We start from the raw sequence: 52,740 nt of genomic DNA, 5'->3' as shown, positions 1-52,740 counted from the left end.
CTGGTGTCGGGGGAGGCGGGCGCGGGCAAGACGGCCCTGGCCAGGACGCTCACCCGGCGCCTTGAGCAGGCGGGGTGGGTCGTCGCGTGGGGCGCGAGCCCGGAATCGCCGGGCGCGCCGGCCGCCTGGCCGTGGACACAGATGCGCGCCCGCCTGCCCTCCCAGGCCGAAGCCGCCCCGGAGGTTGCCTCGACGGCGTCCGTCCCCGAGGACGTCCTCGCGCCCCACGCCGTGGCTGACGAGGCCGCCGAGGAGAATCCCGTCACGGCGCGGTTCCGGCGGCAGCGGGCGATCGGCGCCCACCTGGCCGCCGTCTCCGCGAAAGGCCCGGTCCTGCTGGTCTTCGACGACCTGCACTGGGCGGACGAGGAGACCCTCGCCCTCCTGACCGCGCTGGCCACCGACCTCGACGTCGGCCCCGTACTGATCGTCGGCACCTACCGCTCGACCGAGATCTCCGCCGGACTGGCGGAGACGCTGGGCCGCGCCGCACGAGCCGAGCCCGCCAGGATCTATCTGGGTGGCCTCACCGAGCCCCAGGTGCGGGAGCTGGTGCGCGCCGTCACCCGCCGCGAGCCCACGGTGGAGAGCTCGCGCACGATCCACACGCGCAGCGGGGGCAACCCGTTCTTCGTACGGGAACTCACCCGGGTTTGGGAGAACGACGGCGACGCGGCCCTGCGATCCGTGCCCGCGGGCGTTCGCGACGTCATCCGCCACCGTCTGGCCGCGCTCTCCGAGACCGCGCGCGCCCACCTGCGCCAGGCCGCCGTCATCGGCGGCGAGCCCGGCCTCGACGTGCTGATCGGGCTCGCCGGCGACGAGGACCTCGTCCTCGAATCCGTCGAGGAGGGCCTGCGGGCCGGTTTCCTGGTCGACGGGGACGCCGACCGCCTGCGTTTCGCCCACGCCCTGGTGCAGGAGACCCTGTACGGCGACCTCGCGAGCCCGCGCAGGGCCCGATGGCACGCCGCCGTCGCCACGATCGTGGAACGGACGAGCCCCGGCGACGTGGAGGCCGTCGCCCACCACCTGCTGCGCGCCGGAGGCCGCGCGGCCCCGGCCCGTACCGCGCACTACACGCGCGCCGCCGCCATGCGCGCGGAGCACCGGTTCGCGCCGCGCGAGGCGGCCCGGCTGTGGCGGGAAACGATCAGAGCTCTGGACCGCGCGGACGGCGGGGCTCCTCAGCACGGCAGCGGGGCCCGGGGGCGGTTGGAGGCCGTCATGGGGATGGTGCGGGCGCTGGCGGTGACCGGTGACCTGCAGGAGGCCAGGCGGCACCGCGCGGAGGCGGCCGGAGCGGCGGCGGAACTCGGGGATCCCGTGCTGGCCGCGCGCGTGATCGGCGCGTTCGACGTGCCCGCGATCTGGACGGCCAACGACGACGAGGCCCTGTCCGCCCGCCTCGTCGCGGCCGCCGAACGCACGCTGGCCGCCCTTCCGCCCGGCGATGACGCCGACCGTACGCCGGCCGCCCGCTCACCCGGACACGAGGCCGGGTGCACGCCGGCCGCTTTCCCGGCTTCTCATGACGCCGAGCGCGCCCGCCTGCTGATCACCGTGGCGATGGAACGCCGGGCCGACCCGGGACCGCGGGGAGACCAGGCGGCGCGGGAGGCCGAGGGCATCGCTCGCAGGCTGGGTGATCCCGTGCTGCTGGCGTGCGCGCTCAACGGCCGCTACCTGCAGAGCTTCCAGCGGGCGGGCCTCGCCCCGCAGCGTGCCCAGCTCGGCGAGGAACTCGTCGAGCTGGCCGCCCGCCACGACGGCCTGGTGACGTTCGAGGTGCTGGGGCACTTGATCCTCGTCCAGTCCGGCGCCGCGCTCGCCGACCTGGAGGCCGCGGATCGGCACGCCGGCGCGGCCGGCCGGCTCGCCGACCGCCACGATCTGCCGCTCGTCGGCGTGTTCACCGCCTGGTACGCCGCGCTCCGGCTCGCGGTGACCGGTCGCCAGGACGAGGCGCGCACCGCCTACCGCACGGCGGCGACCCGGCTCGCGGGTGCGGGGATGCCCGGAATGGAGGCGGGCATCCTCCCGCTCGCCCTGCTCTGCCTGGACGCCTCCACCACCACGCCGGCCGGTGTGAGCGCGGCCGATCACGGGCCGTACGAGAGCTGGGCCCGGCCGCTGGCCCTGCTCGCCCGTGGCGAGCGCGGCCAGGCGATCGCGGCCGCGCGCGCCGTCCCCGGCTCCCCGCGCGACCTGCTCTTCGAGGCCAGGACCTGCCTGCACGCCCTCGCCGCGATCGAGGCAGGCGACCGGCCCGCGATGGAGCGTCTCTACACCCGGCTGCTCCCCGCCGAGGGAGAGCTCGCCGGAGCCGGCAGCGGCCTGCTCACGCTCGGCCCCGTGGCACACTTCCTCGGCCGTCTGGCCGGCGCGCTCGGCCGGCCCGGCGCGGCCGCGGAGCACCACCGGCAGGCCGGCGCGCTGGCCGCCAGGGCCGGGGCACCGCACTGGATCGCCGCGGCTCGCGACGCGCTGTTCGGGCTCGGCGAACGGCCGGGCTGACCCGCCGCCCGCATCCGACCGCCCACGACGGCCCAGGCGGCCCAGGCGGCCCGGGCCGGCTTCGACGTCCGGCCGCTCCGGCGGATTCCTGCTCGCGGCCGGTCACGTTTCCTCCACGCCGCTCGTCATAGCGGTGGCCCCGGCACGACCGGGAGATGATCGTTGGAGGAGACATCATGACGGACTCCGATATGCGCAGCGTGGTGGACGGCCGAGTGCTGCTGCCCGGCGACGACGGATTCGAGCAGGCCTCGAAAGCCTGGAACCTGTCCGTGGAACAACCCGTCGCCGCCGTCGTCGAGGCACGCGACGCCGGCGACGTGGCGGCCCTGGTGCGGTACGCGGGCAAGGCCGGGCTGTCGGTGAGCGCGCAGCCGAGCGGGCACGGCGCCTCGGGTGACACCGAGGGCGTCATCCTGCTGCGCACCGGCCGGCTGGGCGAGGTCGAGGTGCGCCCGGAGGAGCTGCTGGCCCGGGTGGGCGCCGGGGTCAGGTGGGGTGAGGTGCTGGCGGCGGCCGGCAAGCACGGCCTGACCGGCCTGGCCGGCAGCAGCCCGGTGGTGAGCGTGACGGGGTACACCCTGGGCGGGGGCCTGAGCTGGTTCAGCCGCAAGCACGGTTTCGCCGCCGACAGCGTGCGGGCCTTCGACGTCATCGGCGCGGACGGCGAGCCGGCCAGGGTGACCGCGGACTCCGACCCTGACCTGTTCTGGGCGCTGCGCGGCGGAGGCGGCGACTTCGCTGTCGTGACGGCGATCGAGTTCGAGCTGCATCCGGCGCCCGCCCTGTACGGCGGGCGGATCATGTGGCCGGGACACCGCACTCATGAGGTGTTCGAGGCCTTCCGCGAGCTCACCGCCGAGGCCCCCGACGAGCTGACCCTCTGGTTCAACCGGGTGCGGTTCCCGCAGGCGCCGCCCATGGTGGCGCTCGACCTGGCCTTCCTCGGCACGGAGGACGAGGGCCGGGCGCTGCTCGGCCGCCTCGACAGGATCGACGACGTGATCGCCGACAAGCGCGGTGATGTCGCCGTGGCCGACCTCGGCGACATCACCGCCGATCCCACCGACCCGGCGCCGGGGCGCTCCCGGGCCGAGCTGCTGACCGGCCTCGACGACGCGGCGGCGGTGACATTGCTGGACAGCCCGATCGAGCCGCTGGTCGCCGTCCAGATCAGGCACCTCGGCGGCGCGCTCGCCAGGCAGTTGACCGGCGCCGGGCCCGCCGGGCCGCTCGCGGAGCCGTACCTGCTCTACCTGTTCGGGATCGCGCCCACCCCCGAACTGGTGGCGGCCGTGGGTGCCAAGCAGGGATGGTACGCCGGGGAACTGGACGTCAGCGGGCGCAAGCCGTACACGTTGCTGGCGCCGGGGGAGCGGGCCGCGGAGGCCTTCACCGAGGAGGACACCGGCCGGTTGCGGCAGATCAAGCGGGCCCGCGACCCGCACAACGTGCTGCGCGCCAACTTCCCCGTGCTCGCCTGACGTCCCCTTCGCCTCCGGTCAGAGGATCTGGCCGGAGGCGAAGGCGTGGCTGCGGCGCACCAGCTCCCACACCGTCTCCAGCTCGTCGTCGTCGCGCGGGCCGTACACCATGATCAGGGTGGGCGGGCAGCGGCCCTCGATCACCAGCGGGTGGAACTCGCCCCACCCTCGGGCCACGGCCTCGGCGGCGTCCCGCTCGGGCAGCAGCAGGTGCAGGCTCCCGTCGAAGGCCCCGTGCAGGTGGGCGAACTCGGTGCTGTCCCGGACGAACGCCGTGCCGGGCCCGAGCGCGTGCTCCGGGTCCAGATGCAGCGCGCGCGTCTCCGGCAGGGAGACGACGCTGGCGCCGGTGCGTACGTGGCCGAGCCCGGCCATCCGCCGCCACAACTCTTCCTGCAGCTCCACCGGCGCGATCTGGTCGAGCTGCTGGTGCGGGATCTCGGGAAAGGTGGCGGGACGGTCGCCGCACCGCTCCCGCAACGCGTACGAAAGGGATATCTCTGTCTCTTGAGTGCTCACACTAAGTAATCATACATGTGCGATATGTAGCGATATGTGGGTGCGGCTCCGGTTGGCCGTCACGCCGTGATGCCCGATCCCGTCAGGTAGTGCTGCACCACCGGGCCGATCTCCCGCACCAGGGTCTCGGTGTCGGCCTCGGCCATCGGCGGCAGCCGCAGGACATAGCGGGTGAGCGCCAGCCCCAGCAGTTGCGTGCTGATCAGCCCCGCCCGGTGCGCCGCGCCGTCGGCCCCGGTCAGCCGGGCCACCTGCGAGGCGATCTGACCGGCGAACACCTCCCGCATGCGCTCGGCGGCCATGGGGTTCGTGCTGGCGGAACGGAGCAGCAGGATCAGCACGTCGTCGGACAGGTCACCCTCCCAGCGCGCCAGGAAGTGGCGTACGAGCAGCTCGCCCAGCCGGTCGGGCGGCGGTTCCTCGACCTGGTCGAGCCGCAGGTCGACGGCCACGGCAGCGCTGAACAGCCCGGCCTTGCTCCCGTAGTAGCGCATGACCATCGACGGGTCGACGCCCACCTGCGCGGCGACGGCCCTGATCGTCATGCCCTCGAAGCCCCGCTCGATGAGGAGTTTCCTGGCGGCCGAGAGGATGGAGGTCCGAGTGGCGGCCGATCTCTCGGTGAAAGCCATGACAACGATTGTAGGCCAACACTCGTACGTCCAGCTGGGCGTGCGCTCCACCAGCCGGGCGGCGCCCTCCCGGTCGAGCCCCTGCAGCCCCACCACGGTGTCCTCGGCCTCCAGGCGCGCGCGGCGCTCGCCCACCAGAGTGCTCCTGCCGATCCCGGCCTCGCCCGTGACGACAATCCTGCCGGGCCCGGCGGATGAAAGTTTCAGCGCGGGAACCCGCAGGTCGGCGGGTGTGCCTCTGAGGGCCGGTTGACGGTGGCTCTCGTGCGTGCGATCAAAGCTCGAACAGCGACAACCAGCCTTCGAGTAAGGCGGATCTCCAAACAAACTCGGCTATCCCGGCAGCGTCACACCCGGCGGGAAAGCGCTTACCATCACCCAGGCAAGGAGGACGACCTTGACACGTGACCCCCGTTCCAGACGATGGCGCCGGCGGCTGGCGACCCTCGCCGCCATGCTGACGGCCATGGTGGGCGCCATCGCCGTGACGCCGCTCCAGGCGCAGGCGGCCAGCGTCGACACCAGCGCGTGGTACGTGCTGGTCAACCGGCACAGCGGCAAGGCCCTCGACCTGTACGACTTCGCGACCGACGACGGGGCGCCGATCGTGCAGTGGGCCCGCAACGACGGCAACCAGCAGCAGTGGCAGTTCGTCAGCTCCGGCGACGGCTACTACCGGCTCAAGTCGCGCCACAGCGGCAAGGTGCTGGACGTCTACGAGTGGTCGACGGCCGGCGGCGCGGAGATCGTCCAGTGGGCCGACCTCAACGCCGCCAACCAGCAGTTCCGCCTGGCCGACTCCGACGGCGGCCACGTCCGGCTGATCAACCGCAACAGCGGCAAGGCCCTGGAGGTGTGGGAGTGGGGCACCGGTGACGGCGCCAGGATCTCCCAGTGGGACGACCTCGGCGGCGCCAACCAGCAGTGGCAGCTCGTCAAGATGGGCGGCGGCGGCGGAGGGGGCGGCGACGGCAGCGGCGAGTGGCCCTCCGACACCGGCAGCGTGCACATCACCGAGACCCGTGACGTCGGCACGTTCTTCGACGGCGGCATGAAGCGCTACTACGGCATCGGCGACGGCGGCCAGGGGGAGAGCCAGGACCCGATGTTCGTCGTGGACAACGGCGGCACCATCCAGAACGTCATCATCGACGCCCCGGCCGGCGACGGCATCCACTGCGAGGGCTCGTGCACGATCCGCAACGTGTGGTGGAACGACGTCGGTGAGGACGCCGCGACGTTCAGGTCGTCCAGCTCGTCGGCCACCTACCTGGTGGACGGCGGGGGCGCCAAGTCGGCCTCCGACAAGGTGTTCCAGCACAACGGCGCCGGGACGCTGACCATCAGGAACTTCCAGGTGCACAACGCGGGCAAGCTCTATCGCGCCTGCGGCAACTGCTCCAGCTCCTACCAGCGCCACGTGGTCATGGACGGTGTCACCGCCCGCTCCACCGACGTGCTGGCCGGCATCAACACGAACTGGGGCGACACGGCCCGCTTCAGCAGGATCACGGTGTACGGCGACGACACCACGATCTGCGAGAAGTACCGGGGCGTCCCGAAGGGCGACGAACCGGAGAAGATCGGCGAGGGAGCCGACGGCGTGAACTGCCTCTACTCCTCATCCGACATCACCTGGCGCTAGTCCCCGCGGGGCCCCGGGCAGGCTCGGGGCCCCGCCGTCTACTTTCCTCTGAGGAAAGTACGTGCTACTTTCCTCAGAGGAAAGTAGACCGGCGACAGGGGGAGCCCGTGAACTTCCAGAACGCCCAGTCCGCGCTCGACGACATCCACCGCCTCCAGGACAGGACGCGCGAGGAGATCCTTCGCCAGAGCTTCGCCCTGCCCTACGTGCTCATCGCGGCGCTCGGGCTCTTCGTCTCCTTCGGGTCGGGCGGCTTCGACGGCCTGTGGAGCTCCGTCGCCCAGGGGCTCGGGCTGCTCCTGTACGCCGGAGTGGGCATCGTGCGCGAGCACCGGGCGTCCGTCCGCAGGAAGGTCACCGTCCAGGACGTGGTGTTCCACATTGGCCTGATCGCCGTGCTCGTGATGATCTACGGCATCGCGCGGGTCGCCGTCTGGGCGCTGTTCGGCCTGCCCTCGGAAGGGCTGCTGTCGCAGGGGACGGCGGCCGCCGCGGTGATGGCCGTGGCGTACGTCGCGCTGACCCCCATCAATCGCCGCGTCACGAGAGCGACCGTCGCATTGGGCGGCGGGCGTGGCTGATGGAAGCACACTTCGACGAGTTCCTGCACGTTCCCGCGCGGTTGTCGATCGTGGCGCTGCTGGCGCCGGCCGACTGGGTGGAGTTCGGCTTCCTCAGGGACTCGATCGGCACCAGCGACTCGGCGCTGTCCAAGCAGGTCTCGGCGCTGGCCGCCGCCGGATACGTCGCGGTGCGCAAGGGCCAGGAGAAGCGCGGGCGGCGCACGTACGTGCGGCTCACCCCAGAGGGCCTGCGGGCCTTCCGGCGGCACGCGGCGGCACTGGAGCGGATCGTCGCGCTCGCCCGCGTGCCGCCGGACCGGCCGGCGCTGGGTTAACCGGTCACGATCAGCGTGTACGCGGTGACCGGCGTGCTCAGCTTGTCGTAGTCCCTGAGCTGAACGGTGAACGTCGACGCGCCGGCCCTGACCGGCGTGCCGGTGATCGCCCCGGTGTACCGGTGGAGGCTCAGGCCCTCCGGCAGCGCGCCGTCCACCACCTGCCAGTCGTAGAACGGCACGCCGCCCTCGGCCCGCAGCCCCTGCTCGTACGCGACCTCGGCCCGCGCGGTCGGCAGGGCGGTGGTCTAGATGGAGGGTTCGAGGAACGGGCCAGCTCCTGTTGAGCTTCCAGTCGGGGTTCTCGGCGATCAGCAGCGTCAGCTTGGCCAGCTCCCACCTCCTGGTCGGGAATTGGTGCCGCCAGCCGCCGTTCTGGCCGCTGAGCCGATCCCAGTACGGCTCGTCGCCGAGCACGTGGTAGCCGCCTTCGAGCGGCACGAGGTAGCTCTGGTAACCGATGACGTCCTGGTTGTCGCGGCCCTTCGAGGGCACGCGGTCGCCTTCCAGTCGCTGTGGAAGGCGACCGCGTGGCCGTATTCGTGCACGACCAGGCAGTGCACGTCGATCACCTGGCCGAGGTCGGTCCTGTACCAGTCCTCGTCCTTCTACGAGGTGAACAGCCGCATCAGCTCCTCGTCGTACTCCACGATCATGCTGGTCGAGCGGTGGTAGGGGGTGGGCTCGCCGTTACTGGTGTGGAACTTGCCGTTGACCGTGGGGAAGCCGGTCGAGTACGGCGTCTGGCGTTTGATCCCCTGTTTCCCCCCTGGTTCAGGTCGCGTGGCCGGATGGCGATCGGGAGGGTCGGCAGTTGATAGTAGGTGGTTCGTATCAGATCTCCTTGAGGAATCCGGCATCGACGGCGAAGTCCGCACCAGTGGTGCTTGCCGAGCGCGGTGAGGCGAGCAGGACGATGACTTCGGCGATCTCCTGTGGCTCGACCAGGCGCCCGGTCGACAGTTTCATCATCTCCGGTGCGATCTGATCCATGACGCTGTTACGGTCGGTGCCCGCATGAGCCGCGATGATGTCGGCTGCACCGCCCTCTTCGGTCCACCATGCCGTTCGCACGGGCCCTGGAGAGACGGTGTTCACCCGGATGCCCTGCGGCGCGAACTCCTCTGACAGGGCCTTGGTGAGGTTGTTCAGGCCGGCCTTGGCTGCGCTGTAGTCGACGTTCATGGCGGTGGGCAGCCTGGCACTGCCCGAGGAGACATTGATGATCGAACCGCCGCCCCGCTCGAGCATCGGTGGGATAGCGGCGCGGACGGCCCGCACGACCGAGAACAGGTTGAACTCAAACATCACCCGCCAGTCGTCATCGGTGGGGGCCAGGAAAGAAAAGCGCGGCAGAGCCACGCCGGGCGGCGGGCCACCGGCGTTGTTCACCAGGATGTCGAGCCCACCGAACTCTTCCACGGCTCGTGCCACGATGTGGCCGGGTGCGTCGGGGTCCATCAGATCGACCGGCACGTGGAGTAAGTCGATACCGCCCCGCTCCTCCAGCTCCGGGGTGGTCTTTCGGGAGGCGGCCACGACGCGGACGCCCTCGTCGAGCAGGGTACGGGTGACGGCCAAACCGATGCCCTTAGAGGCGCCGGTAACGATCGCGACACGGCCGGATAGTTCCAGATCCATGATCGTCCATTCATCGTCGAGCCTTCATCCGATCGAAATTGGGGGAGAGGGCTTTCGCGGCATTACAGCCGTGGCGAGCCCATGGCCCCCGAACTGGTCAGATTTCAGGTCAACTGGCTGGCGGTGGCAATCTGATCATCCAGCGCGCCCGGCGGAGTGGAAACCACCGATCCGAGATCAGCTCATCACATATCGTGTGCCTCCATATGGAGATGGTGAGCTGCTTCACCGCAGGCGAGCGTCAGCCCACCACCTCTCGGGCCCAGCCGGCCGCCTTTCCCCGTCCTGATCTTCGTCTACATGGGTCAACGCCCGCTTGCCCGGACGGCCCAAGACTTCTTGCACGTGGCGGCCGGTGTTCCATTCGGTGCAGACCTGGACGGGGTGAGTTCCGAAACGGTCTTCGCATTCGGCCGGCCAGCCATAGTACGGATCGGTGATGTAGTCACAGAACTGCCGTAAGGCTTTCTGATAGATGCCGCGGAAGCCATGGTCGTCGACGGTCCTGCCGAACATGTCGACGACCTGTGCGGCGGGGCGGCGGCGTGCGCGGCGTGCGGCACGCCGGTGAGCAGGGAGCTGAGCAGGACCGCCGCCAGGGCTAATCGACGGGTGGCGGGGTGGCGTCCTCGTGCCATCACGGCTCCTCGCGATTGTGAGAATACCTTTTCCCACGGGGACAGTAAGGTGTTACACAGCACTGGTCAACCCCGGTCCCCTACCCGCGGCGCGTCGACTCCCGCAGGATCAGACCGGCGGGCACGACGGTCACCCCGCCGCCGCCCGGCTCGCCCGCGATGGCGTCGAGCAGGTGACGCGCCGCCAGCCGGCCGATCTCGCGCAGGTTCATGTCCACGGTGGTCAGTGGCGGCCGGCAGCCCAGCGCCATGGGCTCCCAGTTGTCGAAACCGACCAGCGCGACGTCCTCCGGCACCCGCCGGCCCCGCTCGCGCAGCGTCTCGGCCACACCCCTCGCGATCTGGTCGCTCCCGCAGAAGACGGCGTCCACGTCGGGCGCCTGGTGCAGCAGGATGTCGGCTCCCTGGCGGCCCCACTCCTCGCTCCACTGCCCGAACAGCACCTCGCCCGCGGGCTCCAGCCCGGCCGCCGACAGGACGTCGCCCAGCCCGCGGGCCCGCCGGCGCGCCGCCTCGAACCGCTGCGGCCCGGTGACGTGCCCGATGCGGGTGCGGCCGGTCGCCAGGAGGTGGCGGGCGGCCAGGGCCCCGCCGCCCTCGTCGTCGGGGATGATCGAGACGTCGGACTCGTCGGTGGACTGCGTCATGGCGTAGACGACCGGAACGGGCAGGTCACGGCCGATGCCGGGTCTGAGCTCGGTGCGCCGCCCGGTGACGATGATGCCCTCGACCCGCCGGGCCAGCAGGCGCTCGACGTAGTGGCGCTCCCTGATTGGGTCGTCGCGCGTGTCGCACATGAACACCGAGATCTGCCCGGCCCCGAGCGCGTCCTCCGCGCCCAGCATGACCGGGATGCTGAAACGGCCGAAACTGTCGTCGGTGACCAGGCCGACCGTGTAGGTGCGCCCCGCCAGCAGGCCCTGTGCGAGCGGGTTGGGGCGGAACCCGAGCCGCCGCGCGGCGGCCAGCACCCGCTCGCGGGTCTCCTCCCGCATCCTGCCGCGGCCGTTGAGCGCCTTGGAGGCGGTGCCGATGGAGACGCCCGCGGCCGCCGCGACGTCCCTGATCGTGACCGTTCTCGCCTTCTCCTCAGCAGCGCCGGCCAACCGGGCCTCCTTTCGCGGTCACACCGTGGTGTTCACGATCGCACTCTTGACCAGTGATGTATCACACTTTACCCTCCGTGAGAAAACCTATTCTCACCCCCTGGCGAGGAGTTCGATGGAACAGATCCTTGGCCCATCCGTCCCTTCCGGCCGCGCCCTGTGGCGGCCGCTCGGCGTCCAGGACGTGATCATCACCGGAGGACCCCTCGCTCGGTGGCAGCGGATCAACCACGAGGCCAGCATCCCGCTCGGGCTGGAACAGATGGAGCGCTCCGGCGCCCTGCCCAACCTGCGGCGCGCGGCGGGCGAGGGGGAGGGCCCGTTCCAGGGCTACCGGTTCCAGGACTCCGACCTCTACAAGCAACTCGAAGCGGTCGCCTGGGAGCACGCCCGCGCCCCCGAGCCCCGGTACGCCGAGTTCATCGAGCAGGCCGCGGCCGTGCTCGAACGCGCCCAGCGGCCCGACGGCTACCTCAACTCGCACTACCAGGTCGTCAAGCCCGGCAAGATCTACACCGAGCTCGAGTACAGCCACGAGATGTACTGCGCCGGCCACCTGTTCCAGGCGGCGGTCGCGGCCGCCCGCGCCGGCATCGGCGACGGGCTGCTCGCCGTCGCCAGGCGCTTCGCCGACCACCTCGTCGAGGTGTTCCTGACCGGCGGCGACGACGGCATCGACGGCCACGCGGAGGTCGAGACCGCGTTGGTGGAGCTCTACCGCCTGACCGGCGAGCGGGCCTACCTGGAGCTGGCGGGCAAGCTGATCGACAACCGCGGCAAGGGCCTGATCGCCGACACCGGCCTGGGCAAGCTGTACGCCCAGGACCACCTTCCCGTGCGCGAGGCCGCCACCCCGGTCGGCCACGCCGTGCGCCAGCTCTACCTGGAGGCCGGCGTCGTCGACGTCTACCTGGAGACCGGCGACGAGTCGCTGCTGGACTGCTCGCTGCGCCGCTGGGAGGACATGGTCGCCACCAAGACCTACATCACCGGCGGTCACGGCTCGCGCCACGACGGCGAATCGTTCGGCGAGCGCTACGAGCTGCCGCCCGACCGCGCCTACAACGAGAGCTGCGCGGCCATCGCGAGCATCCACTGGAACTGGCGGCTGCTGCTGGCCACCGGCCACGGCAGGCACGCGGACCTGATCGAACGCACCCTCTACAACGCCTTCGCCGCCTCCACCTCGGCCGACGGCCTGCGCTTCTTCTACGTCAACCCGCTCCAGCGCAGGGACGACCTGGCCGAGGACGCCTACCTCGGGCGGCGCAGGGAGTGGTTCGCGTGCGCCTGCTGCCCGCCGAACATCATGCGCCTGGTGGCCTCGCTCGGCGGCTACGTCGCCACCACGACCGGGGCGGGCCTGCACCTGCACCAGTACGTCCCCGGCACCGTCGGCGCGGGCGGCGCCCGGCTGCGGATCGAGACCGGCTACCCGTGGGACGACCTGGTCAGGATCGTCGTCGAGGAGGCGCCGGACGGTGAATGGAAGCTCGCCCTGCGCGTCCCCGCCTGGAGCGCGGCCACGCTGGTCGACGGCCGCCCGGTCCGCCCCGCCGAGGATGGATATTTCAGCATCCGTCGTCGCTGGACCCGGGGCGAGACCGTCGAGCTGCGGCTCGACCTGACCCCGAGGCTCACCTACCCCCACCGCAGGATCGACGCGGTCAGGGGCTGCGCCGCCATCGAGCGCGGACCGCTCGTCTACTGCTTCGAGCAGGCCGACCAGCCCGGCGGCGTGGCGGTCGACGACCTCGCGCTGAACCCCGCCGCCCCCCTTCGGGTGGTCCCGCGCGACGACCTCGAGGGCGTCGGCCGCACCGTGCTGATCGAGACCGACGCCGCCGCCGTGGTCCAGCCGCGCGACGGCCTGCCGTACACCACCACCCCCCAGGCGACCGGCACCCCCGTGACCGCGACGGCGATCCCGTATTTCCAGTGGGACAACCGTGACGGCGGCGCGATGCGGGTGTGGGTCCACCTCGCGTAAGGAAACACGCCGATGAGAAGACGCGACCTGTTGAAGATCGGCGGCCTGGCCGCGCTCGGCGCCGCCGCGACGGCCTGCGGCGGCGGCTCGGGCTCGGGCTCGGACGTGCGGCTGCAGTTCATGTACTGGGGCTCGACGTTCGAGAAGAAGGCCGTCGAGAGCATGCTCGAGCAGTACGAGCAGAAGAACCCCGGGGTGAGCGTCAAACCCCTCTACACGCCCGACGAGTACGACGTGAAGCTCAACACGCTCGTCGCGAGCAACCGGCTGCCGGACGTCGGGTACGTGCCGCTGGCCATGTCGTTCCGCCTGGGCGAGCAGGGCAAGCTCGTCAACCTCTTCCCGTACCTGAAGGAGTACCCGCAGCTGGCCGGCTACCTGCCGGACGCCTACCTGTGGTCCGGCCAGGACAACCTGCACGGCGTGGCGACGGCGAACGAGATCGAGCTGCTGTGGTTCAGCAGGTCGGCCGTCGCGCAGGCCGGCGTCACGCCGCCGGCGGAGGCGGGCTCCGCATGGACGTGGGACCAGCTCGTGGAGAACGCCTACAAGCTGACCGTCGACCAGAACGGCAGACGTCCCGACGAGTCCGGCTTCGACCCCAAGCAGGTCAAGCAGTTCGGCGTCTCCAGCAGCATCACCTACGGCGCGGCCTGGTACGGGTTCCTGCGCAGCAACGGCGTCGACTTCGCCGACGAGACCGGCGAGCGGTGCCTGCTGGACACGCCGGAGGCGATCGAGGTCTTCCAGAACCTGCAGGACCTCGTCTACGAGCACCGCGTCGCGCCGGGCCCCGGACAGCTGGCCGCCACCGGGAACGACGTGCCGGGCACCAACATCCTGCTCAAGACCAAACGGGTGGCGATGGTGGTGGACGGCCACTGGAGCCTGCTCGACATGAACGAGAGCAAGGTCGACTACGGCATCGGCGTGCTGCCGAAATACGCGGAGCCGTTCACCGCCACGCAGGTGGCGGGGGCGTCGGCGGTGTTCGCGGGGAGCGAGCACGAGCAGGAGGCGGTCGAGCTGTTCGCCTTCCACAACGACCCCCGCTACGTCGACCTGTTCGAGCAGGGCCTGTGGATGCCGCAGGAGAAGAAGTACTACGAGGACCAGGCCGCGATCGACTCCTGGACGAAGAACGACCTGCACCCGCCCGAGTTCCGCACGGCCGTGGTCGACTACGCCCGCGAGCACGGCGTGCCGGTCTTCGGCAACCGGGTCAAGAACATGACCACCATCGCCAGCGACGTGCTGACCCCGGCGTTGCAGGAGATCGAGACCGGCAAACGCCCGGCGGGGGAGATCCTCAAGGCCGCCGCCCCCAAGATCACCAGCATGCTCCAGGGCTGGCAGCACACCCAGGAGTTGTGATGCGCCGCCTCGAGACACGCTGGGGCATCCTGATGGCGCTGCCCGCCATCCTCGGGTTCCTAATCTTCACGATCGGGCCGATGGCGGCCTCGGCCTTCTTCAGCCTGACCGACTGGCAGATCGGCGCCAGCCCGTCGTACATCGGGCTGGACAACTACGCTGCGATGGTGGGCGACGAGCTGTTCTGGAAGTCGCTGAGCACCACCACCTACTACACGCTCGGCGCGGTGCCGCTGGTGCTGATCGTCAGCTTCGCCGTGGCCATGCTGCTCAACCAGAAGGTCAGGGGCCTGTCGATCTGGCGCACGATCTTCTACCTGCCGACGCTGGTCCCGGCGATCGCGAACGTCGTGCTCTGGATCTGGATCTTCAACCCCGACTTCGGGCTGCTGAACTCCCTGCTGCGGCAGGGCGGGCTGCCCGGCTCCCAGTGGATCTACGCCGAGTCGACCGCCGTCCCCTCGCTGATCATCATGAGCACGTGGGGCTTCGGCAACACCATGGTGATCTTCCTGGCCGGGCTGCAGGGCGTGCCCAGGCACCTGTACGAGGCGGTGTCGATCGACGGCGGCGGCGCGTGGCGGCGCTTCTGGCACGTGACGCTGCCCATGATGACGCCGACCATCTTCTACAACCTGGTCGTCGGCGTGGTCGGCACCTTCCAGGTGTTCAACCAGGCGTACGTGATGACCGAGGGCGGCCCCAACCACGCCACGCTCTTCTACGTCTACTACCTGTTCCGCAAGGCCTTCACCGAGAGCGAGATGGGCTACGCCAGCGCGCTCGCCTGGACCCTGTTCATGATCATCATGGTGGTGACGTTCCTGCTGTTCAGGAACGCCCGCCGCTGGGTCTACTACGAGATGGCAGGTGCCCGTTGACCGCCGTGGCCACGCCCGACCGCACCCGGTCCCGGGGAGTCGCCCCCACGCGGGGGTTGCGCCGGCCCCGCAGGTACCGCCGGATCCTGCTCTACGTCGCGCTGCTGGCCGGGTCCGTCCCGACGCTGCTGCCGTTCGTCTGGCTGGTGCGCAGCGCGCTCATGCAGGACAGCCAGATGTTCGTCTCGCCGCCGGAGTGGATCCCCGCGCCGTTCCAGTGGTCGAACTTCAGCGAGGCGCTCACCACGCAGCCGTTCGGCCGCTATTTCCTGAACACGCTGGTCATCGCCGTCATCAGCGTCATCGGCACGGTGCTGACGTGCTCGGTGGCCGCCTTCAGCTTCTCCCGGCTGCGCTGGCGCGGGCGCGACGTCGTCTTCGCGCTGCTGCTGAGCGGCGTCATGCTGCCGTACGCGGTGACCCTCATCCCGACGTTCGTCATGTGGCAGGAGCTCGGCGCGCTCGACACGATCGTGCCGCTCACGGTGCCGAGCTGGTTCGCCGGGGCGGGCGGGGGAGTGTTCAACATCTTCCTGCTCAGGCAGTTCTTCCTGACGATCCCGTTCGAGCTGGACGAGGCCGCCTACATCGACGGGGCCTCGCCCTGGCGGGTGTTCTGGACGATCGTCATGCCGCTGTCCAAGCCCGCGATCATCGTGGTGACGATCTTCACGTTCATCGGCACCTGGAACGACTTCCTCGGGCCGCTGCTCTACCTCCAGGACGAGGAGAACTACACGCTGTCGCTGGGGCTGGCGTCGTTCCAGAGCATGTACCTCACCCAGTGGGGCTACCTCATGGCCGCGTCCGCGGCGGTGATCGCGCCGATCGTCGCGCTCTTCTTCTTCCTGCAGCGGTACTTCATCGAGGGTGTCACGCTCACCGGGATCAAGAACTGACCTGTGTCGTGGCGCGGCTCGCCCGGCGGAGCTAAGGTCGTGCCGTGAGGGATGAGGAGCAGGGAAACCTGGTCACGGGGGTCGGGGTGATCGACCGGGCGGTCGCCATCCTCGACACGGTCGAGCGTGCCCCGATGGGGGCCACCGAGCTGGCCCGCCACCTCGGCCTGTCCGTCCCGACCGCGCAGCGGCTGGCCGCGTCCATGGTCAAGCACGGGCTGCTGCGCCGCGACCGCCAGGGGCGCTACCACGTCGGGCGGCGCTTCACCTCCTCAGGCCTGATCACCGTCTCCGGCCCCGTGCTCGACGATCTGCGGGCGCGCACGGGAGAGACGGCGGCCATATGGGTGCGGCGCGGCGATCACCGGCTCTGCGTGGCCAGCGCGGAGTCCGAGGCCGAGCTGCGCGCCTCGCTGCCCGTCGGCTCGCGCCTGCCGCTGGCCGCGCGCGGCTCGGCGGCGCGCGTCCTGGAGGCCGGTGACCCGCCGGATCCCGCGCGTCCCGAGCGGCGCTGGCTCGAGAGCGTTTCCGAGCGGATGCTGGGGCTGAGCTCGGTCAGCACGCCCGTCCGGTTCAACGACGAGGTGGTGGCGGCCCTCTGCCTGTCCGCCCCGCTGTCGAGGGTCGGCCCGGAAGGGCCCGGCCACCAGTACGGCGACCTCGTCGTGGCCGCCGCCGAGCGCATCGAGAAGCTGATCCTGTCCGGCTGACGGTCCGCTCACGCGAGCGCGTGGGCGATGTGGCGCGTCGACCGGTAGAGGTCGCGGTAGAGGTGGTAGAGCCGGTCGTAGTCGCCGGCCGCGCCCGCATCGGGCTCGACCGTGGCGACGGCCGGGTTCCAGCCCTCGCTCGCCACGCCGCACGCCCGGGCGGCCAGCATGGCGTCGCCGTACGCGGCGCCGACCGTGTGCGCGGGCAGGACCTGCGGCTGCTGCAGCACGTCCGACACGATCCGGGTCCACAGCCCGCCCCGCGTGCCGCCGCCGACCGCCACCAGCCGCCTGCCCACGCCGCCCGCGGCCCGCATGGCCTCCAGGTTGTGCCGCACGCCGAAGGCCGTGGCCTCCAGCGCCGCCCGGTAGAGGTGGCCGCGCCCGTGCCGCAGGGTCATCCCGATGAGGGTGCCGCGCGCGTCCGGGTCGAAGAGCGGCGTGCGCTCCCCGGCGAAGTACGGCAACATGAGCAGCCCCTCCGCGCCCCGCCCGGCGGCGGCGGCCTCGGCGGTGAGCTCCTCGAACGACGCGCCGGTCAGGTCGCGCAACCACCCGGTGATCGCCCCCGAGGTGGCCATCCCCGCCGCCAGGTTGTACGTCCCCGGCGCGACCCCGGCGGTCCCCCACAATTGCGGCGAGGCGGCCCGCGCGGCGAGCACCTCGACGATGAACATGGTGCTCCCGTACATCAGCATGACGTCGCCCGGCGCGGTGACCCCGGCGCTGAGGGCCTCCGCCCAGGCGTCGACGGTCCCGGCGACCACCGGGATCCCGGCGGGCAGCCCGGTGGCCGCCGAGGCGGCGGCGGTGACCGTGCCGACGGTCTCGCCGCTCCACGCCAGGGCGGGCAGCTCCAGCCCGGGCGCGATGTCAGCGGCCCACTCGGTGATCCACGCGTGGACGCGGGTGTCGTAGAGGGGCGTGCACTGGCTGGCCGAGTGGTGGTCGAGCACGTACGCGCCGGTCAGCCGGTACGCCAGCCAGGAGTGCGCCATGAACACGCGCCGGGTGCGCTCCCACACGCCGGGTTCGTGGGCCCGCAGCCATTCCAGCTTCGGCCCGGCCGCCTGCGAGGTGAGCGGCGACCCGCACCTGTCCATGATCGCTGCCGCGCCGTACCGCTCGGTCTGGGCGGCGATCTCGGCGGTGGCGCGGGTGTCCACGCCGTAGAGGATGGCCGGGCGCAGCGGCGTGCCGTCGGCGTCGCAGGGCAGCACGCACGGTCCGATGCCGCTGAGCCCGATCGCGGCGACGTCGGGGCGGGCCAGCTCCCCGGCGATGGCCAGGAAGTCGGCCCACCAGACCTCGTCCGCGTCGTGCTCGAACCAGCCGGGCCGGGGCGTGGCGGTGCGGTGCTCGCGCACCGCCGTGGCCACCACCGTCCCGTCGGGCGCCACCAGCACGCCTTTGGAGCTCGCGGTGCCGATGTCGATGCCGAGGAACATCAGCCCTGCCCCGACAGGTCGTACTTCTTGTAGAGCTCGGCCGCGTTGTCCTTGGTGACCTGCGTCGTGCCGAGCACCTGTTTCTTCTCCACCTCCTGGCCGTGCAGGATCTTGTTGACGGTCTCGGCCGCCTCCTCCGCGCCCGTCGGGTAGATGAACGTGGCCGAGAGCTGGCCGAGCTGCACCGCGCGGATGCCGCCGTCGGGGATGGCCAGGCCGTCGATGCCGATGAACTTGATCTGCTCGGCCTTGCCCGCGGCCTGGGCCGCCAGGTAGGCGCCCAGCGCCATGGGGTCGTTGTGCCCGTACACGAGGTCGATCTTCTCGTGCTGAGCCAGCCACTGCTGCATGATCGGGGTGGCCTGTTCCTTCAGCCACTTGCCTTCGCGGTCGGCGATGATCTTGATCTTGGGGTTGGCCGCGATGGCCTCGCGGAAGCCCTTGTCGCGGTCGATCTGCGGCTGGTTGGACATGATGCCGCGCAGCTCGACGACGTTGCCGCCGTCGGGCAGCAGCTTGACCGCCTCCTCGCCCGCCTTCTTGCCGATGAGCACGTTGTCGCCGCCGATGAAGGCGGTGTAGCAGTCGGTGTTCACCGTGCGGTCGAGGACGATGACCGGGATCTTGGCCTGGCACGCCTGCTCCACGGCCGCCGTCAGCGGCGCGGGCTCCGTGGGGGAGACGATGAGCGCGTCCACCTTCTGCGTGACGAAGTTCTGGACCTGGGAGACCTGCGTGGCGCTCGACTGCTTGGCGTCGGCGATCGGCAGCAGCTCGATGTCCGGATATTTCTTCATGAAGTGCTGCAGCTGCAGGTTGAGCTGCGCCCGGTACGGCTCGGCGTTGTTCGACTGCGAGTAGCCGACGACGAACTTCTTCTTCTCACCGCCGTCCGCCGACGTGGACGGGCCGGGCGCCTTCGACGCGCACGCCGCGGCGAGAACCGCGCACAGCGCGATGGTGATGGCCTTCTTCACGATCGAGACCCTCCTCGGAAGAACTTGAAGAGATCGGGACGCTGCAGGACCACCGCCACGACGACGATCAGTCCCTTGATGACGAGCTGCCAGTTGTCGCTGACCGCGTTGAGCCCCAGCACGTTGTCCAGCAGCGTCAGGATGAGGGCGCCGACGAACGTGCCCGCGATGGTCCCCTTGCCGCCCGCCAGGGACGCCCCGCCGATGACCGCGGCCGCGATGGCGTCCAGCTCGTACGACTGCCCGGCCTGCGGATCGGCCGAGGCGCTGTAGGCGGCGTCGATGGGCCCCGCGAACCCGGCGAGCATGCCCGACAGCGTGAACACCGCGATCGTGATCGCCGTGACGTTGACCCCGGACAGGCGGGCGGCGGTGGGGTTGCCGCCGACCGCGTACACGTGCCGGCCGAACCGGGTCTTCGTCAGGATCAGGTGGAAGACCACGCAGACCACGATGAAGGCCAGCACCGGGTAGTAGATCCGGTCGAACAGGTTGTGACCTGGCGTGCCGAACAGCTGGAACGCCTCCGCCTGCGGCGTCAGCTTCCCGTCGGGCCCGGCGATCTGGGTGCCGACGCTGACGTTGTCACTGACCTGCCGGTCCAGGCCGCGTACGACGGACAGCATGGCCAGCGTCATGACGAACGACTGGATGCGCAGCCAGGCCGTGCCCGCGCCGTTCAGGAAGCCGAAGAACGCGCCCACCACCATGCAGATCGGCACGATCTGCCACGGCTCGAGCGAGTGCTTCGACAACATCATCGCCGCCGTCATCGAGGCGATGCCGAGCAGCGAGCCGACGGACAGGTCGATGCCGCCGGTAAGGATCACCAGCGTGACGCCGACGGCCAGGATGCCGCGCGAGGCGAAGGCGCCGACGGCGTTGGTGAGGTTCGTCTCGTTGAGAAAGATGTCGCCCTTCGTCGCGATGCCGACCGCGAGGATCAGGACCAGGCCGATGTAGGCCTGTGCCGCGCCGAGGGCGGAGAACGTGCGCCGCAGCCGGTTCTCACCCGGCGCCTTCGCGGGCGTGGGCGGCGCGGTCTTGGTCGTCATAGCGTCGTCACCTTTTGTCGTGCCATGGCGGCTTCGAGAATCGCCTCCTGCGTGGGGTGCTCCCCCCGGGAGAACTCCGCGGTGATCCGGCCCTCGCACAACACGAGGATCCGGTCGCACATGGCGAGCAGCTCGGGCAGCTCCGACGAGGCCACCAGCACGCCCTTGCCGCCGGCGGCCAGCGAGGACATCAGCGCGTGGATCTCCGCCTTGGCCCCCACGTCGATGCCGCGGGTGGGCTCGTCCATGAGGATCAGCGACGGCGACGTCAGCAGCCACTTGGCCAGCACGACCTTCTGCTGGTTGCCGCCGGACAGGTTCCCGACCGTGAACCGGGTGCCGGGCGCCTTGACGCGCAGCTCGTTCACCTGCCGCTCCACGGCCGCCTGCTCGCGCTTCGCGTCCACCGTCCCCAGGCGCAGGAGGCGGCCGAGCGAGGGCAGGCTGGCGTTGAAGGCGATGGTGTTGCCCAGCACCAGGCTCTGCGCCTTGCGGTCCTCGGCGACGAGCGCGACGCCGCGCCGGATCGCGCCCTTGGGGCTTCGCGGGCGGTACGGCCGCCCGCCCAGGCTCATCGAGCCCGCGGCCGGCCGGTGCACGCCGAAGATCGCTTCCAGCAGCTCGCTGCGGCCCGCGCCCATCAGGCCGGCCACGCCGACGATCTCGCCCGCCCGTACGGACAGGGAGACCTCGCGCAGCGGGGTGCGGCCGGAGCCGGGCTCGCCCGGCACCGACAACCCCTCGACCTTCAGCAACTCCACGCCGCTCCCGCCGCCGTCCGCCCGCGGGAACATCTCGCCCAGCGGCCGGCCGACCATCATCTGGATCAGCTCGTCCCGGTCCACCTCCGAGCGCTCGCCGACGTACGTGCCGTCACGCAGCACGACCACCCGGTCGGCGATCTCCTCCAGCTCCTCCAGGCGGTGCGAGATGTAGATGACGGCCACGCCGCGCCCGGTCAGGTCGCGGATGACCGCGTACAGCCGCTGGACCTCCGCGTCGGCCAGGGCCGAGGTCGGCTCGTCCATGACCAGGACGCGGACGTTCTGCGACAGCGCCTTGGCCACCTCGATGAGCTGGCGTTCGGCGATCTTGCACTGCTTGATGAGCCGGCGCGGCGACAGGTCGAGGCCGAGACCGCGCAGCAGCTCCGCGGTCCGGGCCTCCATGGCCTTCCTGTCGAGGATCGCGCGTTCCCTGCCGAGGAAGATGTTGTCCGCGATGGACAGCTCGGGCACGAGGTTGAGCTCCTGGTGGATCATCGCGATCCCGTGCCGGCGCGCGTCCTTGGGCGAGTGGATGTGCGCCACCCGCCCGCCGATCTCGATCTCGCCCTCGTAGTCCTTGAACACGCCGGCCAGGATGTTCATCAGCGTCGACTTGCCGGCGCCGTTCTCTCCGAGGAGGGCCACCACCTCGCCCTCCGCCACGGTCAGCGACACCCCGTCGAGGGCCCGCACGCCGGGGAAGGACTTGCCGATGGCCCGCATCGTCAGAACGGTCACCGCAGACTCCACGCGGTGTAGGAGGCGGCCGACCAGGGCGTCTTCGGCGTGAGCCGGACCGTGATCTCGCCGCGGCCCCGGGTCGCGCTCGCCGGGATCTGGTAGGTGTCCTCCAGCCACCTGCGGCTCTCGTTGCCGAGCGGCTGCGTCCAGTCGGGCAGCCGGTGCCCGTTGACGGTGACCTCGGCGCGCTGGCCCGCGCGGCTCTGGTCACTCGTACGCCGCAACTCGACGCCCTTGTTGCCGCGGTCGATCCGCAGCGTGAAGGAGACCGGGTCCTCGGTGACGCGCTGGGTGGCCGTCAGCGTGTCGGCGTTCTTCAGGTCGCCCTCGAACGCGGACTCCAGCGTGGTGACCTCGCCCTGGCCGGTGTAGCGGTGGGCCCGCTCGCTGGCCGGGTCGCCGACCGTCAGGGCGTCGGTCTTCCTGGTGGCCGCCCTGCCGGAGCCGTACCAGTAGGCGGTGGAGGAGTAGACGCCCTCGACGTTGTTGGTCCAGCCGTGCTCGATGTCGAACGTGATCGAGCTGCCGAACGGCACCGCGTCGCCGATCATCAGCCGGTAGGCGCTGGTGCAGTCGCTCTCCTCCGGGCAGCCGGTGGCCGGGGCCAGGTGCGCGGGATTGCCGTGGAAGGGCGTGTTGAAGGTCTCCCTGTTGAAGTACCAGCCGGCCTGGTAGAAGTCCTCGCTGCCGGTGCCGTGGATCTGCGGGGTGCGCGAGCCGTCGACATGGACGCGCTCGTCGCCCTCCAGGTAGTTGCGGTTGGTCGGGCCGCGCATGGTGTGGCTGACCCCGACGAACTTGCCCTGGCCGGTGGCCTTGAGGAAGGGCCAGCTCCTGCCGGGCGTGGTGGCGCCGGCATGCGACTGCGCCCGGAAATAGCCGACCTCTTGTGCCATGGGCCGGTGGGCCGACGTGACCGACGCCGCTCCCTCGATCGCCCGCCCGGTGCCGTTGTAGAGCTCGACCGTCGCGCCCTTCCTGTACGGCATCGGCCACCACGCCGACATCGTGCTCGTCCCGGCGTCCACGGCGTACATCAGCGACTTGACCGGCATCATCGCGTGCCCGCTGCCGAAGAACTCGCCGACCGGCGCGTCCACGGTGCGCTCGCCGTCGAAGGCGATCCGCAGCCGCAGCCCCTGCAGCACCTCCTGGGCCGCCTTGACCCTGGCGAGCTCGTCCTCCTCCATCGGGAAGGCGAAGGTCCGCTCGCCCTGCCAGGTCTGCGCGACGATCGTGTAGTCGTGCGCCGCCTCATCCGCGGCGTCGCCGACGTCCACGGTGTCGGTCCGCTCGCCGCCGCTGTCCACCCAGTACGTGAACTCGTTGTAGTCGAGGTCCGACGAGTGGAACACGTTCTTGATCGTGATCTTCGACTTGCCCTTGGTCGCGCTCGCCGGCAGGTCGACGGACTCCTCGGCCCACATCCCCGAGGCGCCCACCTTGCTCGGCGGCCACTGGGCCACCTCCTGGCCGTCCACCAGCACCTTGGCGACCTGCTTGCCGATGGCCGGGTCGATGCGCCGGGTCAGCCGCACCCCGTCGTTCTCAGGGTCGATCGTGACCGTGAACTCGCTGGAGCCGCCCTCGCCGAACGCCCGGCCCTCGTCGGCCTCGGTCTCGGGCAGGACCTGCTCGGCCTGGGGCAGCCGCAGCCTGATCTGCGACAGCAGGCCGGAGCCGTGCGTGCGGGCGAGCCGTACCGACCTGCCGGGGGCGAGGCCGATCGCGGTGTCGTGCGTGCGCGCGCCCGGGAGCGCGGGCTTGGGGTCGCCGCCGGCCTTGAGCCGGTCGATCACGTCCTGTGCCCTGTCGGACGGGTCGAACGTGCGCACGCCCTCGGCGTCGGCGAACGTGCGGTAGGAGACGTGGTAGAAGAGCGGGTTGTGCTCGGTGGTGATGCGCATCGACTCCCGGTACGGCATCGGCACCTCGACGTAGACGCCGCCCGAGCTCTGGTCGGCGTTGCCCACGAGCGGATAGGCGAACGGGGCGCCGAGCTTGCCGTCCACCAGGTCCTGCAGGCTCGCCTCGACGACCTTGCGGCCGTCCAGCTCGATGGTGATCGTGCCCGTCTTCGTGACGTCGCCGCCGTCCCTGGTGAACCAGATGGCCTGCACCTCGCCGGCGCCGGTGTGCTCGGCGAGCACGCACCCCTGGCCGGAGGTGCTCAGGCAGGAGTACGTGCCCTCGAACCCGTCGTTGTTGTCGGCCGTGCGGTCGAAGCTCGAGAACTGCTTGGTCTGCACGCCGGTCGGCAGCTCCGGCAGCCGGTCGAGCCGCCGGTAGACGTCCCACCCGACCGGTCCCTTGCCCGGTGCCGGCTGAGCCTGCGCGGGTGCCGCCAACGTCCCGGCCGCGAGCACGGCAGCCAGCAGAGTCGTCCTAAGCCGCATCGCCGAACCCCTCGAACTCGACACCCAGCTGCGTGCAGACAGCCTCCAGCTCGGCGACGTGGTCGCCGGGCACGGCGTGGATGTGGTTGGAGCCGAACCGCCCGAGGAACTCGGTGGCCGGCACGTGCAGTCTGGTGAACGCGTGCGGCCACTCGAACGTCGACTGCCTGGCCATGGCCTCGTTCGTGGCGTCGTCGTACAGCTCGAAGTCGCCGCGCATCACGTGCATGCGGTAGGCGCCGTCCCTGCGGGTGAGCCGGGCGAACGTGGCGGCGCCGGGCGCGGCCAGGTGGTGCACGCTGGCACCGCCGGCGGGGAAGAAGAACACCTCGGGGTAGAAGTGCGTCTTCGCCAGGTTCTCCGCGGGGTCGTCGGAGCGGGCGGCGTACCAGGTGGCGTGCTGACCTGAGTTGCACAGGTCCCACACGTCCTTGTCGGCGTGGTAGTGGCGCACGTCGGCGAACAGGACCGGGTCGCCGCTCAGCAGCTTGAGGATCTGCATGGTCAGCGCGCCGTCCATGTCGGCCTCGGTCGCGCAGACGTGCGTCTCCTTGGGGCCCTCCCAGTCGTAGGGGTCGTTGAGGAAGGACTCGGCGATGTCCATCGTGCAGAAGTGGGTGGTCAGCTCGGGCTGGCCCTTGATACCGGAGAAGTCCAGCTTCCACTCGTCGATGAGCTCGCGCATCGCGTAGTACGTACGGATCTGCCGTTCGAGCAGGTCAGGTGTGAGCTGCTTGCCGTCGTAGTGGACGTTGCCCTTGGTCTCGAGCCATTCGCGAGCCTCCTTCACCCGGGTCTGGGACGCGTTCTCGCTGCGGCGCACGATCTCCCACTGGTCGATCTCCTCGACGTCCACGCCGAAGGTGCGCATCCACTGGTCGGTGTTGGCGACGGCGGTGTACATGCCCATGGGCCGGCCGCCGATCCGGCCGAACGTCGATCCGCGCAGCCCTCGGACGGCCCGCGCGGCGCGCACCTCGGTCAGCACGCGGTTCCTCACGGCGGGGTCCTCGATGTCGCCCCAGGCGCGTGCGTGCACCCTGCCGATCTGGTCGAGACCGCCGCCGCCGGCCAGCATGCCGACCATGCCCGGCTGGGCGGGGTCGATGTTGGCCATCAGCAGCAGCGGACCCGGAGTGGCCTCGGCGGCGAGCATGGTGAAATGCGGGAAAGCCCAGACCGCGTAGTTGAAGATCGTCAGGTCGGGCCGCTGATCCGCCAGCCGGCGCGCCTGCGAGGTGGCCAGCTCGTTGGTCCACACGATCTCCGGAGCCACGATCACCTCGTGCCCCTCCTTGCGCAACGCCTCAGCAAGGGCGGTCGTGGCGTCGTTGATGTGATCCACAAGATCGCGGGCGACGAAGTCACGTCCGTCCGAGATGCTCAGCACTCCGATACGTGCCACGGGTGTTTGACCTCCATGTTCGGAAATCGATTGCTCGGAAATCGATTTCCACCCAAGCTAGATCGCACCCTCTGGGCCGTCAATGCCGCTTCACATCACAGAATGGCAACAGTGAGCGCCCGCCGCCTTTCTGCCGGCGCTAATGCGTACGAGCAGCGGAAAGGCCGGCGCGGGAACGGCGCCGGCCTGGGTGTGGCGGGGAGGTCAGCCGGTGCGGGGGCTGGAGCTCTCGCGAGGGTGCAGCTCCGTCTGCAGCACCATGCGGGCGGCCGGCCTGGCCGGGTTGTCGATGCGGTCGGCGAGCAGCTGCGCGGCCGCCCGCCCCAGTTCGTACGTCGGCTGCCGCACCGTGCTCAGCCCAGGGCGGAACAGCCGCGCCCAGGGGATGTCGTCGAAACCGATCACCCCGACCTGGCCGGGGATGGCCACGCCGCGCTCCGTGAGGCACTCCACGGCCCCCACGGTCATCAGGTTGTTGGCCGCGAACACCGCGTCGATCTCCACCCCCTCGTCCAGGAGCGCCGCCATGGCCGAGTAGCCGCCCTCCTCGCGGAAGTCGGCGTGGCGGATCAGGGAACGGTCCGGCGGCAGCCCGAAGGCCCGCAGCGCCCGCTGGTGGCCGCGCAGCCGCCGCATCGCCGTGGACATCCGGCGCGGGCCGGTGATGCAGGCGATGCGGCGGTAGCCCGACTCCAGCAGGTGCGCCGTGGCCATCTCCGCGCCCTTCTCGTTGTCCACCAGCACGGCGTCGACCTCGGTCTCGGCCAGCTCGCGGTCGATGGTCACCACGGCGGTGCCGGCGGCGACCAGGGCGCTGATGTCGGTGGAGTCGTCGGCGGGGGAGATGATCACGCCGGCCATGTTGTCGGCCAGCGCCACCGCGATGTACTCGGCCTCCCTGGCGCGGTTCTCGTCGGTGTTGCACAGCACGACCGAGTAGCCGAACTGCCGTCCGCCGTCCTCCACCCCGCGCACGAGCGAGGTGAAGAACGGGTTGCCGACGTCGGAGATGAGCACCGCCCACAGCGTGGTCTGCCGGCGTCGGAGGTTGCGCGCGACGCCGTTGGGCCGGTAGCCCAGCTCCCTGACGGCCGCGTGGACGCGGGCCGCGAGCTCCGGGTTGACCGTGGAACGGCCGTTGAGCACGCGGGAGACCGTCGCGGCGGAGACCCCGGCGTGTCGCGCGACATCTTGGATTTTGAGCAACCTCGTCCCATCTCGTGGCAGGCCCGGCGGCTGAGCTACGGCAGTCTATCGCGGTGCTAGGAAATCGATTACTGCCGGGGTGGGAACGGCAGCCGCTGCTCGACGGGCGCGATCCCGAACGGCTTGTGCGGCAGCGTCTGATACCAGAACGCGACCGACGAGTAGTCGTCCGAGCGCTTGTTGGCGTGGCCGTGCTCGATCGTCACCTTGATCGACTCGGTGAACGTGATCGGGTCCTCGACGTGGAAGCGGTAGAGGGAGATCTCGCCGCTCCAGTTGTCGCCGCCGGGCATGGTGATGCCGTGGTACGGCGCGTGGTACGTCTGCGTGGGGCACCAGGCGGTGTTGAAGTAGTCCTCGGTGCCGGTGCCGTGCAGCGACGGCGGGAACGGCTCCCCGTCGATGAAGATCATGTCGTCGCCCTCGCCGTACCAGTTCCAGTCGCTGGTCTCGCGCAGGTTGCGGATGTTGAGCACGCAGCCCACGTAGTGGCCGCGCCCTTCGGCGTCCAGGATGACGTAGTTGCCGTCACCGGTGTCGTTGACGCCTTCCACCTGGAACTCGCGGTTGCTCTGCGCGCCCTGCTCGATCCCGTCCGTCGGCCGCTCGCAGCGCCACTGGGCGTGGAAGTAGCCGAGGTCGTCGGCGGCGGAGTCGAACACCTCGTAGTCGACGTAGTAGTAGAAGAAGACCGGCTCGGACGACAGCTCGCTGATCAGCTCCACCTTCGCCCGGCTCGCGAACGGCATGTGGAACCACGAGTTGAAGCCCTTGCCGTCCTGCGGGCTCATCTGCAGCGGCGCCGAGACGAAGTTCGCCGTCTTGGCGTGGCCCATGCCGAAGAAGTCGCCGAGCGGCACCAGCACGCTGGGGTGCTCCTGGTCCTCCCAGGTGATCTTCAACACCAGGCGGCGCAGGTAGTCGAGGTCCGCCGCGTCGGGCACGTCCTGCTGGGGCAGCGCCACGGTGCACCAGATGTGGTTGATCGAGCCGGGGCCCTCGATGTCGGCCAGGGTGACCGTGGTGCCCGCCTCGACCTTCAGCCGGTCGTCGTTGGCGCCCGTGCGGTCGTAGCTGGAGACGCGCCTGCGCCTGGACGCCCGCAGCCGGGGCAGGTCGCGCAGGCTGCTGCCGAAGTCGCCATAGGTCATGCTGGTTCGATCCTCACTTCAATCCGGAGGTCTTGATCGCTTCGACGAGCCGGCGCTGGCCGAGCACGAACGCGACCAAGGTGGGCACGGCCGCGATCACCGTCGCGGCCAGGACATAGTTCCAGGCCGAGCCGTACTGGCCTTGGAGGGTGGAGATCCCGACCTGCACCACACGCAGGTCGGGGTCGCGGGTGGCGGTCAGCGGCCAGAGGAAGGCGTTCCAGTTGGCCAGGAAGAACAGCACGGCGAGCGAGGCGAGCACCGGGCGGCTGAGCGGCACCACCACCTGCCACCAGCGCCGGAGATAACCGCACCCGTCGAGGTCCGCGGCCTCTTCCAGCTCGCGCGGAATCGTCAGGTAGTACTGGCGGAGCAGGAAGATCCCGAACGCGTGGAAGATCGCCGGCAGGATGAGCCCCGCGTACGTGTCCAGCAGCCCCAGCTCCCTGGCCACCAGGAACAGCGGCACGAGGATCACCGGCAGCGACACCAGCAGCGTGGACACGATCATCGAGAAGATCACCTGCCGCCCGGGAAACCGCAGCCGGGCCAGCGCGTACGCCGCCATCGAGTGCAGCACGAGCGCGATCACCGTCACCGCCACGGAGACGATGGCGCTGTTGACCATGTACCTGCCGATCGGCACCTCGGTCAGCACGAAGAGCAGGTTGTCCAGGGTCAGCCTGCTGGGCAGCGTCACGGCGAACAGCTCGTCGGCCGGTCTCAGCACCGCCACCAGCAGCCACACGAGCGGGGCCACGGTGACCATGGCCAGCACGTATCCGACGATCGCCCGCAGCCTAACCGGCATCGAACCGGCCTCCCTTCGTGAGCCCGAACATGGTCCCCGTGGCCGCGATGAGGAACCCGACGACGACCGTGGTCAGGGCCGCCGCGTAGCCGTAATTGTTGAAGGTGAAGGCCTGCTGGTAGATGTAGAAGACCACGCTCGACGTGCTGCCCGCGGGGCCGCCCTGGGTCAGCACATAGACCAGGTCGAAGGCCTGCAGCCCGGTCACCGACCCGACGACCGAGTTGACCAGCACGAAGAAGCTGGTGGGCCGGAGCAGCGGCCAGATCACGTGGCGGAACTTCTGCCACGAGGTGGCCCCGTCGATGCCGGCCGCCTCCTCGTACTCCTTCGGGATGTCCTTCAGCCCGCCGAGCAGGATCAGCATGTTGTAGCCCATCAGGAACCAGATGCTGATCGCCACCAGCGACCCGAGCGCCAGAGACGGATCGCCGAGGAACGACGTGTCGCCCAGCCCCACGGGCCGCAGCAGCGTGGCCACCGCGCCCTGCTTGTCGACGAGCAGGAACTGCCAGGCGATGCCGACGACGACGAGGCTGATGACGTGCGGCAGGAAGAACATCGTCCGCACCAGCCCGACGCCGGGGAAATGGTCGCGCACCAGCAGCGCGAGGCCGAGGCTGACCACGAAGCCGATCGGCACGAACGCCAGCGTGTATATCAGGGTGACCCTGACGCTCTGCCAGAGCTGGGTGTCCTCGGCCATCTGCCGGAAGTTGTCCAGGCCGACGTACGTGTAGCCGCCGAAGCCGTCCGCGCTGAACAGCGAGACGCCGAGGGACAGGACCATGGGCAGCCCGACGAACATCATCAGGCCGAGCAGGTCGGGCGCCACGAAGGCGTACCCGGCCAGCGCCTCGCGCCTGCGCCGGTTCCACACCGGGGGCGCGGCGCCGGGCGGCCGCCTCACCGCCGTGCCCGGGTCGGCAACGGTCGTCATGCTCTATCGCCTCTCTGCGCGTATCAGGTGATCGCCGGGCGTCCGGGGCGCGCACGTCGCGGGCCAGGGACGCCGGTCACAACATCGCCGCACCCTTGTAGCCCTTCAGGAAGGTGCCGATCTTCGCCGCGGCGTCGGCCGCCGCCTTCGCCGGATCCGCGCCGCCGAGCTGGGCGGCCTGGATGGCGTCCGACACGGCCTTGTAGACCTCGGGGGTGTAGCGGGGCTCGCCTCGGGAACCGGGGACGACCTTGTCCAGGAAGACCTTGAGCGCGGGATCGTCGAAGGCGCCTGCCGACTCGGCGGCCTCCTGCACGGACGTGCGGGCCGGCAGGTTCGTCTTGACGACCGTGTTCCACTGGCGGCCGCGCTCGATGCCCTCGGCGTCGTTCGCGCCCAGGGCCCAGGCGATGAACTTGGCCGCGGCCTCGGGGTTGGCCCCCTTGGCGTTGGCCACGAACGCCCAGCCGCCGACCGCGGTCGTGTACGTGCCGCCTTCCGGCACGGGCAGGGGGAAGACGCCGTACCTGAAGTCCTTGTTGTTCTGCGCCAGCTGTGACACCCCCCAGATGCCGGACTGCTGCATGGCGACGAACCCGCTGCCGAGGTTGGCCGAGGTGTCGTTGCCGCCGTCGCCCTGCGGCTTGCGCGGGGACATCTTGCCGGTGATGCTGTCCTGCCAGAGCTTCAGCGCGTTGTGCACGGCGGGGGAGTCGAAGCCGGGCCCGCCGTTCTCCGGCACCGCCGAGCCGCCCGCCATCCACATGAACGGATACCAGGTGAAGTTCTGGTAGTAGCCGGGGATCGTCTCGAACAGCAGGCCGAACCGGTCCTTGGAGGTCAGCTTGCCGGCCACGTCGAGCAGCTGCTCCCAGGTCTTCGGGAGGTCGCCCTCCGACAACTTCGCCTGCTCGAAGGCGTCGACACTGTAGAAGACGGCCAGCGGCTCGCGCTCCATCGGCAGGCCGTAGATCTTCCCGTCGACCTTGCGGGTGTCGAGCGCGCCGTCCGCGAAGTCGGCGATCTGGTCGGGCTTGAGGTGCGGCGTGAGATCGGTCAGCACGCCGCCGTTGTGGTAGCGCAGGAAGTCACCCGGGCTGAGCAGGAAGATGTCCGGCCCCTGCCCGGCGGAGAAGGCGGTCTGCAGCGCCCTGCCGGCCAGGTATTCCGACACGGGCAGGTAGTGAAGCTTGATCTTGACGTCGTTGTCGGCGTTCCACGCCGCGACGAGGTCGGTGAACCACTTGCTCTGCGCGTCGGACTGCGGGTTGGGGCCGTAGAAGTTCCAGAACGTCAGCTCCTTCGGGTTGCCGCCCTGGTCACCGCCCCCGCATGCCGACAGCAGCGGCGCCGCCATGGCCGAACCCAACACGACGGCTCCGCCGCGCAGCAGCGATCGGCGAGTCACCCTCTCGAAGGCCGACATATCTCATCCTCCTGGAGTTGAGAGCTCGGGGGCGAGCAATCGATTTCTCAGAAAATGTAGAAGTCGGCATGCCGAGCGTCAAGAACCCTACGTTACCGCTTGCCAGATACAGGAATCGATATCTCCGCGTGACCTGCGCGGACGCTTCGTGGCCCGCTGCTCACGTCTTCTCCGCGGCCCCGAACGTTTCCGCCCGTTTCTCGGCGAGGCGGCGCCCGCCGTTGACATTCCGCGGTCCTGTGGGAGCGCGGGCCGCGAGACGAGCGGAAGGGGTTCTGGCATGCCACGCACCATGCGCAATCCGCTCGCCGGCGTGTTCGGCAAGTACGCCATGCGGGCGACCATCACGCACGCCGAGCTCGTCACGCCCACGATGCGGCGGATCCGGCTCGAGACCGACCAGCCCATCGCCTTCCCCTGCACTCCGGGCCAGCACGTCAGGATCCCGAGGTGTACGGCGTCCCGGAAAGCGAGGCCCCCGAGCACGACCTGCCCATGCCGGGAGCCCGCGTGCTGCGCCGTGTTCACCGCCATGGCACGCCGGCCGTCTCCTCCCGGGCCCTGCTCGCGGCGGTCGCCGACCTCGAACTGCCGGGCAAGCGCGGCCTGCACTGACCGGCGTCCGCGTGTCACGCCAGCGGCGTGCCACGGGCCAGGCACTCGTTGACCAGGGCCACCGCGTCGGCGAGGGCGCCCTCGCCGACGCCGGTGCGGACGCCGCGGGAGTGCAGGTGCGCCACCAGGCGCTCGGTGGCGAGGTTGCCGTGCGCGCCCGGCGCGAACGGGCAACCGCCGTAGCCGCCGGCGGCGGCGTCGAAGCGGGTCACGCCCAGCTCCAGCGCGGCGTCGACCGTGTCGAGCGCCTGGCCGCGGGCGTCGTGGAGGTGCAGCCCGAACTCCACGTCCGGCAGGGCCGACCGGACCATGGCCAGCGTACGGGCGATCCGCTCGGGGGCGGTGGTGCCCAGCGTGTCGGCCAGGACGATGCGGGCCACGCCCATCCCGGCGAGGCCGCGGGCCACCGCGAGCAGCCTGCGCGGGGCGATCTCGCCGTCGAACGGGCAGGTGAACGCGGTGGAGATGCCGCCCGTGAAGGTGGCCTGCGGGTGGCCGGACACCGCGTCGCGGAAACCGGCGAGCACGTCCTCGACGCCGCGTCCTGCATTGGCCAGGCTGTGCCCCTGCCCTGCCGACACGACCAGGACGATCTCGTCGGCTCCCGCCGCCACCGCACGGGTGACGCCCCGGGCGTTGAGCGCGAGCGCGCTGTAGCGTACGGAGCCGTCGCGGGGAAGTGCGGCGAACAGCTCCTCCGCACCCGCCATCTGGGGCACCCTGGCCGGGTTGACGAAGGAGGCGGCCTCGATCGCGCGCACTCCGGCGGCGGCCAGCGCGGCGGCGATGGCGACGCGGTCCGGCACGGCGACCACGACGGGCTCGTCCTGCAGCCCGTCCCTGAGCACGACGTCGTTGATCGTCACGTCGCCGGCGACGGGCACGTCAGGCCCCCTTGTCCGGCGTCACCGGGCGCGGGCGGGTCCGTTCGCCTGTCGCCGGGGACGGCCGGGTCCGTTGGCCTTGCCGCCGCTGGTGGGGCATGTCAGATCACCTTCCTGGCGCGCAGCTCGTCGAGCCGGCCGGCCGAGTAGCCGAGCAGCTCGCCCAGGACCTGGTCGGTGTGCGCGCCCAGCTCGGGGCCCGCCCAGCGCACGTCGCCGGGCGCGCCGGGGACGCGCGGCACCACGCCGGGGAAGCGGATCTCCTCGGGCTCGCCGTCGACGGCGACCTTGAGCGGGCGGAGCATGTCACGAGCCCGGTAGTGCTCGTCGTCGGCGATGTCGGCGGCGTCGTAGATGGGCCCGGCCGGAACGCCGGCCCGGCTGAGCAGGTCGACCGCCTCGGCGGCGGTGTGGCGGGCGGTCCACGCGGAGATGGCCCCGTTGAGCTCGGGCTCGCGCGCGTCGCGGGCGGAGCCGTCGGCCAGCGTGGGGTCCGCCCCCAGGTCGGGGCGGCCCACCGCGGTCATGAGCCGGCCGAACACGCCGCTGGAGTTCCCCGCGATGATCACGGATCCGCCGCCGCTGGTGGGGTAGATGCCGCTGGGCACCACGCCGGGCAGGTTGCCGGCGGTGCGACGGCGGATCACGCCGTACGCGTCGTAGTCGGGGAGCAGCGACTCCATGGCCATGAACACCGACTCGTACAGCGCCACGTCCGCGACCCGCGGCCCCTCGTGCGGGCGCCCCCGCGCCTTGGCCAGTAACAACATGAGCGCGCCGATCGCGCCGTACAGGCCGGCCAGGGCGTCGCCGACCGGTGCGGCGGGGCGGACGGGCTCGCGGTCGGGATGCCCGGTGACGTGCCGCAGCCCGCCGAAGGCCTCGGCCACTCCACCGAAGCCCGCCCGGTCCCGGTACGGCCCCGTCTGCCCGTAACCGGAGATGCGGACCAGCACGACGTCGGCGTTGGCGGCGGTCAGCTCGTCGGAGCCGAGCTTGAGACGCTCCAGCGTGCCGGGGCGGAAGTTCTCCACGACCACGTCGCAGTGGCTCACGAGGCCGAGCGCGATGTCCCGGCCCTCGCCGGTGCCCAGGTCCACGGTGACGGAGCGTTTGTTGCGGGCGATGGTACGGAACATCATCGACGTCCGGCCCCTGCTGCGCCGCCAGCCGCGCAGTTCGTCCCCGGTGCCGGGCCGCTCGATCTTCACGACCTCGGCGCCGAAGTCCGCGAAGATCCGGGTGGCGAACGGCGCGGCGATGAAGCTGCCCAGTTCGAGGACCCGGATCCCGGCGAGCGGCGGTTGGTCTCCTTCGTCCACAACACTGCCTTTCTCAAATAATGAGTAACGATGCTCATTTAACGAGAATGAGAGCCTATTTGCGACGATAGAGGCCCATATGTGGACAAACAAGGGGAGCGCGCCCCGTAAGGACGCCGTAGCCGGGCGCTTAGGTGGGATTAGGGGGCAAGGCTCGTGCGGGCCGCGGCGGCGGCTGACGCCATGATCCGGAGCGCGCCGAGGTACCACGGCACGGTGAGCGGCTCCTTCAAGAACGCGCTAGACTGGTTCGAGGAACTCGCCGGGCTCGACCCGCCCTTCCTCACCGACAAACCCGTCGGCCTCATCGCGACGGCGGCGGACGCGTCATGCGCGCCCACCCCGAGGTCCTCGTCCGTCCTGCATGACCGGGACAGCTGGGCCTGGGGCGGGCGCGCTTCCGGGCACGGTTTCGTGTGGCCTACGCCTCGGTGGCCAGGACATCCTTGATGCTGCTGAGCAACTGGCGGCCGGCCTCCCGGCGCGGGCCGGTGAGGCCGCCCAGGGCCACCGCCACGCCGGCGAGCGTGTCGTCGTGGATCACCCTGGCCATCGCCTCCTGGCTCTGGTGCACCACCTGGAGGGCCACGGTCGCCTGATTGGCGAAGAGGCCGAGCATTTCCAGGTCGCCCAGTGCGCGGGCGGGATCCGGCCGGCGGTCCAACACCTCCAGGACCCCGATGCTGGTGCCCGCGTCCATGAGCGGCGCCGCCATCACCGACGCCGGCGTGTAGCCGGTGGACTCGGCGAACTGCCTGGCGTGCAGCGGGTTCGACGTCACATTGTCCACGATCAACGGCTCGCCCGACTGCAGCACCCAGCCCGCGATGCCCTCGTCCATCGGGAACCGCTGGCCGAGCAGCGTCGCCTCGCCGGCCCCCGACACGGCCTCGAAGACCAGCTCGCCCGCGCTGCTGTCGTAAATGAAGATCGAGCTCGCCCCCGCGCTGAAGATCGCGCGAGCCACTTCCACGATCGACTGGAGCAGGCGCTGATGCCCCTTGTCCAGGACGGGCGGTACTCCGTCGATGCTCATGGTTGCTCCCTCACGTTGGCCGCGGACAGATAGAGGGCGGTCTTGACCTGGAACGGAGTCAGTTCCGGATACTTGCTGAGGATCAGCGCGCAGATCCCGGCCATGCGCGGCGTCGCGAAGCTGTTGCCACTGCACAACGTGCGCGCCCCGCCCTTCCAGGCGACGGGCACGTTGACGCCGCCGGCGTAGAACTCCACAGGCGGGGCGGGGTTGTAGTAGTAGAGCCAGGGATCGGCTTCGGCGTGGCTGCCCACGGAGACCACCGAGGAGAACCTCCAGGGAAAACTCTCGACCTTCATGTTGTGCGCGGATGCGACGATCAACGTGCGGTTGAAGTACGCGTCATCGGTCAGCTCGCGCAGCACCGTCCCGAAGGTGCGCTTGCTGGTGGACAGGCTGAGGTTGACCACGTCGAAGCCGTTGTCGATGACCCAGCGCAGGGCGGTGACCAGATTTTCGCTGCTGCCGAAGAATCCGCCCAGGACACGGACGCTGACCAGCTCGCAACCCGGCGCGAACCGGCGGATCACGCTGGCGCAGGCGGTGCCGTGACCGCTGCTGTCGCCCCGGTTGTCGGGCACGACCCGCGGGCTGCCCTCCGGGCCGGGTTCCACGCTGTACGCGCCCGCCAGCTGCCCCACGAGCTCGTGCCCGTCTTCGACGCCGCTGTCCACGACGCAGACCCGGACGCCCGCGCCGGTGGCGCCCGACGTCGCCCAGTCCTCCACCGGGGCCGCCGGCCAGCCCGCGCTCACCCTGACCTGCTCCGGGCGGTCCTGCGTGTACCAGCTCAGGCGCGGAAGTGCGTCAGCGCTCACGGGCGTCCCACCTGGCCTGAACGGATGCGGTCACCGCGAGGCCGGCCAGGTCCTCCTTCGCCGCGAAGCAGTCCCGCGCCTGCCTCAGGGCGGAGGCCGCGTCGGATCCGCGCCCGGTGCTGCGGAACACATGGGCGGCGTCCAGGAGGACCGTGCCCCTGCACTGGGGGGAGGGCACCCCGGCGGTCAGCGCCAGAGCCCTTTCCAGCTGGGCTCCCGGCTCGGAGCGGATGCGGGCCCGCAGTGAGGCAAGGAGCGCGGCATCCATGGGGAACAGGCCTTCGGTGAGGTTCTCGCACGAATCCAGCCATTCGAGGGCCTCGCTCTTTCTGCCTTGGAGATAGACGGCACGTGCGAGGTCGATCGTCGCCGTGTCGCGCATGAGGCCGTCTCCGATGTCGTCGAAGGCGGCCCGTGACGTGCTCAGCGCCCGTTCCGCCGCGGCGAAGTCGCCGGCCAGGAGTTCCACCTTGCCGAGGAAGACGGGAATGGTCGCCCCTGCCGTGACGTGCCCCATCTCATGGGTGATGCGCGCCGCGTCGCGGAGAGTCCTTCGTGCGTCGTCGTGCCTGCCGCGCATGGCACACAACAACGCGCGCGGCGACTCGACGGCGACCCTGGTGGCCTTCGACATGCCGGCGTACTGCTCGACCAGCTCGTCGCATCTGCGCAGGGCGGCGCCGGAAGGCTCCGGCCCCTGCCACAGGCAGTAGGCGAGCCCGCCGAGGGTGGTCGCCAGCTCCAGCCGCGCCGTGGGGTCGTGGGCGTACGTCAGAGCCTGCTCGAAGCGCTGCCTGGCCTCGTCAAAGCGGTACCGGACCTGGCTGGCCTGGCCCAGGCGCAGCCAGCACCGGGCGAGCCCGACATGATCGTTTTCCTGGCGGAAGATCGGCAGTGCCTGCTCGGCGACCGCGACCAGGTGGTCCATTCCCCGTTCTGCCAGGTGGAGTACGGCTCGCTGGAGCCGCCCGTGCGCCGCGGGGACCGGCCGGCCCGAGGATGCCTCGAGCTCGTCGAGCAGCCGGTCGGCGCTCACGGTCGCGCCCACTGCGGCGAGCACGTCGACGAGGGCCACCATGGTGTCCAGCCGGTCCGGTGCGAGCGCGAGGGCCCGCTCGAAGAACGATCGGGCGCGGTACATGTCACCGAGTGACAGGGCCGTGCGTCCCGCCCGGTCCAGGTGGGCGCCGGCCGCGCGGGCCAGGCCGGCCGAGTCCGGCATTCGCAGCTCGGCGCTGTAGCCTGCCGCGGTCTCCAGGTGCGCGCCGACGTCGGCGTCGGATTGCCGGCGATCCCGCAGCCAGCCCGCGATCCGCAGGTGCCGCTCCACCCGGAGCTTCTTCGGCAGCGCGGCGTAGATCACGTCCCGGATCTGGGAACTGCCGAACCGGTAGCGGGCCTCGCCGTGGAGCCTCCCGTCGGGTTCGACGAACCGGCGGCGTACCAGGTGGTGGAGGTCGGCGTCGGTGATCCGGACGTCAGGTGCCAGCTCGGCGATGCGCGAGGGGACGAACCGGTCGAAGAACGCCGCCCAGCGTAGCCATTCCAGATGTTGGGCGGGTAGCAGGTCAAGCCGCGCCGCCAGGAGCGCCCGCAGGGACGGCGGGACTCCCTCCCCGTGCCCCTCGGCCCGCATCGCCATCAGCTGTTCGAGGAAGAACGGGTTGCCTTCCGCGGTCGTCACCAGCCGCTCGGTCTCGGCGTCGGACAGGTGCGCGGAAACGTCGCTCAGCTGGGCGGCGAGCAGGTGCGCGTGCTCGTCGCTCAACGGCCGCAGGACGATGGAGGTGGTGCCGAGCTGTCCGCCGCCCCACTGCGGACGGGCGTCAAGGAGCTCGAATCTGGCCAGGCAGACGAACAGCACCCCCACCTCGTGCAGGGACTCCGTCAAGGTCGTGATCAGATCCAGCGCGGTGGGCGAGGCCCACTGCAGGTCGTCGAGCACCACGACGACGCCGCGATCGTCGACGAGCGCCGAGAATGCCTCGCGGACCGCCCAGAACGTGTCGTCGACTGCCAGGCCCGGAGCGCCGTCACGCAAGACACCGGCCAGTGCCGTCGCCACCTGCGGCGTCTCGGCGAACGTCTCGGCCAGGCTGCCCCTCCCCGTGGCCTCGATCAGGGCGGACAGGACGCCGTCGAACGGGGCGAGCGTGCCACCTCCGTACGGCGAGCAGCCGCTGGACACCGCGGGTGCACCTGCCGACTGGCATGCCATGACGAACTCGTGGGCGAGCCGCGACTTCCCCATCCCGGGATCGCCGAAGATCGTGCACACGTGGCAGCCACGGTCCTGCCGTACCCCTTCAAAGAGCAGCGAGAGCTGCCTCAACTCGCGCTCGCGGTCGATCAGCGGCACGTCGAACCTGCGCCGCACGGGTGACTCGTGGGCCCTGACCACCTGCACCCGCCAGGCGGGCAGGGGCTCTGCCCTGCCGCGGACCTGAAGCGGCGGCACGGCCTCGGCGGTGACGGCGCCCGCCACCATGCGGTAGGTCTCCGCGCCGAGAAGGATCCCGCCCGGCGTCGCATGTTGTTCGAGCCTCGCCGCCATGTTGACGGTCTCTCCCGCGACGAAGGTGTGATCGCCGGTCGCCGCGTCGACGGCCACGACCTCGCCGGTGTTCACGCCGATCCTGATCGCGATTCCGCACCCGATCTCACGGACCAGTTCCTCGTTGAGCCTGCCGATGGCCTCGCGCATCTCCCAGGCCGCGCGCACGGAACGGAGCGCGTCGTCCTCATGCACCGTGGGCACACCGAACACGGCCATGACGGCGTCGCCGATGTACTTCTCCACCGTTCCCCCGTGGCGGATGAGGCAGGAGCGCATCAGTTCGAAGTAGCGCAGCAGGATCGCCCGCAGGGATTCCGGGTCGAACAGCCGGCTCATCTCCGTCGAACCGCTCAGGTCGCAGAACAGAACGGTCACGATCTTCCGTACCTCGCCCCGGTCACCGTTCTGGGGCGTGCCGCAATGGGGACAGAAGCGGACGCTCACGATGTCGGCACCACATGACAGACAGGCCATAACCGCCTCGGCGACTAGAAGCACTTCCAGAGGGAGAACGGCCGGTGCCTCATGACGCCACCGGCCGTCCCCTTTACCTCAGTGGTACTCGCGTGGGGGCGGGTTACCACAGACCGGCGCCGGTGACCTCCGAGTGGGCCATGACGTCCTGGTCTTCCGCGGCGGCGTTCATCTTCTGGCGGATGGATTTGATCACCTCGACCTCGGCTTCGGTGAGGGTCGCCAGCACCTCGAGCGCGAGACCGCCCTGGTGCCCCTCTCGAAGGTGGCTGTCGGGAGTGGCGGGAAGCACACCAGAGTCACGAAGGCTCTGGATGGGATCGAATGCGGACATGTTTCTTCACCTCTCTTTTTCTGGGCGAGTCCGGTCACCACAGACCGGCGCCGGTGACTTCCGAGTGGGCCATGACGTCCTGGTCTTCCGCGGCGGCGTTCATCTTGTGGCGGATGGACTTGATCACCTCGACCTCGGCTTCGGTGAGGGTCGCCAGCACCTCGAGGGCGAGACCGCCCTGGTGCCCCTCTTCGAGGTGGCTCGCCGGTGTCGAGGGGATGATGCCTGCCTCGCGGAGACGCTGGATGGGATCGAAAGCGGTCATGAGTCCTCCCTTGTGTGTCCGGCGGTTACCAGAACAGCCCGCCGTCTTGGGGACCGTGTGCGGTGTCGACGCCGACTGCCTCGTCGATCCGCGCCTTGATGGCCTTCAGTACTTCGAATTCCTCTTCCGACATGGCGGCGATGGCTTCCAACTCGACTTGGGTGGCGCCCGGTGCGAGCTGTCCTTCTTGGATGCGGGCCAGTCCGACTCCAGCCATGGCGAACCTCCTGATTTCGGCCGGGTTGTTCATCAACGGTTCTGGGTCACCAGAAGGAGGCGCCCATGACATGAGCCTCCACGTCTCCTGCGACCGCTTCGATGCGCTCGCGCACCGCCTCCAGCACGGCGACCTCCTCCGCGGACAGCGACGCGAGCACGGCGCGCGCCTCGGCCGTGAGGAACATCGGCTCCAGCGGCAGCTCTCGGTCGCTCATCTCGGTTCCTTCCAAGGGGAAGTGCGAAGGTACGACTCAGAACAGGACGGAGGGCGCCCTGCCATGGTGGGAAATGTTCACTTGCAGCGGGTCCGGTGCGGCGAACGTCGCGTGCGCCACCAGGTCGGGTTCGGCGAACAGCGGAGCGGGACGGGCGACAGCGCGCCGGGCGGGCAGGAAGGTCGCCACTCCCAGCAGGGCAAGGGCCGCGCCCGCGAGGGCGAGCACGCCGCCCACGCCGAGCCCCGCGGCGAGCGCTGCCCCGATCGGCGGCGCCACGAGCATCATCACGGTGGGCAGGACGTCGGCGGTACCGGAGACGCGTCCCAGCAGGACTTCCGGCGTCGAGGTCTGCAGGGTCAGCGCGAAGGACATCAGGATCCCCGCGGCGGCGACCCCGGTGACGATCATCATCGCCAGCAACGCGGATCCTGGGAGCGCGGTTTCCGTCCAGGCGACGAGCCCGATCACCGCGATGAGGCCGCCTGCCGCCGCCTGGGACACGCTCATGAGGACCGGCGCGGAGATTCTCTCGCCCCACTGACCGATGAGGATCGTTCCGAAGACCGCGCCGGCGCCGATCCCGGCGATGGCGAACCCGAGCACCGAACTGTCCAGCCCCAGCGCGGTCACCGTGAGCGGGGACAGCGTGTCGAAGGTGAACACCAGGAAGATCGTGGCCGTCATGCCCAGGAGGGCTACGCGCAGCCGGGGATTGCGGACCACGAAGCCCAAGCCCTCGTTGAACTCCGACCAGAACCGGCCACGCACCGGCGCCGGATGAGCCGCGGCCCGCTGGGGGAGGCGCAGCCCGGCCAGGACCACCGCCGATATCACGAAGCTCGCCGCATTGGCCACGAACGCCCAGTAGGGTCCGGCCGCGGCGACGAGCAGGCCGCCGATCGCGGGCCCCGCGACCTTGGTGGCCTGCCCGGAGAGCGTGGTGAGGGACGTCGCCGCATGCAACTCGTCCGGCGGGCTGGACAGCCGGATCGCCTTGCGCTCCGCAGGCTCGAAGAACGTGCCCAGAACGCTCTTGCCCATGACCAGCAGCAGCAGGACGGGCAGGTTAGGAGCCAGCAGGTAGCCGAGTACGAAGACCGCCCGCACCAGGTTAGCCGTGATCATCACGCTGCGCGGCGGCAGCCGGTCCACCCACACCCCCACGAAGGGGGCCACCGCGATCCAGGGAACCGCCTGCGCCATCGTCAGGCCGGCGAGCGCGAACGCGCCCGATTCCCAGATGTAGGCGACGAGCGTGAGCAGCGCGATCGTGTCCAGCCAGTCGCCCAGTCCTGACACGAGTTGCCCGGCGAAGATCCGGCGGTACTGCGTCCGGCGCAGCGGCTCGAACATCCGCAAACTAGCCATGGGGGACCTCTACAGGGGTCCTGGCGAGCAGGTCGTCGATCACCGCCGCCATTCCCTGCACGGTGTGCAGCGCGCTCACGCCCATGGCCACGGTGTGGGTCGCGGTCAGGGGCAACGAGTCGATCGTCGCCATGAGCTCGTCGCGGTGCCGGACGTCGAGAGCGGCGTGCCTGATCAGGGTGCGCATCGCCGAGCGAGGGAAGCCGGTGAGGTCCACGACGTGGTCCACCAGTCGCGGGTCCGGCGGGTAACCCTCCAGCACCGCCACGTGCCCGAGCAGGCACACGGGATGGTAGTGGCGCACCCAGTAGTACTGGCTGCCGACGAGGTCCGCGACCGAGGTCATCGGTATCGCGCGCAGTGGCTCGTCCGGATCGCGTCCGAGGGCGGCCAGGTCCTGGCGCAGCCAGTCGTCGTGGCCTTGCTCCTCTCTGATGTGCTTGGTGAGGTAGGCGCGCAGCCCGGCTGCCACCGGATCATCCGCCGGCAGCCGGCCGGCCTGGTCGATCGCCGTTTCCATCAGGGGCACGGTCGCCCTGATCAGGGTGTGCATCATGATCAGGTATTCCGGATAGAGAGCCTTCAGCTCCGGCGACGACCACAGCCGCCGCGTCCTGCCGTGGAAGGCCGGTAGCGCCATTTCGATCTTCGCGCGCAGGCGGGCACTGTGCGAGCTCATCGGACCGCACCCGCCCGCAGTCGCGCGATGGAGTGGAGCAGCGGATCGTCCGCCCGCCCGCCGAGCCGGTCCACCATCTCCCAGCACAGCTCGCAGATGGAGGTGAACCGGCGCTCGGCCAGGTCGGCCAGCCGCGGATCCATCGTCAGCACGCCCGGGCCGACGTCGCCGACCGCGCGGATGAGCCCGTGCCGGTCGAACTCGTCGAACACGGCGACGACATCGTCCGCGTCGGCGCACTGCCTGCGCAGTCCCGACGGCCCGCGCCCCATGATCACAACCTCGTTGCAGCAGGCCGACGCCCTGCCGTCGTAGCGGATGACCGGCGAGCGGGCGAGATAGCAGGCGCCGTGCTCACGGCCCTTCGTCGTGCGGACGGGGTGGTACAGGTCGGCGGCGCGCCCGTACGGCAGGAGCGGCACCCGGTGGATCTCGGCGTGGTCGGTCCAGTCCTTGCCGAGGGCGCGTTCGAGCAGACCGGTGGCCAGGTTCCCCGCCTGCTCGTCGTCGATCACCTGGGCCACGATCCAGACGTCCTGGTTCGCGATCGTCCTGGCCGCCTGGATGAACCGCTGGTCCGGCAGCGCGGCGGAGTGGAAGATGTCGGTGCTGAGGATCAGACATCCGCAGCGCCGGATCACTTCCTTGATCCACTGCGGGGGATCGGCCGTGGTCGCCCACACGCCGCTCGTGACGATCGACAGGTCCTTCCCAGCCTCCCGCAGCCGTTGCGTGGCGAGGCTGAGCCCGCGCCGCTCGATGAACGCTTCGCCGCCCGTGATGCCGATCAGCTCGTACGCCGAAGCGCAGATCCCCTCCACCACCTGCTCGAAGAGGCGGAAGTCCGTGATCTTGGGGCTGTCGGGGCGGGAGTCGACCGAGCAGTGCGCGCAGCCGACGGGGCAACGGTCGGTGAGGAACAACAGCGCCGTCTTGCCACGGGTGTGCCGGGCTTCGTCGATGTCGGCGTAGGTCAGACGGCGCATGGCTGCTCCTCGGGCCGACAGCCGAGTGTGACCAGGTCGGCGTAGCGCCTGGAGCCGTACTGCCGGACGAAGCCGACGGCTCCGCCGCTGGCGAGGACGTGCTGGACGCCCAGCTCCATTGCGGGGAAACCGGGCTGTTCCACGAGTTCCACCGCCTTCTGCCGTGGACTCGTGGCGGACAGCTCGTAGCAGGCCGCGCACTGGTCGGCAGGAGGCGAGATCCCCGCCTCCTGAGACACCATGCGGGAGCCGAGCGTCCTCACGGCACGCAGCGTCGCCGAGGTACGGGTCCGCGATCGGATCGTCTGCCAGGAGTCCGTGGCGCTGTGCCCGAGTTTGAGATGCTCCGGCGCGTTACGGCCCTGGTCGACAACGGCCTGGTTGCAGCAGGCGATCACGGTGCCGTCGAAGGTGACGATCGGCCAGGCTGCCACGCCACAGGGGTCCACGGTGGCCGCGAGCGGCAGGTGGGTCAGCGTGCGCCGATCGGGCATCCACTCGGCCGCCCTGCCCGTCGGCCCCACCAGCCCGACCAGCATGGGGACGCGATCGCTCAGGCGGTCGCGCACGTCGGCGGTGGCCTCGGCCAGATAGGGATCGTCCTCGCTCATGCCGACGAGCTGCAGGCTCACGTCCTTGCCCTCGTCGGCCAGCAGGCCGAGGACGTCGAGCACCGCCGACCGCGGCACCTCCTCCTCGTGGAAGACGTCGAGGCTGGCGGCGAAGTGGTCGACCTCGTCGATCGCCTCGCGAAGGAGCGGCGGGATCTTCCCCTTCCTGGCGAAGAACATGCCGGACACGAGGTAGGACCGGGTCCCCGCCGTGCGCACCCGGCGGGCGATGTCGCGCACCAGTCGCGGCCTGAGCAGGGCCTCTCCGCCGCTCATGAGGACGAACTCGGGATGGTCCTCCTCTGTGAACGTGCCGGCGAAGCCGAGGAAGAGGTCGGCGTCGTGTTCTTCGCTGCTGAGGAGGGAGTTCGTCGAACAGTGCCGGCAGGTCAGTGGACAGCGGCGCGTGAGTCCCAGGTAAACAGCAGACCCTGGTATCGGTCGAGCCCGCAGCATTTCCTGCAAATGCATGCATGCCCTCCTTCCGAGGTGCAGGTTCATCCTGCAACAGTGGAGTTGTATCCTGATTCAATTTGAGTTCAAGCCGTCGAGGATGCCGATCGCCGTGTGCGCGACGCTCAGCTCGGGGTTTTTCTGCAGGGCCGCGTACAGGTGGTCGCGCGCCGCGTCGAATTTTCCGTACGCCATGCGGTGGACGCCCACATTGAAAAGGCGCAGTTCTGCTGAATGCCGGGCCTCGGGCCACTGTCCGTCGGTGAACGTTGCGATGTTCGGATGGCCGCCGACCCGCTGCTCCAGGTAGTGGGAGAGCTCGCGTGGGGAGAGGGGCTCGCAGTAGACAACGGTCTCCCGAAGGAGTTCGTCCGGTGCGAACCGCCGTCCACCGCGCCCGCCCAGTGGGCCGGACGGCAGATATACGTGCGTGGTGTCGAGCGTTTGCCGGCCCAGCGGCGTGTTCGGATACACGCGCAGCCCGCAGGAGTAGGCGATCCGGACTCCGCGCTCGGCGTATCTGAGCATCCAGTGGATGTTCGCCTCGATGCCGGACATGGTCTCGCCCGGGCTTCCGAACAGCAGGCACACCTCGGGAACGATCCCCGGCGCCCGGGAGAGCAGGCGGTTCAGCACATCGTGCGCGTGACGCGATCGGAAGTTCTTCTGGTGCGCGCGCAACCCCATGTCGTGGAAGCTGTCAACGGCGAAGCTGGGAGCGTCGCACCCGGCGGCCACCAGCGCGTCGATCAGCTCGTCCGAGAACGGCGTGATGTTGAAGTAGCCACGCCAGCTGATCTGCTCGGCGAGCCCGCTGTCCCTGATTCCCGCGCACACCCTCCGCAAGTGATCCTCATAGGGCAGGTTGAGCTCTGCGTCGGCGATGTGGAAGCGGCGCAGACCATGGTCCTCGACGTGGTGCCGGAGGTCGGCCACGACATTTTCCACGCTTCTTCGGTCGGTCAGGAGCTGGTTCACCGGATCGGTGCAGTACGCGCAGCGGAGCGGGCAGCCTGCTTTCGTCCGCACGGCGACAGGAATATGACGGAGGCGGTAGAGCAACTGGTATTCGGGTGCCAGACGCGGGGGAGCGGATATTTCGGTGCCCAATGTGGGCCGGCTGGGCGTGCGACGAAACTCGCCCTTGTCCCTGAATATCGCGCCCGGTAATTCCGGGAAAATCTGCTCCGCAGTCTTGGAGTAAGGAGCCCGCAATGCCTCGACGAACTGGGCGAAGGCGCTCTCTGCCGGTCCGATCAGTCCGTAGTCGAGGTCGAGATACCGCAGGAACTCCGCCGGGCAGGCCGTGAAGCCCGAGCCGCCGGCGACACAGAGAGCGTCGGCCCGCCATCGTTTGATGACGTCGGTGAGCTCGCGGATCGCCGGCGCGTAGGCGACGATGTCGATCGGCGATCCGCCGGGTGGTGGCTCGCCGGGCAGCGCGACGATGGCGTTGTCGATGTTCCTGATGGAGATCGCGATGACGTCGGGATCGAAGTACGCCAGAACGGCCCCGAGATGGGCTTCCGGCTCGACGGACTCGAGAAAGGGGTTGCTGGTGAGCACCTCCACCGGGCCGCACCGCGCCTGGAGCGCCGTGTTGACGGCGTCCAGCCCGTAGGGGCTCACCGGGATGGCGAGATGAGGGTTGGCATAGAGCAGGAGGACTCTCATCGCGCAGTTTCCTTGGTGCAGGGAATGAACGGGGAAACGAGCAGCATCTCCTCGCCGGGCCGGCGGAGCAGGCCGAACTGCACACCGATCACGATGGAGTGGTGTCCGGCGGGCTCCCGGCGAGCAGCACGGATGACATGGTCACGGCACAGCCCGAACGTGTGGTGGCTCGTCCAGGTGCGGGTGCCCGTGGCGGCTTGACCGAGAAGCTCACCGGCGATCTCGTGGAGCGCCTTCTCCATCCGGCGTTGCGGGAACCATACGAGGTGCAGCAACGATCGGTCGCTGACGGGGGTCGTCACCCGCCACCGCGTCTGATCCCCGTTGGCCGCCACCGTGCGGTGGACGAGGACCAGGTCGTGCTGGACGGGCTCCGGCGCGAAGAACCGCCAGTCAGGGATCAGGCCGCCGGGGAGGAGGTCACGCAGCCACTCCGTCTTCCGCCGCGGATGCTGGCTGAGGAGCGTGACGACGAACCAGGCCGCGAGCGCGCCGGCCACCATGGCCGCACCGCGGTCACTCCGCACGATCATCACCCCTGGCCCGGACGATCGCGGCGGCGGCGACGGCACCGGCCGTCCCGGCCAGCGCCAGGCGGGGGAGCAGGTCGCTGCGGTCGTCGCGTGGGCCGCGGGTCACGTACAGCACCGCGGGGTGCATGGCGACGAATGCCCACCCGAAGCGCCCCAGCCCCATGGCGCCGCCGTTCACGAGGTGGAAGGCGATCGCCGACCACACGAAGAGCGGGGCCAGGCGCCCGCGGGCCAGGAAGACGAGCGGGAATCCGCATTCGAAGGCCAGGATGCCGGCGCTCAGCGCTCTGGCCACCTTGGGGTGGTCCCGAAGGACTCGCCACACGGACGGGTGGCCGTAGAGCCGGGTCGCCATGATCCGGGTGAGCGCGGTGCCGTCCCGCCAGGCGGGGTTGACCAGCTTCGCGCAGCCGGAGGCCACGTAGGAGAGCACGGACTGCAGCGCGATGAACCACAGGCACGCGTCGACGGTCCCAGGGCCGCCGGTCCTGCCCAGCGCGGTGGCGGCCTGGACGACCACGGCCACCTGATCGGCTCCGTCACCGCCGTAGCGGTGGCGGGCCCTCAGCAGCATCGTCGTGCTCGCCAGCGCCAGGTTCGCGCCGAGCCTGACCCGGTTGCCGGAGACGGGCAGCAGCAGCACGACCGCGCACGCCGCCCGGGCGGTGTGGATGGTGGCGGTCACCCGCTGGCCGGCGATCCCATCCAGGGCCCGCCGTACCAGCGGGGGAGAGTCGCGGTGGGCACGCCGCATCACCCGCCAGTTGTTCAACCCGCCGAACTCGCGATCTTGCCGCCGCGCCAGGTACTCCAGGCTGGACATGAGCCCGTGTACGGCACAGAGGCGTTCTGCCATGGAGAGGGCGGCGTGCCGGTCGAGCTCGGGTTCGAGCGGAGTCTCCGGTGAACGGGACACGTCTGGCCTCCGAATATGTGCCTAGGGCCGTGGTGGGTCGAAACGATCGAGGAGCTGGACGATGAGGTTCAGCGCCTCCCTGATCTGCTGGAGCGCCTCCCGGTCGGAGCGCCCGGCCAGGACGGGTGGCGTGGCGGCGTGGGAGACGAGGTCGTCGAGCAGGATGTCCTGGTACAGCTGTTGCAGTTTCGCGCCGGGTTCGACGCCCAACTCCGCGACGAGCGCGCGGCGTACCGTGCCGTACACCTCCAGTGCCTCGGCCCGGCGCCCTGACCTGTGCAGGGCCAGCATCAGCAGGCTCTGGAGGTTCTCCCTGAACGGGTATTCGGCCGTCAGCACGCGGAGCTCGCCGACGAAGTCGGCGTGCCGCCCCAGAGCGAGCTCAGCGGTGATCTTCTTCTCGAGCACGTCCAGCCGGTGTTCCTCCAGCCGGACGCTCATGGCGCGGAGGTGTTCGATGTCGAGGAAACCGGTGAGGGCAGGGCCGCGCCACACCTCCAGGGCCCGGTGGAAGGAGCCGGCCGCGTCTGCGAGAGCGTTCCGAGCCAGTGCCCGGGTGCCGGCGGCGGCCATCTCCTCGAAGAGATGGATGTCCAGCTCGCCCGGCAGCACGGTGAGCGCGTATCCCGGGGCCCGCCAGGTGATCCTCTTCTCGCTACCCAGGATCCGGCGCAGGTAGTGGACGTAGACGCGGAGGTTCTTCTCCGCGCTCGGCGGCGGTGCGGCGTCCCACAACGCCTCGATCAAGCGCCCGGCGGTGACCGGCTCGTTGGCGGTGCACACCAGCATGCCGAGCAGGATCCGCTGCTTCCGCCCTCCCAACTGCAGTCGCACTCCGTTGGATCGCACCTGAAGTGGTCCAAGCACAGCGAAGTCGAGCGGGCGCAATGCCACACACCCCCAAGCCGTCATTCCGACGTGATGGTGATCACCGGCCCCTGCACCATCGCACAGCTGGTTTGCGTGACGTTCGCAGCGTCCGGGCGGACATGCAAACGATCTGAAATCCCGCTGTGACAGCCTCGAAGGCGTCACTCTTGCCAAGGGGGTTCTATGGCACTCAGCAGGATCATCGCCGGTTTCGTGCTGGGCGTCCTCGTGGTTCTGGCGAGCGCGCCGACAGCCCAGGCCACCGAGCCGGGGGGAGGCTCATGCGCCAACTCCGAATGGGGAGCGGGAGGAACCGGCTGCTCCTGACCCTCTGCAGTCAGAGACTGCTACAAGCGGATGTTTCTGGCAAAGGCCGAAAACTGAAGTAAATTCGAGGGATCTGCAGCGGATCCCTCGGAGGAAGCATGGCGGAAGGCGTGGGGGAACCCTCCGTCGACTTCCGCATCCTCGGGCCCTTGGAGGCCTGGGCCGACGGCGTCCCGCTCGCCCTTCCCGGTCGCAACGTGCGCTGGCTGCTCGCCGCGCTGCTCCTCGACGCGGGCCGTACCGTCACCGAGGATGTTCTCAGCGCTCGGGTGTGGGGCCCGTCCGGTGGCAGCACCGCCGCGCTGCGCACCGCCGTCTCCCGGCTTCGACACTGGTTGCCCGGCGGCAGCAGGCTCTCCTACACCGGCGGCGGCTACCGACTGAGCGTCCCCGACGGGTGCATCGACGCCGAACGCTTCCTGCGCCGCATGGCGGCGGCGAGCCGGGAGCCTGACCCCGTCGCCTCGCTCGGCGAGGCGCTGGCGCTGTGGCGGGACTGGGCCCTGGCCGATACCAGCGAGTGGCTCAGGAACGACCCCGCCGTCCTCCACCTGGCCAAGCAGCGACTCGCGTGCGCCTGCCAGCTGGCCGACCACGCGCTGGCCACAGGACGCGCAGCCGAGGTGGCCGGAACTGTGGAGCGGATCGCCGAGCACTTCCCCTACGACGAGTCGATCCAGGCGAGGGTGCTGGCGTTGCTGGGTGCCAGCGGGCGGCGCGCGGCGGCACTGCACCGATACGAGCAGATCAGGCACCGCTTCGCCAGAGACCTGGGCATCGATCCCTCGCCACTGCTCAGACAGGCCCACGCCGACCTGCTCCAGGACGAGGGGCCCGAGATGACCGCGCACCTCCTCAGCACGGCGCCGTTGCCGAATCTGCTGCCCGCCGACATCGCCGATTTCACCGGCCGGGCGGCGGAGGCCGAGATACTGACCGAGGTGCTCAGCGCGAGAGGCGGGACCGCGCCGCCGGTGGCTCTCGTCTCGGGACCGGGCGGGGTCGGCAAGACCACGCTCGCCGTACACGTGGCGCACCTCGTCACTGAGAGATACCCCCACGGCCAGCTCTACATCGACCTGCGCGGTAACCAACGGGACCCGATCCAGCCCAGCGAGGTCCTCGGCCGTTTCCTGCGAGCGCTGGGAGCCAGCGCCGTCGACATCCCGCCGGGACTCGACGAGCGGGCAGAGGTGTTCCGCGGGCTGCTGTCCCAACGCCGGCTGCTGCTGGTGCTGGACAACGCCGCGTCCACCTCCCAGCTCAGGCCGGTGCTGCCTGGAGCGGGTTCCTGCGGGGTGCTCGTGACGAGCAGGAGACGCCTCGGTTCGCTGGCCACCCGGTGCAGGATCGATCTCGGCAGCCTCGCGCCCGAGCATGCGCTCGGCCTGCTCGCGCGCATCGTGGGCGCCGGCAAGGTGGACGAGGACCGGGACACGGCCCTGCGCCTGGCGGAGCTCGCGGGATTTCTCCCGCTCGCCATCCGCATCGTCGGTGCCAAGCTGGTGGCCAAGAACCACTGGGACCTGCGCCACATGGTAGCGAGACTGACCGACGAGCGACGGCGCTTGGACGAGCTGGCCTACGAGCAACTCGACGTGCGCACCGGCTTCGAGCTCTCGTACGGCGGGCTGTCACCGCTCGAGCAGCGTGCTTTCCACCTGCTCAGCCTGCTCGACGCCCCCGACTTCGCCGCCTGGGTGACCGCGGCCATGCTGGACACCACCCAGCGCGCGGCGGAGGACGTGACCGAACGCCTGGTCGATGCGCGACTGCTGGACACCGCGGGTGACCGTTACCGGTTCCACGACCTGGTCAGGCTGTTCGCCCGCGAGCGCCAGGAGGTGCCGAGGGAACGCTCGGACGCCGTCGGCCGGGCACTCGGCGCCTGGCTGTCGCTGGCCCAGTACGCCTACCGCAGCATCTACGGCGGCGACTACCAGACGGTGCTGGGCGACGCCCCGCGGACGCGCCTCGACAGCGAGGTCACGCAGGCCGTCACGACGGCGCCACTGGGCTGGGTGGAGGCCGACCGGCAAGCACTGGTCACCGCCACCCGGCAGGCTCTGCGCCTCGGGCAGGACGAACTGGCCTGGGAGCTCGCCTGCACCTGCGCGCCCACGCTCACGATCAAGGGCCATCTTGAGGAGGCCTCCCAGATGCTCACCGCCGCCAGTGCGGTCGACGATCCACGCGGCCGAGGCGTGGTGTCCTTCCGGATGGCGCTGCTCCGCGTGGATCAGGAGCGGCACGGCGAGGCCGAGACGTTCTTCGCGGTGGCCCAGCGGGAATTCCTGGCCCTCGGCGACCGGCACGGTTACGCGCTCACGCTCAGCTATCAGGCGGCGCTCGACCTCTACCTGGGCCGGGCCGACCTGGCCCTGCGGAAGCAGCACGAGGCGCTCCCCGTGCTGCGTGAGGTGTCGGATCAGGGCGGCGTGGCCTACTGCCTGCGTAATATCGGCCAGATCCTCATGGAGAACGGCGACCACGACGCCGCCTACGCTCACCTCCGGAGCGCGCTGAGCGTGGCCGACGACAGCGGCTCGCCGCGCAATCGCGCCCAGGTGTTGTACTGGACCGGTTCCCTGCACCTGCGCCGTGACGAGCCCGCCGCGGCCGAGGCCGCCTTCGAACAGGTGCTGGCCATGACGCGGCAGCTGGGCGACCTCGCGGGGGAGGCCATGGCCCTCCTCGGCCTGGGCAACGCACGGAACCACATCACGGACGCCCGCTCCACTGGCGCCATCCAAGCCCTGGAGGAGGCGCTCAGCATCGGCCAGCGCATCCCTTCGCGGCGGATCCAGATCCGTGTCCTGCACGCCCTGGGTCAGGCCTACCTGGTCCAGGCACAGCGGGCCAAGGCGGAACAGGTCCTGACGCGTGCTGCTTCCCTCGCCGGCGAACTGGGCCTCCGCGCCCAGGCGGCCACGATCCTGCGGACCCTTGCGCGTACCCGGTGAGGCGATGCGCCCCCAGCCCGGGTTTCCTGGCCACCTTGATCGTCAGCTGCGTATCGGACCCGGCCGGCCCCGAAGTCCGCGAAGATCCGGGTGGCGAACGGCGCGGCGATGAAGCCGAAGCGCTGGTGGGGAGGGGTCAGCGGGCGCTGCTCTGGCGGGCGCGCAGCTCGGCGGGCAGGACGACCGTGGCGGGCCGGCCCGCGGGGGTGGCGATGCGGTCGACGAGCAGGCGGGCGGCCATGCGGCCGAGCTCGTACGTCGGCTGGGCCACCGTGGTGAGCGACGGGCGGACCAGGTCGGCCCACGGGATCTCGTCGAACCCGACCACGCCCATCTCCCCGGGCACCCGCACCTCGTGGTCGGCCAGGCAGCGCAGCGCACCCACTGTCATGAGGTTGTTGGCCACGAACACCGCGTCGGGGCGCTCGGGAGAGGACAGCAGCGACGCCATGGCGTCGTAGCCGCCCTGCTCGCGGAAGTCGGTCCTGGCGATCAGCGGCTCTCCAGGCGGCTGCTGCGCGGACAGGGCCGCGGTGTAGCCGCGCAGGCGCAGGTCGGCGGTGCTCACGCCCTCGGGCCCCGTGACGCAGGCGATGCGCCGGTAGCCGGCGTCGAGCAGGTGCCGGGTGGCCGTGCGCGCGCCCGCCTCGTTGTCGACGACGACGGTGTCGACCTCGCCGCGCGGCAGCTGGCGGTCGATGGCGACGACCGGGACGGGGGAGTCGAGCAGGCTCTTGGCCGCCTTGGCGCTGCCCGACGACGCGATGATCACCCCGGCCATCTGCTCGCTCAGCGCCGCCGCGACGTACGTCTCCTCCTTGGCCGGGTCTTCGTCGCTGTTGCACAGCACGACCGAGTAGCCCGCCTGCTGGGCGACGTCCTCGATGCCGCGGACGGTGGCGGTGAAGAACGGGTTGCCGATGTCGGAGATGATCACGGCCCAGAGCGTGGTGCGGCTGCGCCGCAGGTTTCGGGCCACCGCGTTGGGGCGGTAACCGAGCTCGCGGACCGCGGTGAGCACCCGCGCGACCATGGCGGGATCGACCGTCCTCGCGCCGTTGAGCACGCGCGAGACGGTGGCGGCGGACACGCCGGCCTCACGGGCGACATCGTAGATAGTGGGCATCGCACCAAGTTTCTACCATCGCCGGGCTCCGCGCGGGCCTTCGGCGTCCAACAGGGAAAACTCCAAGATCACCCTGTCACACTTCGAACTCTCTCGAAATGTGCCCGCCCGCTGGGCGCACCTCCACAGGATCCCTGACACCCGCGGGCTTGACGCCTGTCATGCCACGCTTGTACGTTTCGGCCAGAAATCGATTGCACGCAGCTGTTCTCCGACCCCTCCCACCCTCATCGGC

The 52,740-nt window shown here is 70.3% G+C and carries 49 protein-coding genes; 14 read left to right on the top strand and 35 right to left on the bottom strand.

Annotated elements, in window-relative coordinates:
- On the top strand, positions 1–2,517 hold a 2,517-nt coding region (locus E1292_RS19440; RefSeq protein WP_132596637.1), incomplete at its 5' end, for an ATP-binding protein.
- A 176-nt stretch (positions 2,518–2,693) separates the two neighbouring features.
- Positions 2,694–4,001: an FAD-binding oxidoreductase gene (locus E1292_RS19435; RefSeq protein ID WP_132596636.1), complete on the top strand. Its 1,308-nt coding sequence runs from the start codon at positions 2,694–2,696 to the stop codon at positions 3,999–4,001.
- Between the two features lie 18 nt (positions 4,002–4,019).
- Here E1292_RS19435 and E1292_RS19430 read toward each other — a convergent pair whose 3' ends face one another.
- Together E1292_RS19430 and E1292_RS19425 are read right to left on the bottom strand one after the other, a co-directional pair.
- Positions 4,020–4,520: a luciferase domain-containing protein gene (locus tag E1292_RS19430; protein WP_132596635.1), complete on the bottom strand. Its 501-nt coding sequence runs from the start codon at positions 4,518–4,520 to the stop codon at positions 4,020–4,022.
- A gap of 59 nt (positions 4,521–4,579) precedes the next feature.
- Positions 4,580–5,287 (bottom strand): TetR/AcrR family transcriptional regulator, encoded by a 708-nt coding sequence (locus tag E1292_RS19425; protein ID WP_220446939.1) that lies wholly within the window; start codon positions 5,285–5,287, stop codon positions 4,580–4,582.
- A gap of 262 nt (positions 5,288–5,549) precedes the next feature.
- On the opposite strand from E1292_RS19425, the gene E1292_RS19420 reads away from it, so the two are divergent.
- From E1292_RS19420 to E1292_RS19410, 3 genes are all read left to right on the top strand, one after another.
- The gene (locus E1292_RS19420; RefSeq protein WP_220446938.1) at positions 5,550–6,797 is read left to right on the top strand and encodes a pectate lyase; all 1,248 of its coding nucleotides are present in this window, start codon (positions 5,550–5,552) and stop codon (positions 6,795–6,797) included.
- 107 nt (positions 6,798–6,904) lie between these two features.
- Positions 6,905–7,378, top strand: a complete 474-nt coding sequence (locus tag E1292_RS19415; protein ID WP_132596634.1) for a hypothetical protein — start codon at positions 6,905–6,907, stop codon at positions 7,376–7,378.
- A complete protein-coding gene (locus E1292_RS19410; RefSeq protein ID WP_132596633.1) occupies positions 7,378–7,695 on the top strand; it encodes a winged helix-turn-helix domain-containing protein in 318 nt (105 codons plus the stop codon). Before E1292_RS19415 ends, E1292_RS19410 begins: the two co-directional genes overlap by 1 nt.
- Here the strand turns inward: E1292_RS19410 and E1292_RS19405 are convergent.
- A complete protein-coding gene (locus tag E1292_RS19405; RefSeq protein ID WP_132596632.1) occupies positions 7,692–7,934 on the bottom strand; it encodes an Ig domain-containing protein in 243 nt (80 codons plus the stop codon). The genes E1292_RS19410 and E1292_RS19405 overlap by 4 nt on opposite strands.
- A 115-nt stretch (positions 7,935–8,049) precedes the next feature.
- Here E1292_RS19405 and E1292_RS19400 point away from each other — a divergent pair, with 115 nt between their 5' ends.
- Complete coding sequence (locus E1292_RS19400; protein ID WP_132596631.1) at positions 8,050–8,370, top strand: hypothetical protein; 321 nt, start codon at positions 8,050–8,052, stop codon at positions 8,368–8,370.
- A gap of 159 nt (positions 8,371–8,529) precedes the next feature.
- Here E1292_RS19400 and E1292_RS19395 read toward each other — a convergent pair whose 3' ends face one another.
- From E1292_RS19395 to E1292_RS19385, 3 genes are all read right to left on the bottom strand, one after another.
- Positions 8,530–9,336 (bottom strand): SDR family NAD(P)-dependent oxidoreductase, encoded by an 807-nt coding sequence (locus tag E1292_RS19395; protein WP_132596630.1) that lies wholly within the window; start codon positions 9,334–9,336, stop codon positions 8,530–8,532.
- A gap of 225 nt (positions 9,337–9,561) precedes the next feature.
- Positions 9,562–9,852, bottom strand: a complete 291-nt coding sequence (locus tag E1292_RS19390; protein WP_132596629.1) for a hypothetical protein — start codon at positions 9,850–9,852, stop codon at positions 9,562–9,564.
- 202 nt (positions 9,853–10,054) lie between these two features.
- Positions 10,055–11,080, bottom strand: a complete 1,026-nt coding sequence (locus tag E1292_RS19385; protein ID WP_246090203.1) for a LacI family DNA-binding transcriptional regulator — start codon at positions 11,078–11,080, stop codon at positions 10,055–10,057.
- A 115-nt stretch (positions 11,081–11,195) separates the two neighbouring features.
- Between E1292_RS19385 and E1292_RS19380 the strand changes: the two genes are divergently transcribed.
- Genes E1292_RS19380 through E1292_RS19360 form a run of 5 tightly spaced genes read left to right on the top strand, consistent with a single transcriptional unit; the run spans position 11,196 to position 16,934 of the window.
- On the top strand, positions 11,196–13,070 hold the full coding sequence (locus tag E1292_RS19380; RefSeq protein WP_132596628.1) for a glycoside hydrolase family 127 protein: 1,875 nt from the start codon (positions 11,196–11,198) through the stop codon (positions 13,068–13,070).
- A 12-nt stretch (positions 13,071–13,082) separates the two neighbouring features.
- Positions 13,083–14,444: an extracellular solute-binding protein gene (locus E1292_RS19375; RefSeq protein WP_132596627.1), complete on the top strand. Its 1,362-nt coding sequence runs from the start codon at positions 13,083–13,085 to the stop codon at positions 14,442–14,444.
- Entirely contained in the window at positions 14,444–15,325 is an 882-nt protein-coding gene (locus tag E1292_RS19370; RefSeq protein WP_132596626.1) for a carbohydrate ABC transporter permease, read from the top strand. Before E1292_RS19375 ends, E1292_RS19370 begins: the two co-directional genes overlap by 1 nt.
- 5 nt (positions 15,326–15,330) lie before the next feature.
- The gene (locus tag E1292_RS19365; RefSeq protein WP_246090204.1) at positions 15,331–16,224 is read left to right on the top strand and encodes a carbohydrate ABC transporter permease; all 894 of its coding nucleotides are present in this window, start codon (positions 15,331–15,333) and stop codon (positions 16,222–16,224) included.
- Between the two features lie 44 nt (positions 16,225–16,268).
- A complete protein-coding gene (locus E1292_RS19360) occupies positions 16,269–16,934 on the top strand; it encodes an IclR family transcriptional regulator (RefSeq protein WP_132596625.1) in 666 nt (221 codons plus the stop codon).
- Between the two features lie 8 nt (positions 16,935–16,942).
- On the opposite strand, the gene E1292_RS19355 is transcribed toward E1292_RS19360, so the two are convergent.
- The 11 genes from E1292_RS19355 to E1292_RS19305 form a co-directional block, all read right to left on the bottom strand.
- Positions 16,943–18,382, bottom strand: a complete 1,440-nt coding sequence (locus tag E1292_RS19355) for an FGGY-family carbohydrate kinase (protein WP_132596624.1) — start codon at positions 18,380–18,382, stop codon at positions 16,943–16,945.
- Entirely contained in the window at positions 18,382–19,359 is a 978-nt protein-coding gene (locus E1292_RS19350; RefSeq protein WP_220446937.1) for a substrate-binding domain-containing protein, read from the bottom strand. Before E1292_RS19350 ends, E1292_RS19355 begins: the two co-directional genes overlap by 1 nt.
- Entirely contained in the window at positions 19,356–20,414 is a 1,059-nt protein-coding gene (locus E1292_RS19345; protein WP_132596622.1) for an ABC transporter permease, read from the bottom strand. The genes E1292_RS19350 and E1292_RS19345 overlap by 4 nt, the downstream gene beginning before the upstream one ends.
- On the bottom strand, positions 20,411–21,919 hold the full coding sequence (locus tag E1292_RS19340) for a sugar ABC transporter ATP-binding protein (RefSeq protein WP_220446936.1): 1,509 nt from the start codon (positions 21,917–21,919) through the stop codon (positions 20,411–20,413). Before E1292_RS19340 ends, E1292_RS19345 begins: the two co-directional genes overlap by 4 nt.
- On the bottom strand, positions 21,916–24,318 hold the full coding sequence (locus E1292_RS19335) for a glycoside hydrolase family 172 protein (RefSeq protein WP_132596621.1): 2,403 nt from the start codon (positions 24,316–24,318) through the stop codon (positions 21,916–21,918). The genes E1292_RS19340 and E1292_RS19335 overlap by 4 nt, the downstream gene beginning before the upstream one ends.
- Positions 24,308–25,723 carry an L-fucose/L-arabinose isomerase family protein gene (locus E1292_RS19330; RefSeq protein ID WP_132596620.1) on the bottom strand — a complete coding sequence of 472 codons (1,416 nt, stop codon included), beginning with the start codon at positions 25,721–25,723 and terminating at the stop codon, positions 24,308–24,310. Before E1292_RS19330 ends, E1292_RS19335 begins: the two co-directional genes overlap by 11 nt.
- A gap of 204 nt (positions 25,724–25,927) precedes the next feature.
- A complete protein-coding gene (locus tag E1292_RS19325; protein ID WP_132596619.1) occupies positions 25,928–26,929 on the bottom strand; it encodes a LacI family DNA-binding transcriptional regulator in 1,002 nt (333 codons plus the stop codon).
- 68 nt (positions 26,930–26,997) lie between these two features.
- Complete coding sequence (locus tag E1292_RS19320) at positions 26,998–28,080, bottom strand: glycoside hydrolase family 172 protein (protein ID WP_132596618.1); 1,083 nt, start codon at positions 28,078–28,080, stop codon at positions 26,998–27,000.
- Positions 28,081–28,093: 13 nt separating this feature from the next.
- A complete protein-coding gene (locus tag E1292_RS19315) occupies positions 28,094–28,891 on the bottom strand; it encodes a carbohydrate ABC transporter permease (protein ID WP_132596617.1) in 798 nt (265 codons plus the stop codon).
- Positions 28,881–29,831 carry a carbohydrate ABC transporter permease gene (locus E1292_RS19310; protein ID WP_132596616.1) on the bottom strand — a complete coding sequence of 317 codons (951 nt, stop codon included), beginning with the start codon at positions 29,829–29,831 and terminating at the stop codon, positions 28,881–28,883. Before E1292_RS19310 ends, E1292_RS19315 begins: the two co-directional genes overlap by 11 nt.
- A 76-nt stretch (positions 29,832–29,907) precedes the next feature.
- Complete coding sequence (locus E1292_RS19305; RefSeq protein ID WP_132596615.1) at positions 29,908–31,257, bottom strand: ABC transporter substrate-binding protein; 1,350 nt, start codon at positions 31,255–31,257, stop codon at positions 29,908–29,910.
- Positions 31,258–31,707: 450 nt separating this feature from the next.
- Between E1292_RS19305 and E1292_RS51205 the strand changes: the two genes are divergently transcribed.
- On the top strand, positions 31,708–31,872 hold the full coding sequence (locus E1292_RS51205) for a hypothetical protein (protein WP_165974626.1): 165 nt from the start codon (positions 31,708–31,710) through the stop codon (positions 31,870–31,872).
- A 14-nt stretch (positions 31,873–31,886) separates the two neighbouring features.
- Here the strand turns inward: E1292_RS51205 and E1292_RS19300 are convergent, their stop codons facing one another.
- Positions 31,887–32,756, bottom strand: a complete 870-nt coding sequence (locus E1292_RS19300) for a hydroxymethylglutaryl-CoA lyase (protein ID WP_220446935.1) — start codon at positions 32,754–32,756, stop codon at positions 31,887–31,889.
- A gap of 101 nt (positions 32,757–32,857) precedes the next feature.
- Positions 32,858–34,078 carry a CaiB/BaiF CoA transferase family protein gene (locus E1292_RS19295; protein WP_132596614.1) on the bottom strand — a complete coding sequence of 407 codons (1,221 nt, stop codon included), beginning with the start codon at positions 34,076–34,078 and terminating at the stop codon, positions 32,858–32,860.
- Between the two features lie 156 nt (positions 34,079–34,234).
- On the opposite strand from E1292_RS19295, the gene E1292_RS55800 reads away from it, so the two are divergent.
- A complete protein-coding gene (locus E1292_RS55800) occupies positions 34,235–34,528 on the top strand; it encodes an NAD(P)H-dependent oxidoreductase (protein ID WP_369334340.1) in 294 nt (97 codons plus the stop codon).
- Here the strand turns inward: E1292_RS55800 and E1292_RS19285 are convergent.
- The 15 genes from E1292_RS19285 to E1292_RS19220 form a co-directional block, all read right to left on the bottom strand.
- Positions 34,500–35,114: a GAF domain-containing protein gene (locus E1292_RS19285; RefSeq protein WP_132596612.1), complete on the bottom strand. Its 615-nt coding sequence runs from the start codon at positions 35,112–35,114 to the stop codon at positions 34,500–34,502. The genes E1292_RS55800 and E1292_RS19285 overlap by 29 nt on opposite strands.
- Positions 35,111–35,932: a S8 family serine peptidase gene (locus E1292_RS19280; RefSeq protein ID WP_132596611.1), complete on the bottom strand. Its 822-nt coding sequence runs from the start codon at positions 35,930–35,932 to the stop codon at positions 35,111–35,113. Before E1292_RS19280 ends, E1292_RS19285 begins: the two co-directional genes overlap by 4 nt.
- Complete coding sequence (locus E1292_RS19275) at positions 35,922–38,864, bottom strand: adenylate/guanylate cyclase domain-containing protein (RefSeq protein WP_165974625.1); 2,943 nt, start codon at positions 38,862–38,864, stop codon at positions 35,922–35,924. The genes E1292_RS19280 and E1292_RS19275 overlap by 11 nt, the downstream gene beginning before the upstream one ends.
- Positions 38,865–39,066: 202 nt before the next feature.
- Positions 39,067–39,297, bottom strand: coding sequence for an aroma-sacti cluster domain-containing protein (locus E1292_RS19270; protein ID WP_132596609.1), 231 nt, complete (start codon positions 39,295–39,297; stop codon positions 39,067–39,069).
- Between the two features lie 34 nt (positions 39,298–39,331).
- Positions 39,332–39,562, bottom strand: a complete 231-nt coding sequence (locus E1292_RS19265) for an aroma-sacti cluster domain-containing protein (protein ID WP_132596608.1) — start codon at positions 39,560–39,562, stop codon at positions 39,332–39,334.
- A gap of 25 nt (positions 39,563–39,587) precedes the next feature.
- Positions 39,588–39,812, bottom strand: a complete 225-nt coding sequence (locus E1292_RS19260) for an aroma-sacti cluster domain-containing protein (RefSeq protein ID WP_132515526.1) — start codon at positions 39,810–39,812, stop codon at positions 39,588–39,590.
- A gap of 13 nt (positions 39,813–39,825) precedes the next feature.
- Complete coding sequence (locus E1292_RS51200) at positions 39,826–39,996, bottom strand: aroma-sacti cluster domain-containing protein (RefSeq protein ID WP_165974624.1); 171 nt, start codon at positions 39,994–39,996, stop codon at positions 39,826–39,828.
- Positions 39,997–40,032: 36 nt separating this feature from the next.
- Positions 40,033–41,367 carry an MFS transporter gene (locus E1292_RS19255; RefSeq protein WP_132596607.1) on the bottom strand — a complete coding sequence of 445 codons (1,335 nt, stop codon included), beginning with the start codon at positions 41,365–41,367 and terminating at the stop codon, positions 40,033–40,035.
- Positions 41,360–42,046, bottom strand: a complete 687-nt coding sequence (locus tag E1292_RS19250; RefSeq protein ID WP_132596606.1) for an iron-containing redox enzyme family protein — start codon at positions 42,044–42,046, stop codon at positions 41,360–41,362. The genes E1292_RS19255 and E1292_RS19250 overlap by 8 nt, the downstream gene beginning before the upstream one ends.
- On the bottom strand, positions 42,043–43,032 hold the full coding sequence (locus E1292_RS19245; protein ID WP_132596605.1) for a radical SAM family protein: 990 nt from the start codon (positions 43,030–43,032) through the stop codon (positions 42,043–42,045). The genes E1292_RS19250 and E1292_RS19245 overlap by 4 nt, the downstream gene beginning before the upstream one ends.
- Entirely contained in the window at positions 43,020–44,114 is a 1,095-nt protein-coding gene (locus tag E1292_RS19240; protein WP_165974623.1) for a radical SAM protein, read from the bottom strand. The genes E1292_RS19245 and E1292_RS19240 overlap by 13 nt, the downstream gene beginning before the upstream one ends.
- Before the next feature lie 57 nt (positions 44,115–44,171).
- Positions 44,172–45,770 carry a B12-binding domain-containing radical SAM protein gene (locus tag E1292_RS19235; protein WP_132596603.1) on the bottom strand — a complete coding sequence of 533 codons (1,599 nt, stop codon included), beginning with the start codon at positions 45,768–45,770 and terminating at the stop codon, positions 44,172–44,174.
- Positions 45,767–46,297: a hypothetical protein gene (locus tag E1292_RS19230; RefSeq protein ID WP_132596602.1), complete on the bottom strand. Its 531-nt coding sequence runs from the start codon at positions 46,295–46,297 to the stop codon at positions 45,767–45,769. Before E1292_RS19230 ends, E1292_RS19235 begins: the two co-directional genes overlap by 4 nt.
- The gene (locus tag E1292_RS19225; RefSeq protein WP_132596601.1) at positions 46,287–47,219 is read right to left on the bottom strand and encodes an HTTM domain-containing protein; all 933 of its coding nucleotides are present in this window, start codon (positions 47,217–47,219) and stop codon (positions 46,287–46,289) included. The genes E1292_RS19230 and E1292_RS19225 overlap by 11 nt, the downstream gene beginning before the upstream one ends.
- Positions 47,220–47,240: 21 nt before the next feature.
- Positions 47,241–48,053, bottom strand: a complete 813-nt coding sequence (locus tag E1292_RS19220; protein WP_165974622.1) for an AfsR/SARP family transcriptional regulator — start codon at positions 48,051–48,053, stop codon at positions 47,241–47,243.
- 461 nt (positions 48,054–48,514) lie between these two features.
- Here E1292_RS19220 and E1292_RS19215 point away from each other — a divergent pair, with 461 nt between their 5' ends.
- Positions 48,515–51,379 (top strand): AfsR/SARP family transcriptional regulator, encoded by a 2,865-nt coding sequence (locus E1292_RS19215; RefSeq protein WP_132596599.1) that lies wholly within the window; start codon positions 48,515–48,517, stop codon positions 51,377–51,379.
- Between the two features lie 136 nt (positions 51,380–51,515).
- Here the strand turns inward: E1292_RS19215 and E1292_RS19210 are convergent, their stop codons facing one another.
- On the bottom strand, positions 51,516–52,505 hold the full coding sequence (locus E1292_RS19210; protein WP_132596598.1) for a LacI family DNA-binding transcriptional regulator: 990 nt from the start codon (positions 52,503–52,505) through the stop codon (positions 51,516–51,518).
- Positions 52,506–52,740: the final 235 nt, after the last annotated feature.

It is taken from the genome of Nonomuraea deserti, from assembly GCF_004348685.1.
Lineage (GTDB): Bacteria > Actinomycetota > Actinomycetes > Streptosporangiales > Streptosporangiaceae > Nonomuraea > Nonomuraea deserti.
This window is presented reverse-complemented; position numbering and strand designations above follow the sequence as displayed.

What these genes read in the sequence shown, in the direction of transcription:
- E1292_RS19255 (WP_132596607.1), bottom strand. Translation starts at nt 41,367, where the DNA reads ATGGCTAGTTTGCGGATGTTCGAGCCGCTGCGCCGGACGCAGTACCGC.
- E1292_RS19375 (WP_132596627.1), top strand. Translation starts at nt 13,083, where the DNA reads ATGAGAAGACGCGACCTGTTGAAGATCGGCGGCCTGGCCGCGCTCGGC.
- E1292_RS19240 (WP_165974623.1), bottom strand. Translation starts at nt 44,114, where the DNA reads ATGCATTTGCAGGAAATGCTGCGGGCTCGACCGATACCAGGGTCTGCT.
- E1292_RS19335 (WP_132596621.1), bottom strand. Translation starts at nt 24,318, where the DNA reads ATGCGGCTTAGGACGACTCTGCTGGCTGCCGTGCTCGCGGCCGGGACG.
- E1292_RS19270 (WP_132596609.1), bottom strand. Translation starts at nt 39,297, where the DNA reads ATGTCCGCATTCGATCCCATCCAGAGCCTTCGTGACTCTGGTGTGCTT.
- E1292_RS19410 (WP_132596633.1), top strand. Translation starts at nt 7,378, where the DNA reads ATGGAAGCACACTTCGACGAGTTCCTGCACGTTCCCGCGCGGTTGTCG.
- E1292_RS19260 (WP_132515526.1), bottom strand. Translation starts at nt 39,812, where the DNA reads ATGAACAACCCGGCCGAAATCAGGAGGTTCGCCATGGCTGGAGTCGGA.
- E1292_RS19265 (WP_132596608.1), bottom strand. Translation starts at nt 39,562, where the DNA reads ATGACCGCTTTCGATCCCATCCAGCGTCTCCGCGAGGCAGGCATCATC.
- E1292_RS19355 (WP_132596624.1), bottom strand. Translation starts at nt 18,382, where the DNA reads ATGTTCCTCGGCATCGACATCGGCACCGCGAGCTCCAAAGGCGTGCTG.
- E1292_RS19285 (WP_132596612.1), bottom strand. Translation starts at nt 35,114, where the DNA reads ATGAGCATCGACGGAGTACCGCCCGTCCTGGACAAGGGGCATCAGCGC.
- E1292_RS19320 (WP_132596618.1), bottom strand. Translation starts at nt 28,080, where the DNA reads ATGACCTATGGCGACTTCGGCAGCAGCCTGCGCGACCTGCCCCGGCTG.
- E1292_RS19395 (WP_132596630.1), bottom strand. Translation starts at nt 9,336, where the DNA reads ATGGATCTGGAACTATCCGGCCGTGTCGCGATCGTTACCGGCGCCTCT.
- E1292_RS51200 (WP_165974624.1), bottom strand. Translation starts at nt 39,996, where the DNA reads ATGAGCGACCGAGAGCTGCCGCTGGAGCCGATGTTCCTCACGGCCGAG.
- E1292_RS19310 (WP_132596616.1), bottom strand. Translation starts at nt 29,831, where the DNA reads ATGACGACCGTTGCCGACCCGGGCACGGCGGTGAGGCGGCCGCCCGGC.
- E1292_RS19210 (WP_132596598.1), bottom strand. Translation starts at nt 52,505, where the DNA reads ATGCCCACTATCTACGATGTCGCCCGTGAGGCCGGCGTGTCCGCCGCC.
- E1292_RS19215 (WP_132596599.1), top strand. Translation starts at nt 48,515, where the DNA reads ATGGCGGAAGGCGTGGGGGAACCCTCCGTCGACTTCCGCATCCTCGGG.
- E1292_RS19305 (WP_132596615.1), bottom strand. Translation starts at nt 31,257, where the DNA reads ATGTCGGCCTTCGAGAGGGTGACTCGCCGATCGCTGCTGCGCGGCGGA.
- E1292_RS19250 (WP_132596606.1), bottom strand. Translation starts at nt 42,046, where the DNA reads ATGAGCTCGCACAGTGCCCGCCTGCGCGCGAAGATCGAAATGGCGCTA.
- E1292_RS19435 (WP_132596636.1), top strand. Translation starts at nt 2,694, where the DNA reads ATGACGGACTCCGATATGCGCAGCGTGGTGGACGGCCGAGTGCTGCTG.
- E1292_RS19390 (WP_132596629.1), bottom strand. Translation starts at nt 9,852, where the DNA reads ATGTTCGGCAGGACCGTCGACGACCATGGCTTCCGCGGCATCTATCAG.
- E1292_RS19345 (WP_132596622.1), bottom strand. Translation starts at nt 20,414, where the DNA reads ATGACGACCAAGACCGCGCCGCCCACGCCCGCGAAGGCGCCGGGTGAG.
- E1292_RS19315 (WP_132596617.1), bottom strand. Translation starts at nt 28,891, where the DNA reads ATGCCGGTTAGGCTGCGGGCGATCGTCGGATACGTGCTGGCCATGGTC.
- E1292_RS19235 (WP_132596603.1), bottom strand. Translation starts at nt 45,770, where the DNA reads ATGAGAGTCCTCCTGCTCTATGCCAACCCTCATCTCGCCATCCCGGTG.
- E1292_RS19380 (WP_132596628.1), top strand. Translation starts at nt 11,196, where the DNA reads ATGGAACAGATCCTTGGCCCATCCGTCCCTTCCGGCCGCGCCCTGTGG.
- E1292_RS19245 (WP_132596605.1), bottom strand. Translation starts at nt 43,032, where the DNA reads ATGCGCCGTCTGACCTACGCCGACATCGACGAAGCCCGGCACACCCGT.
- E1292_RS19370 (WP_132596626.1), top strand. Translation starts at nt 14,444, where the DNA reads ATGCGCCGCCTCGAGACACGCTGGGGCATCCTGATGGCGCTGCCCGCC.